Below are 55,438 nucleotides of genomic sequence, written 5' to 3'. Positions count from 1 at the left end.
GCGACCAGCTGGAGACCAACCTGTTCGGCGCGGTGTGGGTGATCCAGGCCGCCCTGCCTTACCTGCGCGAGCAGGGCTCGGGCCACATCATCCAGCTGTCCTCCGCGGCCGGGCTCCTCGCGATGCCACTCAGCGGCGCCTACAGCGCCTCCAAATGGGCCCTGGAAGCGGTGAACGAATCCCTCGCCCAGGAGGTCGCCGAGTTCGGCATCAAGGTGACCGTCATCGAGCCCGGCGGCTTCGCCACCAGGGACGGCAAGAACCCCGACCCCCTCGCCAACGGCCACCTGGCCGAGCCCGACCCGATCTACGACGGCCTCCGCCGGCGCATCGCCGCGTTCGCGGGCAAGCAGCCCGCCGGCGACCCGGCCGCCGCCGCCCAAGCCCTCCTCACGCTCGTCGACTCCGACGCCCCGCCGCTGCGGGTGCTCTTCGGACAGGGCTTCTACCCGACGCTGCAGCAGGCCTACGCCGACCGGCTCAAGACCTGGGCCGACTGGCAGGACCTCTCGGCACAGGCGCACGGCAACCCCCAACACGAAGATCGGTGACCCGGGACCGGGCCCACTCACCACAAAGCAAACGACCCGACAGGAGCACCACATGAAGCACCGCATCGTCGTCCTCGGCGCCGGTTATGCCGGGGCCTACGCGGCCGGCAACCTGGCCCGCCGGCTGTCCCCGAAGGACACCGTGATCACCGTGGTCAACGCCGTGCCGCACTTCGTGCAGCGCATGCGGCTGCCCCAGGTGGCGGCCGGCCAGGAGATCGAGGTTCCCAAGCTCGCCGACGTCTTCGCGGACACGGGGATACGGCTGCGCCTGGCCCGCGTCACCGCCGTCGACCTCGAGCGCCGGCTCGTCGCCATGGCCGGCACCGACGCCGGCGAGCTCGGCTACGACACGCTGGTCTACGCGCTCGGCAGCCACGTCGCCGACCACGGCGTCCCCGGTGTGGCCGAGCACGCCTTCGACGTCACCGGCCGGCCCTCGGCGCTGCGCCTGTGCGAACGCCTGGACAGCCTGGACAGGCGGGGCGAAGGCGGGAGCGTGGTGGTCGTCGGCGACGGGCTGACCGGCATCGAGACCGCCACCGAGATCGCCGAATCCCGGCCCGGCCTGTCGGTGACGCTCATCGCCCGCAGGCAGCTGGGCGCCCGGCTCTCCGCCGGAGCCCGCGGCCACCTGCGCCGGGCCTGCGACCGGCTGGGCATCACCGTCCTGGAGCACACCAGCGTCGAAGCCGTCGACGCGACGCTGCTGCGGTGCGCCGGCGGCACCACCCTGGCGTCCGACGCGACCGTGTGGACAGCCGGGTTCGCGGTCAACCCCATCGCCGCCGACAGCGGGCTGGAGGTCACCGAGAACGGTCAGATCGTCGTCGATCGCACCATGCGGTCGATCTCGCACCCCAACGTGTACGCCATCGGCGACAGCGTCCACGCCATCGGCGACAACGGCCGGCCGATGCCGATGTCGTGCGCGTCGGCCGGCTACACCAGCCGGCAGGCCATCGAGGCGATCGTGGCACGCCTGACCGGGCGCACGATCACGAACACCAAACTGGTCTACACCTACAACCACATCAGCCTCGGGCGGCGAGACGGAATCCTGCAGATGATCGACCACGAAGGACAGGCAAAACCGACGTATCAGGGCGGCCGCAAAGCCGCGCGGGTCAAGGCGGGAATCCTCACGACGGCACTGTGGGCCACCTCACACCCCACCTACGGCCTGCCCAGGCGCAGGCGCCGCCTGACCACCGCACCCAACACGTCCGCCGAGAAGGTGGGTCGCGTAACCGCTTAGGACCTCACGACGGAGATGACGTTCGCCTCACTCCTCAACTCGGATCGAAGCGGTCGGCCGGCGCGGTGAGCCCCGGGTTGTCGCCGGCCCGGCTGCGTCTTCCCGGGCTGAGCGTCCGGGTCATGTCTCCCGAGCGGGGCGCTGCCCACTGCGCCGTCTGGCGGCATACGGCAACACGAACAAGTACAGACCCGTGAACAGCTGCAAGACGAGCGGGAGCAGCGGCAAGTAGAACACCCACTCGGCAGGCTCCTCCTGGAGCACGGCGACGATACTGACCAAGACGGTCGCCGTGAAGACGATGGACAACCAGCGGTGAGTCTGCCGAACCCACGTGTTCCCGGTCAATGAGACCTCCTCTGGAAGACGAGCAACCCCGGCCAGAGCGACCTGCCGGGAGGGACGTTCAGCCGCCTGCGGACGTCGCTGACTGCAACGCTCCTGTTCCAGTCCGTGGACAGCGGCACTGGATGCAGCGCACCGATCGCCCATGGCTCGGCTCACCCGGACGTCTTCGTGCTGGGTGAGCCGATGCTCGGTGTTGTCGCGACGAGCTGAGTGCGAGGGCATGGCCCGGCACTCGTCGGTCGTTGCGCAGCCGAGCACATCGCCATCGGCGATCATGACGGTGGCCGGCGGGTGGCCGCCACCAACGTGGTGCGCTCCATGACAGATCACGCTAGGTGCGGCTCAGGGACTGGCGCTTCTCGATTCCTGATCGGTTTGTCGCCCCGCAGCAGCAGGCTGTTGATCCCGACGTCCCGGGGTCAATCGACCGTGATGACGAGCTTTCCCGGCGCGTTGCCCGCAGCCAGGTCGCCCACCGCGGTGGGGGCCTCCGCCAGGGAGTACGTGCGTCCGACGGCCGGTCGCACGGACCCGGCCTCGATGAGGTCGCGCAGCGCGTCCAGGTCGGCGGTGCGGGTCAGCGCGATCAGCGCGTCCAGGCGCTGGCGCGTGAACGGGGTGATCAGCCGGGCGGCGAGCAGCCGGCCGAGTCCGCCGAACCACCGACCGCCGCCCTCGCCGCCGATGATGACGAGCCGGCCGCGCTCGGCGAGCAGCCCGCGCAGCAGGGCCAGCGGCCGCAGGCCCGCGATGTCGATGATCAGATCGTACGTCCCGGTGAGGGGCTCGCGCGTGTAGTCGATGACGGCCTGGGCGCCCAGCGACCGGACGAGGTCGGCCTTGGCCGTGCTGCACACGCCGGTGACGTGGGCGCCGCCGGCGACCGCGAGTTGCGTCGCGAAGCTGCCCACTCCGCCGCCGGCGCCGATGACCAGCACCTTCGCGCCGGCGGTGACCTGGCCGACGGCCCGCAACGCGGTCACCCCCGACACGGGTACGGCCGCCGCTTCGGTGAAGCTCAGGTTGGCGGGCTTGCGGGCGAGCTTGCCCGGGCGGGCGAGCGCGAACTGCGCGTACGTGCCGGTCGCCGCGCCGTACACCTCGTCGCCGGGGCGTAACGCGGTCACGTTGGCGCCGACGGACTCCACGACGCCGGCCACGTCCATGCCCGGCACGCGGTTGCGGGGCCGGCGCAGGCCGAAACCGAGGCGGCCGATGAGCGGCAGCCCGGTCATGACGTGCCACACGCCGTAGTCGACGCCGGCCGCGTGCACCCGGATCAACACGTCGTCGGCGCCGGGCGTCGGGGCCGGGACCTCGCCGAGGCTCAGCGTGTGTGGCGGGCCGTACTCGTCCTGGACGATCGCCCTCATGAGGGGTCTCCTTCGGTGTCGGGGTACTGGAAGACGTCGTCGAGCCCGACCCGGAACACCCGGGCGATGCGGAAGGCCATCTCCAGCGAGGGGGAGTAGCGACCCTGTTCGATCGCGATGATGGTCTGGCGGGTGACGCCGACCCGGTCGGCCAGCTCGGCCTGGGTCATCTCGCCGTGCGCGAACCGCAGGGCCCGGATCGTGTTGGTGACCTGCGTCGGCTTCACCACGTCTGGAAGCCGCCCTTGCGGTACGCCATGATCTTGGCAACCGAGCTGAGCCCCGCGGACAGCACGAACGCCAGGTAGACGGCGTTGGCGATCCAGAAGTGGCGCAGTTCGGCGATGGCCATGTTCAGTGCGGCGAGCGCGCCGATGACGACGATCGACTGCCCGATGCGCTCGCTGACGTGGTTGATCTCGCGATCGCGCTCGTCGGTGCGGTCGGTGCCGTGGCCGCCCGCGACGGCCATCGCGATGTTGGCCACGATCGCGGCGACGATGGCGCCAGCGCCGCCCGGCGGCGGCCTCCGCGGCCCTGGAACTGACCGGCGGTGTGCTGGCGGAGCACCGGTTCTGATGGCCGCCGCCCGCCTCGCCGTCATCGCCGACAGCCATCTCTGCTCGCCCGGCACACCGTACGGCCACTGGAACGACCGGCTCCTGCTCCCGGAGTCGTGGACGCTGTGGCGGGAGGCTGTCGACTTCGTGGCGGCCAGCGCCGCCGAGGCCGTCCTGCTCCTCGGCGACGTGACGAACTTCGCCGAGCCCGACCTGCTCGTGCGCGGCCTGCGCGAGCTGGCCCGCGCGGGCCGGCCCGTCATCGCCGTCGCGGGCAACCACGACGTCGAACCGGTACGCGACGCCCTGGCCGCCGCGAAGCAGGCGATTCCGGCTTTGACGGTGCCGGGGCTGACTCCGTCGCCGTCACCGGCGTTCGGCGGCCTCCATGTCGCCGGCGTTCCCATCAGGGCGAGCCGCCAGGGCGGCCACGTCCTGGACGGGGACGAGCTGCACGACCTGCCCGGCGACCGTCCGCTCGTCGTGATCAGCCACTATCCCATCCTCGACATCGAAGCCGATCTCACCAGGCAGCACCTCAGACACCCTGACCATCTGGGCGGCGTCGGGCCGCTGCGCCGGCAACTGCACCGCCACCGGGGCCCGGGCGTCGTCCTGCACGGCCACGTGCACCGCCACCACGCGGCGCGCAGCGGGCGGCTCCTGCAGCTGTCGATGGCCCCGCTCATCGAAAGTCCGCACGCCGTGACCCTGCTGACCCTGCGTACCGAGCCCGACGGGCTCAACGTCGACCGCGAGACCGTGCCGCTGCGCGCCGCCTCGCGCCCCACTCCCGCGCTTGAACACTGGATGTTCCAGGACGGGCGCTGGACCCTCGACCCCACCCCCTCCGCGAGAAGGCCTCAGCCATGAAACGACTCCTCGTCCTCGCAACCGCACTCGTCCTGACCAGCGCATGCAGCACCGCAACCACCACCAACCCCGCGCCCCGGGCCGCCAGGAACGGCGACTGCGGGTACGCCTTCGTCCACGCCGCGACCATCGGCAGCAGCCTGTTCGAGAAATGGGCCGAGGACGGTGTCCAGCAGGCCAAGAAGGAGCTGGACGTGACCATCGACTCGGTCGAGTCGGCCACTCCGACGGCCATCGCCGACAACTTCCGCGCTTTCGCCCAGCGCGGTTGCAAGCAGGTGATCGCCACCGCCGGCTTCTCGGCGGCCGAGCCCCTCACGCAGGTCGCCAAGGAGTTCCCCGGCCAGCAGTTCGCCATCCTCGACGCCGAGGTGGACCTGCCCAACGTGCGCTCCTACGCCTGGGCCGTCGAACAGGCCACCTACGTGGCCGGCGTGAGCGCCGCGCTGCTGTCGAAGACGAAGACGATCGGCGCGGTCTTCGGCATGGAGGTCCCGTCGCTCAAGCGCTGGCAGGCGGGCTACGAAGCGGGTGCCAAGGCCGCCGTCCCCGGCACCAAGGTCCTCATCAACTACGTCGGCTCGTTCTCCGACCCGGCGAAGTCGCTCACCTTGGCCATCGCGCAGAAGCAGCAGGGCGCGGACGTCATCCTGCCCGCCTCGGGCTCGAACCTGGGCGTCATCTCCGAGGCCGCCAAGAACGGCTTCTCCGTCGCGGCGGTCGATCCCGAGGAGGCCGGCAAGGCCGGCGAGAAGGGCGTGGCGTTCACCATGTCGATGAAGGTCGCTGACTCGGTCCGCCTGCTGTTCGGCGAGAAGTGGACGGGAGAGCCGAGAGGCGGCACCAGAAACCTCACGCTCAAGGACGACGTGTTCGTCTTCGACCCGATGACCACCTCCTCCGGCACGGGGTGCCCGCCGACGTCGTCAAGGCCGCCAAGGCCGCCTACGACGACATCGTGGCGGGCGCCATCACCGTTGCCAACCCGGTGGCGGGGCAGTGACCGTGACCGACGTCCTGGTGTGCGGCGACATCCGCAAGAGCTTCGGCCCGGTACGCGCCCTCAACGGCACCGACCTGCGCGTGCGGCGCGGCACGATCCACGGGCTGGTCGGCGAGAACGGCGCCGGCAAGTCCACGCTGATGAAGGTCGTCATGGGCGAGCTGACGCCCGACTCCGGGCACCTGGAGGTCGGCGCCGTCCCGGGCCTGATCCGGCAGCAGCTGTCCACCGTCCCCGAGTTCTCCGTCCTGGAGAACATCATCTTCGGCTCGGAGCCGCTGCGGCACGGGCTCGTCTCCCGGCGCGCCGCCGCCAAGCGGATCGGCGAGCTCATGGAGGAGATCCGGCTGCCGCTGCCCCTCCAGGAGGAGGCCGCGCTGCTGCCGCTGGCCCTGCAGCAGCGCATGGAGATCCTGCGCATCCTGTACCACCGCGCCGACGACCCTGTGGCTCAGCGCCGCGCTGGGCATGGCGGGCGGCACCGGGGCCTACCTCCCGCTGGCCGTCGGACTCGTCCTGGTGATGCTCGTCCTGGTGGCTCTGCGCATGGTCAAACCCGCGGCGCGCGGCATCGCCCGCCGCAGCCCGTCGCTGCGGGTCACTCACCGGCCCGAGCACGGCACGCTGGATACGATCCTGCGCACGGTCGAGGCCGCCGGGCCGAAGGTCGAGAGCTTGACGATCTGCGAGGACGTCCACGAGCCCGCACCGTCGCGGACCGTCGTCCTGGAAATGGACGACCACCGCGGCAACCGCCTGCTCGCCGCGATCGACACGCTCTCCCGGCGCGACGACGTCCTGCGCATTGACTACCGTCCTGGCCACCTCGTGCCCGGAACGCGGCTGCGCACGAGGCTGCGCCGCCTGCTGCGCCCGGCCAGAAGGCTCGCCGGGCGCGAGCGCCCCCACCCCCACGATCGATGAGGAGACCGACCCCATGGGCCACGTGACGGCCATCGACGTCATCCGCGCCAAACGCGACGGTGCCACGCTCAGCGACGAGCAGATCGACTGGATCATCCATGGCTACACCCGCGGCCGGGTGGCGGAGGAGCAGATGGCGGCCCTGGCCATGGCCATCCTGCTCAACGGCATGAGCCGCAGGGAGATCGCCCGCTGGACCGCCGCGCTGATCGCCTCCGGGCAGCGCATGCGCCTGCCGGCCCAGGAGCTCGGCGGCCGCCCCACCGTCGACAAGCATTCGACGGGGGGCGTCGGCGACAAGATCACCTTGCCGTTGGCCCCCCTGGTCGCGGCCTGCGGCGCCGTAGTGCCACAACTGTCCGGGCGCGGGCTCGGCCACACCGGTGGCACGCTGGACAAACTGGAGACCATTCCCGGCTGGCGCGCCGGCTTGTCGGCGGGGCGGCTGCTCGCCCAGCTCCGCGAGGTCGGCGCCGCTGTCTGCGCCGCGAGCGACGAACTCGCCCCGGCCGACCGGAAGCTGTACGCGCTGCGCGACGTCACCGGCACTGTCGAGTCCATCCCGTTGATCGCCGGCTCCATCATGAGCAAGAAGATCGCCGAAGGCGCCGGCTCCCTCGTCCTGGACGTCAAGGTCGGCACCGGCGCGTTCATGAAGGACGTCGGGCAGGCCCGCGAGCTCGCCAGGACCATGGTCGCACTGGGCGGCGACCATGGGGTGACCACCACAGCCGTGCTGACGGACATGGACACCCCACTCGGCCTGACCGCGGGCAACGCCCTGGAAGTGCGCGAATCGGTGGAGGTGCTGGCGGGCGGCGGTCCGTGCGACGTGGTCGAGCTGACGCTCGCCCTGGCCCGCGAGATGCTCGCCGCTGCCGGGCTCGACAGGATCGACCCGGCCGACCGGCTGCGCGACGGATCCGCCATGGACGTGTGGCGGCGCATGATCAGCGCGCAGGGCGGCGACCCCGACGCGACCCTGCCGCGCGCCAGAGAGAGCCACGCCGTCGTGGCGCCCGCCACCGGCGTGCTGGCCAAGCTGGACGCCTACGCGGTGGGCATGGCCGCCTGGCACTTGGGCGCCGGCCGCGCCCGCAAGCAGGATCCCGTGCAGGCCGCGGCCGGGATAGAACTGCACGCCAAACCGGGCGCATCGGTGCGCACAGGGCAGCCGCTGCTTACCCTGCACACCGACACGCCGGAACGCTTCGAGCCGGCCGTGGCGGCACTGCGAGACGCGGTCACCGTCGCACCGCCCGGCACTCGGCTCGAACTGCGCCCGCTCGTCATCGAACGCGTCCACGTCGCCACTCCCTGAACGATGCGTCCTCTGTTCCCGGTAAGCACCGAGGCTCCCCGGGTGTGTGTTCGATCAGAATGGTCACGCCGTGACGTGTTCCAACCATCGCGGCCCGCCGTGGTGACGACACTGACGACGATCGAGAAAGGATCTCGCCCGGGGGTCCTGCCCCCCACCTTGACGGCCATGAGGCGAGTTGATCATGCGTCGCGCGCGAGGCGCGCAGCGCGCTCTGTTTCTGTGGCTATGAGCTTGGGGCAAGTGCATTCCCTGGCCGGCCAGTTCCACCCGGACACCGTTGGCCAGGCCCTACTGCAAGGACTTGGCGGCCGCGTAGGAGGTGTTGCCGTCGACGGTGGTCCAGGCCGCGGCCGACAGGACGTTAAGGATGGCCCCTCCGCCGTTGCGGGCTGGAACAGGAGCGCATGCCCGAATCATGGCGAGGGTGCCGTACCGACGCGGACCACGACGCGGCCGCCCGCCTGACGCCGCTCGACAGCAGTGGCCTCTCCTGATGCCGCGCAGATGTGGCGTTCGTCACATCAAAGGTCGTCCCGACGTTGCCCGGACCGTTCGTCGTAGGGGTGTAGCGACCACCACGGCAAGGAGATCCCATGGACGCCCGTTTCGACTACGCCGGCAACCCGGTCGGAGCGAAGGCCGCGAAGGCGTTCGTCTCGGCGAGCAAGGTCGTGTCGGACTCTGCGCTGCCGGCCACGACGCGGGAGCTCGTGATGCTCCGCGTCAGCCAGATCAACGGCTGCGCCGTGTGCATCGACCAGCACACCAAGGAAGCCGCCCACGCGGGGGAGACCTCGGTGCGCATCAACCTGGTCTCGGCCTGGCGGGAGGCGACCGTCTTCACCGACGCCGAGCGCGCCGCCCTGGAGCTGGCCGAGCAGGGCACCCGTACGGCCGACGCCGGCGGCGTCACCGACGAGGCCTGGGCCGACGCCGCCAAGCACCACGACGATGACCAGCTCGCCGCCCTGACCGCCCTCATCGCCGTCATGAACGCCTGGAACCGCATGAACATCATCACCCGGCAACCCGCCACCGGAGACTTCGAGCCCGGCCAGTGGGGCTGACCTACCGCCACGATCGCTCCCACTCCCGTCGGCGAGCCGATCGCCCGTAGAGCGCTCCCTCGGTACCGGCTCGACGCCACGGCACACCGGAATGTGCGGCCGGCGCATCGCCTCACATTCCACGGGACCGTGTCGTCGAACTGGCTGAAACGAACACATCATCCAGCGAACAGAAAGTAGCGACATCATGACCACCCCCTTGCCGGCAACATCGTTCGCCGACCCGGCGCCCGCAGGGCCCCTGGAGCGGGCGGCCACCGCGCTGACCGGACACGGTTTCACCGTGGAGATCCTCGATGACGTCGCCGCCGCGCGTACCCGCGTCAAGGAGCTGATACCCGAGGGCTCCAGCGTTTTCACCGGGGCCAGCGAGACCCTGCGCCTGTCCGGCATCGATGAGGACATCAACGCCAGCGGGCGATACCAGGCCATCAAGCCACGCATCCTGGCCATGGACCGCGCCACCCAGAGGGACGAGATCCGGCGGCTGACCGCCAGCCCCGACGTCGTCGTGGGGAGCGTCGCCGCGGTCACCGAAACCGGCTCCCTCGTGGCCGCCTCGGGCAGCGGAAGCCAGTTGCCCAGCTACTCCGGCGGCGCCGCCCGCGCGATCTGGATCGTCGGGGCGCAGAAGGTGGTGCCCGACCTGAGCACCGCGCTACGCCGCGTCGAAGAGCACTGCCTCCCGCTGGAAACCGCTCGCACCCAGGCGGTCCACGGGTGGCCCAGCGCCGTCAACCGCCTCCTCGTCCTCAACGCGGAACCCTTCCCAGGGCGCGGCACCGTCCTGCTGCTCCGGCAGGCCCTCGGCTTCTGAACCACCGGGAGCCATAGAGCCGGGGCTGGAACCGGCCTGGCGACGGCCGGCTTGATCGCCGCGTTCGGGTGAGGGCCTGGATCGTGTCCTACAGCCCTGGTCCGTGACCACAGCAGCTTGGTGACCGAGGCGCCGGCGCCCAGGTCCTGACCCCACGCCACGCGGGTCGTCGCGTCGTAGCCGCGAACGCGGAGCAGCTCCAGGTCGGCCAGCCGACCGCGTCGCCGTCGACGGGCACGCGTACCTCGTCGAAGAACTCCTCCCTGCTCGCGTCCGCGATCCAACGGCCGGCGTGGGCCCGTGGCCGCCGTTCCAGATGTTGTGCGTGGATCGGCGTGGGCGCCGGGCTGCTGCCGCACCGTGTCACAGGAAAAGCCGAGATCGCCATGCTGGTCACGTACGGCATCGACGCGGCCTGGCGATCCCTTATGAGAGAACATGCACCGCTTTGCCATATTCACCTTGCTGACGTTGACCGCCGGCTGGGAGACCGGCCGGCGGTCACCAACACCGTCCTCGCCCGGCGGTCCTGGCCACGCTGCGCCGGGCAGCGCGCAAGGCGTCCCATGGCGTCGCCCTCATGTTCTCCTCCGTGCGGAGTCTCTCGAAGGGCGTGGACGAGCCGGCGGCGTAGAGAGCATGATCTCTCGACCCCTGTCCATGGAGTCCCTGCAGACGGTCCGGTTACCCAGCGAGGACGGCGCGAGCCGTCCCGGCTCAGCGGCGGGCCACCCGGAAGACGGGCCAGCCGATCTCGGTGCGCCATGTCGCCGGGTCGTCCCTGTCACGAGGGCCGACCAGGTAGCGCTCACGGACCGGCCCGGCGACCGCGAGCGCGTTGGCCACGACCCAGGCGCCGAGTTCCCCGTAGGTGACGTCGATGTCGTCGTGGTCGCCGACATGGGTGGTGGTGGCCAGTTCGACGGCCGGCAGGGTCACCGGGTGCACTCGGCCGCGGCGCGGGGGTTCCGGCGTCGGCCGGTAGACGAGCACGTGCCCGTGGCCGCTTTCGAAAAGCGAGTTGTCGTACAACCCGCCAAGGACGCCGGTCGGCTCGGCGACGAGGGCGTCCAGCTCGGCGGCGGCACCGGCGTACCAGGCGATGACGTGTTCGTGCTCGACGTCGTCCTCGATCGCGGCCACCGTGGTGGCCGGGACGGCGCGCAGCTCGACATCGAGCGGTGCCGGCTCCGGCCGCAGCAGCCGGCGCAGCGACGCCACTGCGGCGCGTGTCCGGTCCAGCTCCGATTCGAGCCGTCGCAGGTGGTCGGCGACAAGGGCGGCGCGCGCGCCGGGGTCAGGGGAGCGCAGGATGCGTTGGACGTCCGGCAGCGGGACGTCGAGCTCGCGCAGGCGGTGGATGACCTGGGCGGCCGGGATCTGGTCCGCGCTGTAGTAGCGGTAGCCGGTCGCGTGGTCCACCGTCGCGGGTTCGAGCAGGCCTGCTTCGTGGTAGCGGCGCAGCGTGCGCACGCTCAGGTGGGTCAGCCGCGAGAACTCGCCGATGGCCAGCATGCTTGTAGTGTGCACCCTCCCCCTGCGGGAGAGTCCAGCGCTTGCCCCTCCCGTCAGGAGAGGCCGCACCGTGGAGAAATGACTACACCAACCAGCATCTCGCCTGGCCAGCTCCCCGCCACGATCCGCGGCTTCCTCGCCGCGCACGCGGCCCGCGACACGGAGACCGCCCTCCGCGCTTTCGCCCCCACCGCCATGGTCGTCGACCAGGGCCAGACCTTCCGCGGGACCGACGAGATCCTCGTCTTCCTGCGCGAAGCCGGAGCCGAGTTCAGCTACACGACCGAGCTCATCGGCGCCCAGCGCGTCGACGACGCGCGCTGGGTGTCGAGCAACCGTCTGGAGGGCGACTTCCCGGGCGGCGTCGCCGAGCTGGCCTACCGCTTCACGCTGGACGGCGACCTCATCGCCGAACTGGTCATCGCTCCCTGACCGGTGCCGCCCGCGGCGAGGCGATGAGGAATCACCGCCTCAACACGCCGTGCGCGCGCCGTGATCCGTTCGTCGTCGCGGGCGGCGTCGCCCCCCAGTCCGGTGGGCTCACCAGGTCACCCGGAGCGAGTTCACGCCGTACACGACGCTGAAGACCCGGAAGTCGACCTGCTCGTACGGGTCGGCCAGAGCGAGACGGGGGAACCGCTGGAACAGGAGGGAGAAGGCGATGCGCATCTCCATCCGGGCCAGCGGCGCCCCGAGACAGTGATGCACGCCGTGGCCGAACGCGACATGACCGGCGGCCTGCCGGGTGACGTCGAGCCGGTCCGGGTCGCCGACGAACGCGTGATCGCGGTTGGCGGCGGGAAGCGAGCAGATCACCATCGCCCCCGCGGGGATGACCTGCCCGGCGATCTCCACCTCGGCCGTGGTGGAGCGGGGCGGAGGCGCCTGCGAAAAGGACAGCCACCGCAGCAGCTCTTCGACGGCGGCCGGCGCAGCCGGGTGTGCTCCGGCGGATCCAACCCGATCAGCTGCCCGGCACGCATCCTGGCCACCTCATCGGGATCCAGCGCACCCGCTCCGCGAAGCGGCGTCAGGGCACTGCTGAACCGGGCCGGATCCGCCAGCACCCCGCGGACGTCCTCATGCCGGCAGACCAGGTACCCCGGCAGGCCCCAGGCCGTCCCCACCCGCACCACACCCTCGCCGTCGCGAGCCCGGGCCAGTTCCTCTGCCGGGTCGAGCCCGTTCCGCCGAAACTGCAGCGGCACCTCTTGCGCATGCGTCATCGTCCGTCCACCCGTCCTGTGATCGATGTCCAGCGTCTTGTGCGGTGTGAACCGCGGCCCCGAGATGGCGCACGCGCCAGGAGCCTCGACGCGGAAGGCCGGAGCAGTTGTCGCTCATATCCAGGTGACGAACGGCCGGCCTTCCGGGGGACACCCCGGACCCGGGGAATCCGGAGCTGTTCGAGCCGGCGGGCAGGAACCGCCGCTCGGGCGTCGAGGCGGGCCAGGTGGAGGCGATGACGACGCGCGGCGCCGCGCCGGGATCGACGGCCTCGGCGATCTCGCCGTCGACCAGCGGCGTTCAGGGGCCGCGACGGGCACACGGTGGCATGTGCCGTACGTCTGCGGACCCCTGATGCCCCAGGTCAGGTAGTGGGTTCTAGCTGATCTGACAATTCCGCTCCGCGGGCGCTTCGCTCATCGGGAAGGCCCGGGCTCCACTCAGCCGTGTTCCTTCTTGAACCGCTCGTAGGCGGTGTTGACCAGGTTGATGTAGGAGGCCATGTTGTTGCCCTCCAGTTCCTTGACGTAGGCGTCCCACTCGCTGAGGTCGCGCTCGCCGAGGATGAACTTGAGCGTCTGCTGGGTGACGAAGTCCTTCAGCGGCGTCTCCCACAGCGTGGCCTGCTCGCGCTCCTCCTCCTTCAGCGGGTGGGGCGGATCGACCGGCCAGGCCTTCCTGGCGTTCATCACCTTCTGGAACTCCAGCTCCTCCTCGGAGAAGGTGGACTCCAGCAGCTTGGTGGGGCCGCCGTAGGCGAACACGCCGTTGGAGAAGCCGAAGTCCTTCTGCAGGTGCTTGGAGGCGTCGGGGTTGAGCCCGACGAAGTCGACGTCGTCGGCCAGCTCGTAGCCGCCGGAGGCGTCCTTGGTGTGCGTCGTGCCCTCGACACCCCACTTGGCGAACTCCAGGCCCTGGTCGGAGTACCAGAGCCAGTCGACGAACTGCATCATGGCGACGAAGTTCTTGTGCTCCAGCGCCTTCTTGGAGATCATGACGCCGTTCTCGAGCCGGGTGCCGATCTTGTAGTCGCCGACGGGGCCCATGGGCACCGGGATCTTGGCGATCCTGGCGTCGGGGTTGGCCTTCGTGAGCGCGCCACGGAACTCGTTGACCAGGGTCTGCGCGTTGGTGCTGATCACGAACGACTTGCCGGAGATGAGCTTCTGGTCGGCCTGCTCGTCCTGCTGGGTGAAGGCTTCGGGGTCGAGCAGCTTCTCCTTCACCAGCTTGTGCAGGTACTCGATCATCTGCTTGTACTGCGGCATGGCGCCGGTGTAGACGAACTTGCCGGCGGTGGCGTCCCAGAAGGCGTGCTGGTACTCCCAGCCGCCCTTGGTGCCGTAGGCCTGGGCGACGAGCTTGAGCAGGTTGCCGCCGGGCGTGGGGATGCCGAACCGGTCGGTCATGGGATAGAGATCGGGGTATTTGGCCTTCATGGCCTTGAGGACGGTGTAGAGCTCCTCCCAGGTCTTCGGGACCTCCAGGTCGAGCTCCTCCAGGATGTCCATCCGGACGGCGAGGGTGTAGTCGACCCAGACGTTCTCGTGCAGGCCCGGCAGCAGGTAGATGCGGCCGTCGGCCTGCCGGAGCGTGTCGAGCTCCGGCTCCATCTTCCACTTGGCGACCTTGTCCTTGAAGTTCGGCATCAGGTCGAAGTACTCGCTGACCGGCAGAACCGCGCCCGAGGCCACGAAGGCCTCCTCCTGCGGGTGGTACGTCTTCGGGATGATGAGCGGGGCGTCCCCCGCGCCGATCATCAGGCTGCGCTTCTTCTCGTAGTCGCTCAGGGGCACCGCGACCGGCTTGAGCGTCACGTTCGTGCGCTTGGTCAGCTCTTCCCAGAACAGCCAGTCGTTCTTCAACGGGTAGAACGGGTGGTTGTTGTAGAGCACGTCGAACGACAGCGGCTCGGTGGCCTTGAACTGCTGGCTGACACCGTAGTTGGCCATCGCGCCCGCCTTGTTCGCGGACTGGGCGCTCTGCTTCGGGGCTTCGTCCTCGCCGCAGCCGGCGAGGACGAGGGTGAACGCACCCAAGCCGATGATCGCCTGACGCCGTGATAGTTCGCGCATTGGGGTTCCTTTGCCGTGTCCGGGGGGGTTGTAGAGGCGTGAGGAGGCTAACCCTTGACCGCGCCGAGCATGACTCCGGAGACGAAGTACCGCTGGACGAAGGGGTAGACCGCGAGGATGGGCAGCACGGTGAGCATGATCGTCACCGACTGGATGTTGGCCGCGACCTGCGTGAGGTCCGCCGCGCCCGCGCCGGCGTTCTCGGCGCCGGTGGCGCCCGCGATGATGTTGCGCAGATAGACGGTGACCGGGAACAACTCCGTCCTGTTGAGGTAGAGGAACGCCGAGAACCACGAGTTCCAGAACGAGACCGCGTAGAACAGCACCATCGTGGCGATGACCGCCTTCGACAGCGGCAGCACGATCCGCCCCAGGATGCCGTAGGTGTTGAGCCCGTCGATGGCGGCGGCCTCTTCCAGGTCGCTCGGCAGGTTCTCGAAGAAGGCCTTCATGACCAGCAGGTTGAAGACGCTGATCGCGTTGGGCAACACGATGGCCCAGATGGAGTTCGTCAGCCCGAGGCTGTTGACCAGCACGTAGTTGGGGATGAGGCCGCCGTTGAAGAACATCGTGAAGACGGCGACCCAGATGAGGAACGTCCTGCCCTTGAGGTGCCTCTTGGACAGCACGTACGCGTAGCAGGTGGTCAGCACCATCGCGATGGCGGTGGCGACGACGGTGTAGACCACGGTGTTGCGGTAGTTCGTCCAGAACATCGGGTCCGCGACCACGATCTGGTACGTCGTGAGGTTGAACCCGCGCGGGATGAGGTTGACCTCGCCCGACAGGATGTACCGCTCCTCGCTGAAGGAGCGGGCGACGATGTTGACGAACGGATAGAGTGTCACGATCACCACGCCGGTCAGGACGACGGCGTTGACCACCTGGAAGGCTCGGTAGCCCCGGCTTCTGTCGAGTGTCACCACAGGCTCGTCCCCACTGCTCGACGGGAGATCAGGTTCGCCGACAGGATCAGGGTCAGCCCGATGAGGGCCTCGAACAGGCCGATCGCGGCGGCGTAGCTGAAGTTGCTGGACTCGACACCCATCCGGTAGAGGTACGTGGAGATCACGTCGGCGGTCGGATAGGTCAGGGGGTTGTAGAGCAGGAGCACCTTCTCGAAGCCGACGGCCATGAACGTGCCGATGTTGAGGATCAGCAGGGTGACCGCCGTCGGCCGGATGCCGGGCAGGGTGACGTGCCAGATCTGGCGCCACCGGCCGGCGCCGTCGATCCTGGCCGCCTCGTAGAGCTGCTCGTCGATGGTGGTGAGGGCGGCGAGGTAGAGGATCGTGCCCCAGCCGACCGTCTGCCAGATCTCCGACGAGATGTAGATCGTCCGGAACCACTCGGGTTTCTGCATGAACGTGATGGGATCGTCGCCGAACGCCCGCACCAGCTGGTTGACCGGCCCGTCGATGGCCAGCGTCTGCATGACGATGCCGGCCACGACCACGATCGACAGGAAGTGCGGCAGGTAGGACACCGACTGCAGGAACCTCTTCAGACCGCGGTTGCGGACCTCGTTGAGCAGCAGCGCCAGCACGATGGGCAGAGGGAAGCAGAACAGCAGGGTGAGCCCGCCGAGGATCGCGGTGTTGGTGAAGACGTTCCAGAACGTGGGGTCGTTCAGGAATAGGTTCACGTAGCGCAGGCCCACCCATTCCTCGCCCAGCACGCTGCCGCCGGGCTCGAACTTCCGGAACGCGATCACGTTGCCGATCATGGGGGCGTACCGGAAGATCGCGAAGAACAGCAGCGGGAGGATGGCCAGCGAGTACAGCTGCCAGTTGCGGCGGAACGCCCCGCTCCAGGAGGTCGAGGTGCCGGCGGGCCGCCGGCGGCGGCGAACGGGTGACCGGGCCTGCCTGGTGTCCGGTGGCGGGTTCACGGTCGTGGGGGTGCTGCTCATCCTCTGTCCTCCGGTGCGATGCGCTCGATCCGCGCCCGTGGCCGCAGCCGCCGCTCGTGGCCGACCTCGCGCACGTCGCCGGTCAGGCGCAGCGGCACGGCCGCGACCACGTCGGCGCTCGACCGCGCGAAGCGCAGCTCGACCTCGCCCGGCTCGACGATGCGCCGGCCGCGCACCCCGGTGAACGAGGTGACGTCCGCCGGCACGCCGAACGTCACGCGGGCGGCCTCGCCCGGCTCCAGCGGCACGCGGGCGTGACCGACCAGGCGGACCACGGGGCGCGTGGTCTGCGCGACCGGGTCGTGCAGGTAGAGCTGGACGACCTCGGTGCCGGGCCGCGGCCCGGCGTTGCGGACGGTGACCGCGACGCTCACCTCGCCGTCGACCGGCCAGGCGGCCGGCTCGCCGGGCTCCGTCACGTCGCTCCACTCGAACGTGGTGTAGCCCAGCCCGTGGCCGAACGGGAACGCGGGGGTGGGGTCGACGGACGACACCTGGGAGCGCCGGCCCAGCCACGGCGACAGGTAGGTGGCCGGCAGGCCGCCCGCGTCGCGCGGCACGCTGACGGGCAGCCGCCCCGACGGGTTCACCGCGCCGGTGAGCACCTCGGCCAGCGCCTGGCCGCCGCGCTGGCCGGGGAAGAACGCGTACACGATGGCGGCGGCGCCGTCCGCCTCCTCGCCCAGCGCGTACGGCCGCCCGGCCAGCAGCACGAGGACCACGGGGGTGCCGGTGGCGAGCACGGCCCTGACGAGCTCGGACTGGACGCCCGGCAGGCGCAGGTCGGTGGCGTCGCAGCCCTCGCCGGAGGTGCCGCGCCCGAACAGCCCGGCCCGGTCGCCGACGGCCAGCACGCACACATCGCTGGCGGCGGCGACCGTGGCGGCGGCCGCGATGCCGGAGGTGTCGTCGCCGGTGATGTCGCAGCCGGGCGCGTAGGCGAGGCGGGGCACCAGCGCGCCCAGGGCCTCGCGCAGCGAGGGGATCTCCAGCCCGAGCCCGTGCTCGGGGTGGGCGCCCACGTGCGCGGGGAAGGCGTAGCAGCCGAGCATCGCCATCGGGTCGTCGGCGACCGGCCCCACGAGGGCCACCCGCCGGCCGGGCGCCAGCGGCAGGATGTCGCCGGTGTTGCGCAGCAGCACGGCCGACTCGCGGGCCAGCCGCAGGGCGATGTCCTGGCTCTCGGGGTCGTCGAGGCGGAGCCGGTCGGCGCCCTCGGGCAGGCACTGCCAGCCCTCGTCGAGCAGGCCGAGCTCGGCCTTCTGCGTCAGCACCCTGCGCAGCGCGCGGTCGAAGAGCTTCTCGTCGACCGCGCCCGCCTTCACCGCCTCGATCAGCGGCTCGCCGAACGTGTCGACGGTGGGCAGTTCGACGTCGATGCCGGCGCGCAGGGCGAGCCCGGCCGCCTCCGCGGCGTCGGCGGCCACGCCGTGCAGCTTCTGCAGGAACCGGATCGCGAAGTAGTCGGCGACGACCGTGCCGGTGAAGCCCCACTCGTCGCGCAGCAGCCCGGTCAGCAGGCCGTCGTCGGCCGCCACGGGAACGCCGTCGATCTCGGCGTAGGAGTTCATCACCGACCGGGCGCCGCCCAGGCGCAGCGCCATCTCGAACGGCGGCAGGACGACGTCGGCCAGTTCCCTGCGTCCCATCGGCACGGGGGCGAGGTTGCGCCCGCCGCGCGAGGCGGAGTAGCCGGCGAAGTGCTTGAGCGTGGCGACGACGCCGGCGCCCTCCAGCCCGCGCACGTAGGCCGCTCCGATGGTGCCGACCAGGTAGGGGTCCTCGCTGACGGTCTCCTCGGTACGGCCCCAGCGGTAGTCGCGGGTCACGTCGAGCACCGGCGCCAGGCCCTGGTGCACGCCGGCCGCCCGCAGGGAGCGTCCGATCCGCCCGGCCATCTCCTCGACCAGCCCGGGGTCGAACGTCGCGCCCCAGCTCAGCGGCGCCGGGTAGACGGTCGCCCGCCAGGCGGCGAACCCGGTCAGGCACTCCTCGTGCACCTGGGCCGGGATGCCGAACCGGCTGGTCGCCACGATCTCGGCCTGGGAGGCGGCCAGCGACCGGGCGCCGGCGACGGGGTCGACGGGCGCGGTGCCGTACGGCCTGGTCAGCTGGCCGAGCCCGTGGCGGATGACGGTGCTCCACTCGGGCCCGCCCGCCATCTCGGTCTGGTGCGGGGCGACGCCCTCCCCCGAAGCTCCGGCGCCGACCCACACCCCGACCAGCTGGGCGACCTTCTCCTCCAGCGTCATGAGCGGGATGAGGACCTCGGCTCGCTCGCCGGGGGACAGCCCTGGGTCCCGCCATCGCGTGCTGTCGTCCGGCGTGGGGGACGTGTCGATCGCTCCTTGGCCCGTCATGCCATCCCTTCGGGCTTCTCACGGCAACATGCCACGCGCATTGCGGTATGTGAAGCCGAAACTTTCAAGGAAAAATGCTTAATATTGCGGCAACATAAGGGGCCTCGCGGAAAACTGTCAAGAGTGTCGTCAACTGCTATGTTGCAGATCTGACCGGCCCATAAGGCCTGAGCTCACCGGCTTTGCCGGACGTTGTGCGGCAATAACTTTCCTGAAACTTTCGGAGCAACGTGCGGGTGCCGCGACATGGACACATCCAGACGCATCGATCAGGGAGAACCGTACTGCGAATGCCGCGATCACCGTCACCCCCGGACGGCCTTCCGCTGCCGGATCGGGATGTGACCGCCGGCCCGGCGCGAGCACCGGCTCGGGCCGGGCGGCTCTTCCGGAGGTTCGCGGAGAGCGCGGGCGGCTGCGTCCTCGGCCGTCATCTCGCGCGCGACATGACTCCGCCCACCGGCACGGGCATGAGCACGGGCGGCCGGTGGGCGGAAGCGGGGCGGTCAGTCCTGCAGGGCGGTGCGCAGCTTGGTGAGCACGGCGCGCAGGATGCGGGAGACGTGCATCTGCGAGATGCCGAACTCCGTGGCGATCTCGGACTGGGTCATGTTGCCGTAGAACCGCATCAGCAGGATGTTGCGCTCACGGTCGGGGAGCGCGTCGATGAGCGGCTTGATGGCGTGCTTGCCGAGCAGGTTGTCGAGCGAGTCGTCCTGCGCGGGCAGGAAGTCCCCCAGGTCGGCCGCGTCGTCCTCGCCGCCGACCGGCGCGTCCAGCGACAGGGTGCTGTAGGCGGCGGACGCGTCGAGCGCGAGCAGCACGTCCTCCTCCGAGATGCCCATCTTGCCGGCCAGCTCGGCGACCGTGGGGGCGCGGCCGAAGGTCTGGGTGAGCTCGCTGGTCACCTTGTTCAGCTCCAGGCGGCGCTCCTGGTAGACCCGCGGCACCCGGATGGCCCAGGTGCGGTCGCGGAAGTGCCGCTTCACCTCGCCGACCATCGTGATCATCGCGTAGCCGCGGAAGTCGTGCCCCAGGGTGGGGTCGAATCCGTTGATGGCCTTCATCAGGCCCACGTACGCGGCCTGGCGCAGGTCCTCCATCGGCTCGCCGCGGTAACGGTAGCGGCGGGTGACCTCGCCCACCAGAGCGTCGTACATGGCCACGACCCGCTCACGGATCCGTACCTTGCGCAGCTCCGGCGTCTCGGGCCGGTTCATCTCGGTGAGCAGCTGCTCGGCGGTCATCTCTTCGAGTGCGATCTCCAGGACGGCCATCTGATGCTCCAAAGGTCAGATCATGGCGGCCCCTGCAGACGCGAAAAAGCCCAGGCAGAGGCACGCCACGTATAACGCGTGGGTCGAAGCCCTCTGCTGGACTTCTGGATCAGAGTATTCCCCATTCGGGGGCATTAATCAACATATCGCGCTACAGATTCGCTCCTTTGCTCCAGCGACCGTCAACGCACGGTGAAGACGAAGGTATGCGGGCCGGACGGGACGGCGGCGGTCAGGCGCACGCGGTGCACCGTCTCCGGCACGCCGTCATGGCCGCGTACCACCAGCTCCTCCGCCTGGGCCCGCCACGGGGGCGGGACCTCCAGCACCACCGGCCCCCAGCCGACGGAGCCGCGGCCCACCTCGGGGCGCAGGCGGGAGACGAACAGCTCCGCCACCGGGCGGTCGCCGCCCGCGAAGGCGAAGGTGTCGGTGAGCTCCAGCCGCCCCGGCCGCCAGGCGAAGGCGCGGGTGAAGCGGATGAGCTTGGGCGCGTCGTAGGCGGCCGTCAGGTCCAGCGTCCAGTCCACGGTGTCGTGGCCGGCCGCGTACCGGACGGTCTCGGCGCGGCGGTCACGGCCGGGGCGCTGCCCGTTGCCGTCGATCAGCGGGATCGAGTGCCACTCCGCCGAGGCCTGCGGCACCGCGTAGCGGCCCGCGCCGAAGTAGTCGCGCGTGTACTCGGGGGCGCCCAGGTCGTCCAGCACCGTCCTGCCGTGGACGTGGAGGACGAAGTGGCCCAGGTCGAGATGGTTGTGCGGCTCGTCGTTGTGGCCGCCCTTGGCGGCGAAGGCCGTGCCACCCGCCCTGGCGACCACGATCGCGGCGTCCGGCAGGCGGTCGCACGGCGCCGGCGGGGTGCGCGCCGCCCGTGTCGCCCGTGCCGCCCACCACAGGGTGCGGCTCAGGTGGGCCCAGCGGTAGCAGGGGTCGTCGTGGAACGACGGCTCCCGCCCCTGCGGAACGGGCACGCCCAGGCGTCCGGCCAGGCGCTCCAGCAAACCGGCCGGGTAGGCGCCCGTGCCGGAGGAGTCGGCGAAGGCCGGGCGCGCGCCGCCGCCCAGGTCGATCCTGGCGGGGTAGGCGGCCATCTCGCGCACGTGGGGGTCGTCCAGCAGGTCCCTGCCCGTGCGCTCGCGCAGCGCCTCGGCGAAATAGACGAAGTAGCCGAAGCCGTAGGACCAGTAGTCGGGCCCCTCCAGGCAGGCGCCGTCCGGGCCCGCGCCCGCCAGGAACGACTCCAGGGCCCGCTCCAGGCGGGGCAGCAGGGTCGGCAGGTGCTCGGAGTCCAGCGCCAGCGCCGCCATCCCGGCCGCGCCCGCGCAGACGGCCGCCCAGTTGTGCCCTGCCGACTCCCACCACAGGGGAGGCGCCTCCTCCCGGAGCGGGCGCAGGACCCTGCGCTCCACCTCCTCGCGCACCCGGGCCCGCACCCGCGGGTCGAGGTGCTCGCCGAGCAGGCCCACCGCCTCCGCCAGGGCATGGCCGGTCTCGGCGGCGAACAGGTCGACGAACGCGTTGACCGGGCGGTCTCGCGGCTCGTGGGCCGGCAGCACCCAGGTGTGCTCGTCGCACACCGACCACAGCAGGTCGTCCAGCGCCGGGTCGGGGCGATCGTCCAGGTGTGCGGCAAGCATGAGGGCGGCCAGGCGGCGACGGCGCTCGAAGTAGACCCGCTCGTAGGCCTGGCGGTCGCCGGTGTCCGCGTAGCGGCGCCACAGGGCGAAGGTCAGGGCGGGGAGGGGCTCCGTACGCGCCCTGGCGGCCTCCTCCCGCGCCTGCCGCACCAGCGCGTCCGGGCTCATCGGCCCCTCCCCCGCATCCGCCGCACCAGCGCCTCCCGGCTCATCCGCTCCTCCCCTGCCGTGCGGAATCCCGTACGGCCCGCCCCGGACCCTCCGCGTGCGCGGGAGACCCGCCGCGGCGGCATCAGGCGATGCGGTGCAGGTCGGCAGGGCTGACGGCGCCACGGAGCGGGCGGCCGCGGGCGAGGCGTTCCACCTCCGCCACCGCGAACTCCCCCAGCCGCCGCAGCTCCCGACCCCTCGCCCCGCTGATGTGCGGGGTCACCAGGACGTTGGGCAGGGCGAGCAGCGGGTGGCCCGGGGGCAGCGGCTCGGGGTCGGTCACGTCGAGGACGGCGCCGATGCGGCCACCCGCGCAGTGGCGTACCAGGGCGTCGGTGTCGACGAGGGCGCCGCGGGCGGTGTTGACGAGCACCGCCCCGTCGCGCAGGAGCGACAGCCGCCGGTCGTCGAGCAGGCCGCGCGTCTGCGGCAGCTCGGGCGCGTGCACGGTGAGGAGCTCGGCGCGCCGGCACAGCTCGTCGAGGGGGACGAGGCCCGCGCCCAGCGCGGCGGCCTCCTCAGGGCTCGCGTACGGATCGCTGAGCAGGATGTCCGCGCCGTGGGCGCGCAGCCGTCCGATGACCAGCCGGCCCACCCGCGAGGCACCGACGACCCCGACCACCGCGCCGGCCAGCCCGCCGCGCTCCCCCGGCGTGGCCACGCCCGGCAGCGCGTCGCCCGACCAGCCGCCGGCGGCGTACGCGCGGGCGCGGACGAACGCCTGCTTGGCCGCCAGCACCAGCATCGCCAGCGTGAAGTCGGCCACGGGCACCGCGTTGGCCTGCGCGGCCGAGGAGACGACGATGCCCCGGTCGAACACCTCCGCCGTCAGATGGCCCTTGACGCTGCCCGCCGCGTGCACGACCGCGCGCAGCCGGGGCGCGGCGGCCAGCACGCCGGCGTCGATGCGCGGGCAGCCCCAGCCGGTGATCAGGATGTCGGCGTCGAGGGGCCCGTCGAAACGGTCGATGACGCGGTCGTGCACCCGGGCCACCAGCGACAACCGGCGCAGCAGGTCCGGCGGGAAGAGCTCGGGCAGCAGCGGCGGCCGCAGGGCGAAGGCCGCGAGCGGGCTCATCGGGAAGGTCACCGCGGGCCGAGCGGCCGGACCGAGCCGCGTACCACGATGTGGGTGCCGAGGATCAACGGGCCGGCGCCCACCCGGCCGAGCGCGAGCCGCACGGCGGCCCGGCCGAGCTCGTCGTGCGGCAGGTGCACGGTCGTCAGGCGCAGGTCCTGCGCCGGCGGGACGTCGTCGTAGCCGACGATCGAGATGTCCTCGGGGACGCGCAGCCCGTGCTCGTCCAGCGCCTGGATGGCCCCGGCGGCGACCAGGTCGTTGCCGGCGAAGACGGCGGTGAAGCCGGGCGGCCCCTCGGCCAGGCGGCGTTTCATCGCGTCGTAGCCGGCCTCCCGCGAGAACTCCGCCTCGACCTCCAGCGCCGGGTCGGCGGGCACGCCGTGCTCGGCCAGCGCGCTGCGGTAGCCGGCCACCCTGCTCTCGGAGGTGGTGTGGCCGGGCCGCAGCCCGAGGTAGAGGATGCTGCGGTGACCGGCCGAGAGCAGGTGGGCGGTCACGGCGTGGGCGCCGCCGGTGTTGTCGTAGCCGACGACCAGGGCCGGCACCCCCTCACCCAGCGGCGGGCGGCCGCACAACACCAGGCGCGAGCCCGCGGCCGCCAGCGCGTGCGCGTACTCCGTCATCCGCTTGCGGTAGTCGTCGTCCAGGATCACGCTGCCGACCAGGATGACGGCCTCGGCCCGATGCTCGCGCAGGAGCCGCACGATCGACAGCTCGCGGCCGGGGTCGCCGCCGGTGGTGCAGATGAGCGACAGCCGGCCCTCGAGCGCCGCCTGCTCCTCCACGCCCTGGGCGATGTAGGCGTAGTAGGGCATGGCCACGCTGTCGACGACGATCGCGATGGCGCCGGGGCGGGCCGCCGACAGGGCCCTGGCGTGGGCGTTGGGGACGTAGTCGAGCTCGCGCACGGCCCTGACGACCTTGTTGCGGGTGGCGGCCAGCACGGGGTAGTCGCCGGCGAGCACCCGGGAGACGGTGGCCACGGACACCCCGGCCCGCCTGGCCACGTCACGGATGGTGACCCGGCCGGACGGGGTCACGTGGCCTCCCCGGTGGGGAGAGCCGCGGTGACGGCGGCCCCGGTGACGGGCCCGGTGACGGCTCCGGTGACGGCTCCGGTGACGGCTCCGGTGACGCCGACGCCGGGCGCGCGCGGCGCCACCCGCTCCCGGGCCTGGCCGGTGCACGCGCGGGCGGCCCGATCGGGCGGCAGTCTCACGGCGAACCTCCAGACGGGTAACCGGTTACATGGCTGATGCCCGCGACGCTAAGAGATCCACCACGGTCCGTCAAGGCCAGCTCCAGCAGCTTTGTAACGAAAAGTTAACAGCGCATTGACGCCACCTGCCGACGCGTCTAGCGTCCGCCTCACGACGTCAGAAGTAACCGGTTACCTCGCATCGGCACCGATCTCATTCCCCCACGAGAGGTGGCCTCGATGGACAGACCACTCACCCGCCGCGGACTGCTCAAAGGATCCGTGCTCTTCGTCGCCGGCGCCGCCGTCTCCGCATGTGGCGGCGACCCGCTGGCCAAGACCAAGACCCCGCCCGCCACCGGCAACGCCAAGATCACCCTCAACCACTGGTACCACGAGTACGGCGAGGAGGGCACCCAGCAGGCGGCCCTGCGCTACGCCGCCGACTTCACCAAGGCCAACCCCGACATCGCGGTCAAGGTGTCGTGGATCCCCGGCGACTACGCCACCAAGTGGACGGCCGCCGTCCTGACCCCCGACGGCCCCGACGTCTACGAGGTGAACGACGTCGGCCCCAACATGGTCAAGGCCGGGCAGGTCACACCGCTCGACGACGTGCTCGGCGCGGAGAAGTCCGACTTCGACCCCAAGGTGCTGGCGCCGTACACGTGGGGCGGCAAGGTCTACGCCGTGCCCATGGTCGTGGACCCGATGCTGGTGTTCTACCGCAAGTCGCTGTTCCAGAAGGCCGGAGTGGCCGTGCCGACGAGCTTCGCCGAGTTCGCCGCGGCGGCCAGGAAGCTGACCACGGGCAGGCAGAAGGGCCTGTTCGTCGGCAACGACGGCATCGGCGACCTGGGGATGCTGGTGCCCTGGTCGAACGGCAACCTGCTGGTCGACGACCGGAAGATCATCTACGACGACCCGAAGGTGGTCGAGGCGCTGACCGCGCTCAAGGACCTGTACGACAGCAAGGTCACCCTGCAGGGTTACTCGACCGACTGGTGGGACCCCGGCGCGCTGATCACCGGAGCGGCGGCCATGCAGTGGGTCGGCATGTGGGCCGTCCCCGGCATGACCGCCGAGCTGGGCGACGACTTCGCCTCCTTCCCGCTGCCGGCCTTCGGCCCCGGCGGCCGGCAGGTGGTCAACATGGGCGGCTGGGTGCAGGTCGTCAACGGCAAGAGCGCCCACCTGGAGGCGGCCACGAAGTACGTGCGCTGGTTGTGGGTGGAGAACACCGCCGCGCAGACCGACTGGAACCTCGGCTACGGCTTCCACATCCCGCCCCGCACCAGCGCCGCGAACGCGGCGGACAAGCTCAGGACCGGCCCGGCCCAGGCGGTGATGGAGGCCGCGAACACGCACGGGGTCAAGCAGCCCGCCCTGTGGACCCCCGAGGTGGAACAGCCCTACACCGACGCGGTCACCGCCATCGTCAAGAAGGGCGCCGACCCGGCCAGGACCCTGGAGGAGGCGGCCAAGCGGTCCCAGGACATCCTGGACAAGGTGCCCGCGCTATGACGACGACGGCCGCGCCCGCCCGCCCCCGCGCCGGCGGGCCCCACCGCGCCCGCGCGCGGTGGGCCTCCAGGTGGCCGGCCTGGCGCGCGTTCGTGCTGCTCACGCTGCCGATGGTGGCCGGGCTCCTGCTGTTCAAGTACGTGGCCATCGGCTGGGGCCTGCTGCTCAGCTTCAACGACGCGCGCGGCACGATCAGCCTCGGCTCGTGGAACGGCCTGGACAACTACCGGCGGCTGCTCGGCGACCCCGCCTTCACCAGATCGCTGGTCACCATCCTGGTGTTCACGCTGTTCATCGTCCCGGTGACGTTCGCGCTGGCGCTGGGCCTGGCGGTGCTGGTCAACCGGCTGCGCGGCGGCCGGGCGTTCTTCAGGACCACGTTCTTCATCCCGGCGGCCGTCTCGTACGTGGTCGGCGCGCTCGTGTGGAAGATGAGCCTGTTCAGCGGCACGCCGTCGGGCGTGGCCAACAGCCTGGCCTACCTGCTCGGCCACGAGGACTCGATCGGCTGGGTGGCGACCGTGGACCCGCCGCTGTACTGGATCGTGCTGGTCACGGTCCGGCTGTGGCTGCAGACGGGCTTCTACATGATCCTTTTCCTGGCGGGCATCCAGCAGATCCCCGCCCAGCTGTACGAAGCGGCGCGGGTGGACGGCGCGCACACCGAAGGGCAGCTGTTCCGGCACATCACCTGGCCGATGCTGCGCAACACGTCGGTCGCGGTGACGCTGCTGCTGATCATCAACGCGTTCCAGGCGTTCGACGAGTTCTACAACATCCTGGCCTCCAACCTGTCGGGGCTGGGCGGCGCGGACGGCAGGACACCGCTGATCTACCTGTTCCAGACGGCGCTCGGCGAGCAGAACTACGGCGCAGGATCGGCGGGGGCGTTCGTCGTCACCCTGCTGATCGTGGTGTTCACGCTGCTGCAGGGCCGCTTCGCCGGGTTCGGCAGGACCGCCGAGGAGGAGGGGCGATGAGGAGACGGCATCCGGGCTCCTACGCGGCGGCGATCGTCTTCGCGGTGCCGTTCCTGCTGCCGTTCTACCTGCTGATCCGCAACGCGCTCATGACCAGGCGGGAACTGGGCTCGCTCGAATGGCGCTGGTGGCCCGAGGAGATCAGCTTCCAGGGCTTCGCCGACGCCTTCGGCAACGAGGCGGTGCCGCTGGCGCACGCCCTGGTGAACTCCACGCTCATCGCGACGATCTCCGCGCCGCTGTCGACGCTGCTCGCGTCGATGGCCGGGTACGCGCTGGCCCGCATCCCCGTGGCGGCGTCCAGGCCGGTGTTCTTCTTCATCATCGCCACGATGATGGTGCCGGGCGCGGCCACGTTCATCCCGACGTTCGTCGTGGTCGGCTCGATGGGCGGGGTCAACACCCTGTGGGGGCTGATCGCCCCCGGCCTGTTCAGCGCGTTCGCCGTGCTGCTGTTCCGCGGCTTCTACCTGCGTTTCCCGCGCGAGCTGGAGGACGCGGGCCGGGTGGACGGCCTGGGCTTCCTCGGCCTGTACGCCCGGCTGGCGCTGCCGAACTCCGGCGCCCTGTTCGCCTCGCTCGGCATCCTGTCCTTCATCGAGCACTGGAACGCCTTCCTGTGGCCGCTGGTCATCGGCCAGGACCCGGAGTACTGGACCGTGCAGGTGGCGCTGTCCACCAACCTCAACCAGCAGGCGGTCAACCTGCCGGCGCTGTTCGCCGGCGCGCTCGTGGCCATCCTGCCCCTGGTCGCCCTCTTCCTCATCGCCCAGCGGTGGATCGTCAGGGGCGTCCTGCTCACCGGCATCAAGGGCTGAACCGGCGATCCACCAGGACGCGGCCCCGCCCGGAATGGCCTCGCGGGCGGGGCGCGGCCTTGGTTACATTTGCGTACGTGTCGGAACCTCTTGAAGTGGTGTGCGACGAGTCCGGCGCGGAGGGCGAGAAGCTCGTCGGCGGCAACACCGACGTGTTCGCCCACGCCGCCGTCCTGATCAGCCGGCGGGCGGCGGAAGAGTGCATCGGCGAGCTGCGCGAGAGGGCGCCCACCCCGGCCAGCCAGTACGCGGCCGCCCACGTCCTGCGCGACAAGCACCGGGCCACGCTCAGGTGGCTGCTCGGCCCGTCGGGTCCGCTGCTCGGCCGCGCCCACGTCTTCCTGGCCGACAAACCCTTCCTCGCCGTACGCAAGATCGTCGCCCTGCTCGACGCGGGCCAGCCGCCGGGCATCGACCTCGACCTCGGCCCGCTCTCCGCGGCCAGGGCGCTCACGCTCCACCGCGAGGGCCCGCGCGCGTTCGGGGCCGCGCGGTGGACGTCCTTCCTCGACTCCTTCAACTACCTGCTGCGCGCCAAGAACGGCCAGGGCGTCACCATGTCCGCCGACGACGCCTTCCTCCTGGTGGACGAGCTGCGCGGACCCGGGCCCGCGGGCGAGATCATGGAGCTGCTGTGGCAGGCCAGGCCGCGGGTGGCCGCCTTCAGGGAGCGGCTGCTGGAGGCCCCGCACGTCTTCCCCGCCCTCGACCCGCTGATCCCGGCCATCGTGCGGGCCGTGGAGTTCTGGCACCGCGGCGGCGAACCGGTCCGGATCGTGCACGACCGGCAGACCACCCTCACCGACGAGCGCGTCGCCCAGCTGCGGGAGATCCTCGACGGCCGGCTCGCCGGGCTGCGGCTGGCCGAGTCGTCCCTCGACGTCCGGGTCCAGGTCGCCGACGTCATCGTGGGCGTGGCCCGCAGGATCGCCGAGGACGAGCTGGCGGGGCGGGGCGATCCGGTGCTCACCGCGCTGTTGCGGCCGTACGTCGACGAGCGCTCGATCTGGAGTGACGCCCGGATCTGGGCGCCGCTGGGGCAGCACCCAGATGCGGTCATGTCCGGGTAAATACCCTGACCACGCCCTGTTTCGCCACAAAATGCGACGATACAGTGACGTACTGTGAACGAGACTAAGCGTGTGGAAATAACCTGGCCCAGCCTCGGCATCACCGTGGCGGCCCAACTCGACGAGCGCAACCCCGCCCTGGCCCAATGCCTGTGGGACGCGCTCCCCTACCGCAGCCTGCAAGGACACGCCCTGGTCGCGGGATACCACCTCTACCACGTGGCCCCGGTCCACTCGCTGCTGCACGCCCCCGCGGAATACCGCGTGGACCGCCGCACCGTGCCCGACGGCACCCTGTTCTGCTCGCGCCTGCAGCACCTGGGCATCAAGTACGGCGAGCTCACCGAGCCCATGACCGCCACCCCCGTCGGCCAGGTCGCCGAAGAGGACCTCGACGCCCTCATCCAGGCCGGCCATGAGGTCTGGAACGCCGTCTACACCACCAAGGAACCCGTCATCGCCGAAGTGCGCCGCGCCGGCGGGGACGGCGGCCACGTCCTGCCCCGGCTGCCCATCGGCGACCCGCAGCTCAACGAACTCGTCAAGGACGTCCACGCCGAGACCCAGCGCATCTGGCTCGACCCGCCCCGCGAGCTCGTCGACCTCCACGAGGGCCGCATCCCCTCCGGAGCCGGCAGCTACGAGACCGTCCTGACCACGCTCCTGTTCGTCAACGGCGAGACCCGCCCGCTCGGCTACAGCTGCTACGGCGGCCTCGTCCGCGCCGCCCTCGACGGCATGCCCATGCCGTGGCTGCGCCAGATGACCCGCCAGCTCGCCGCCACACCCGCCGAGTTCCTCGGCTACTGCGGCCTCGACACCCTGTGGGACTTCACCCAGCGCCTCCTGTCGGGCCTGGAGCGCCTCGACAGCCACGAGGACTTCATCTCCGTCATGGCCCACATGGCGCTCTACTGCAACTGCCTGGGCGGCTGGAACCTGCACCTGTTCCCCTGGCAGGCCGGCGAGAGCCTGCGCGCCGTACGGGAGCCGGTGTGAACGGCGGTTCCCGGGTGGTGGTGGTCGGCGGCGGCGTCATCGGCCTGTCGATCGCCTACCACCTGGCCGAAGCCGGCGTCGACGTCACCCTGCTCGAACGCGGCACGCTCGGCTCCGGCGCCTCCCGCGCCACCGCCGACGTGGTCCGCTCCTACTTCGCCGGCAACCCCGTCAGCTCCGCGCTGGCCGTACGCAGCCTGCAGGCCTACCACGCCTTCCCTGACCGGCCCGGCACCGACCTGCCCCTGCGGCAGGTCGGCTACCTGATCCTGTTCACCGAGCCCGAGCAGCTGTCCGCCTTCCAGGCCGACCTGCCCGCCCAGCACGCCGCCGGCGTCGACGTCCGCCTCATCACCGCCGAGGAGGCACGGGAGCTCAACCCCCTCGTCGGCGACGACACGCCGCTGCTGGCCGCCGCGTACTCGCCGCAGGCCTACATCTCCGACACCACGGCCATCGTCACCGCCTACGCGCAGGCGGCCGAGAAGGCCGGCGCCGTGCTGCGTACCGGCTGCCCGGTCACCGGCATCGACGCGCAGGCCGGCCGCATCCGCACGGCCAGCGGCGAGATCGGCGCCGACGCGATCATCTGCGCCGCCGGCGCCTGGTCGGCCTCGCTCGTCCGCTGCGCGGGCGTCGACCTGCCGCTCACCGAGCCCATCGAGCAGGAGCTGCTCACCACCGACCCGCTGCCGCCCGGCACGCCCGACGTCCCGGTCACCCTGCACGCCGCCACCGGCCTGCTCATCAGGGTCCGCGACGACCGCATGCTGATCGGCATGGGCTACCCGGGGCCCGACCGGGAGGCATGGCGGCGCGAGGTCGCCGGCCGGGTCGCCGACGTCTACCCGAGCCTCGCGGAGCTCGCGCTGCACACCGCCGTCACCGGCCTGCGCGACGCCAGCCCCGACCGCACCGCCTTCATCGGCCACCAGCCGGGCCCTCCGGCGTTCCTGTACGCCACCGGCTTCTCCGGCCACGGCCTGTGCAACGCGCCCGCCGCCGGCGAGCTGGTCCGCGACCTCTACCTCGACCAGGACCCCGGCTTCGACGTGACCGCGCTGGCGGTCAGCCCACGACGAACGGGATGACCATGACAGACGACCACCGCTTCATCCTCGACCCGGCCACCCCCGACCTGCACGGCGACGACGACCGGCTGCGCGCGGCCGGGCCGCTCGTCCCGGTGACCGCGGAAGGCGTGCACACCTGGGCCGCCACCCGCTACTCCACGCTGCTGGCCGTGCTGACCCACCCGGACCTGTCCAGGGAGCTGCGCTACTGGAAGGACCGCGACAGCGCCCCGCCGGGCACGGCCATCACCCGCATCGTCACCGACACCTCGATGCTCAACGCCGAAGGCGACGAACACCGTAGGCTGCGTGCCCCGCTGACCGCCGCGTTCACGCCCCGCCGGCTCAAAGGGCTGCGCCCGAGAATCGAGGAACTCACCGCCGCACTCATCGACCGGCTCGCCGCGATGCCACCCGGCCGGCCGGTCGACATGCGCAAGGAGTTCGCCTACCCGCTGCCCCGCGACGTCATCTCCGACATGATCGGCATCCCGGCCGGGCACCAGGAGAGACTGCACGAGCTCACCGACGCCGTCGCGCAGGTCGGCGGCAGCCTCGACGACACACCCGACCTGCGCCAGGCCCTGCACGTGCTGCTCGGCCAGATCATCGACGAGCGCCGCGACAGCCCCGGCGAGGACCTCATCACCGACCTGATCACGCTGCGCGAGCAGGACGGCGGCCGGCTCTCCAACGAGGAGCTGTTCGCCACCATCGAGCTGCTGTTCATCGCCGGCCACGTCACCACGGTCAACCTCATCACCAACGCCATCGGCGCCCTGCTCCACGTGCCCGACCAGGTCGAGCTGCTGCGCGCGGGCAAATGCCCCTACAGCGCGGCCGTCGAGGAGACCCTGCGCTGGGACTCGCCGATCGCCTACTTCCCCATGCGCTACGCCCGGCGCGACGTCGAGATCGACGGCGTGCGCGTGCGCGCCGGGGAGCCCGTGCTGGCCTGCTTCGCCTCCGCGGGACGCGACCCTGACCAGTACGGCGAGGACGCCCACCTGTTCGACCTCACCGACCCGCCGGCCACTCACCTGTCCTTCGGGCACGGCCCGCACTTCTGCCTCGGCGCGCCACTGGCCCGCCTCGAGGCCGAGGTGGCGCTGTCCGCGCTCTTCGACGCGTTCCCGGAGATCGCGCCCGCCGTGCCGGCCGAGGAGCTGCGCCCGCTGGACACCCTGCTCGGCAACAGCACCCGCACCATGCCCGTCCTGCTGGGCCCGCGCGCGCGGTGACCCGCCGCAGGCCCGGTGATCCGCTCGCACGGCGACCCGCCGCGGACCCGGCGGCAGGGAAAGGCGGCGGGAAAACGTGCGCCGCCCGCAACACGGCACCTGAGTGCTGACGCCCGCCGATCGCGTTCTACGCTCCATGGACGACGATTGGAGCCGACGCCGTGCCACAGAACGACCTGCCGCCGACCGACGCGCCCATGCGCCTGGCCACCACCATCCGCCCCTACGACTGGGGCTCGGTCACCGCCCTGCCCGAGCTGTTCGGGACGGAACCCACCGGCCGGCCGCAGGCCGAACTCTGGATGGGCGCCCACCCCGGCGCCCCGTCGACCGTCGACGGCATCCCCCTCAACGACCTCATCGCCCGCGAGCCCGCCGCCACCCTCGGCGAGCGCTCCACCGCACGATTCGGGCCCGCGCTCCCCTACCTGCTGAAGGTCCTCGCCATCGAGCGGCCGCTCTCCCTCCAGGTCCACCCCACCACCGCGCAGGCCGAGGCGGGCTTCGCCGACGAGAACGCCCGCGGCGTCCCGCTCGACGACGCCACCCGCACCTACAAGGACGCCTCCCACAAGCCCGAGATGGTCTGCGCCATCACCCCCTTCCACGGGCTGTGCGGGTTCCGCGACCCCGCCTCCACCGCCGACCTGCTCGACCGCCTGCGCCTGCCGGACCTGCGACCCTGGATCGGCACGCTCCGCTCAGGCGAGCCGGAGACCGCCCTGCGCACGGTGTTCGCCCAGATGCTCGACGACGCGTCCCGGCCGCTGCGCGCCCAGGTCGAGCGCGCCCTGCTCGACCTCGGCCCCGGCAGCGGCACCGGCACCGGCGGCGGCGACGACCTCGCTCCCTACGCCGGCATCGCCCGCGCATGCCCCGGTGACCCCGGCATCGTGGCCGCACTCCTCCTCCACCACGTCGACCTGCTCCCCGGCCAGGCGCTCTACCTCGGCGCCGGGGTGCCCCACGCCTACCTCGGCGGCATCGGCGTGGAGATCATGGCCAACTCCGACAACGTGCTGCGCTGCGGCCTCACCACCAAGCACGTCGACGTCCCCGAACTCATGCGCGTCGTGGACTTCACGCCGGCCGCCCCGCACGTCGTCCCTCCCGGGCACGACACCGCCGGCGAGCACCGCTACCGGCCGCCCGCCCCCGAGTTCGCGCTCACCCGCTACGACCTGACCGGCCAGGCCGCCCACACCCTGCCCGGCGGCGTACCGCGGATGGTGCTCTGCGTCGACGGCGAGAGCCGCCTCGGAGAGGGCCTCACGTTGCGCCCCGGGCAGTCGGCCTTCGTGCCGGCTGCCGCGCCGCCGGTGCGGCTTTCCGGCAAGGGCACCGTGTACGGCGCCGAACCCGGCGCCTTTACAATGTAGATTTCCAGGCGCCTGGGCCCGCGGGCTGCCGGGCTTGACCTGGCACGTTACTGTGGGACATGGCCACGAAACGGCCCGACGGCAACCTGCCGCTCGAACTGACCAGCTTTGTCGGCCGCCGCCACGAGCTCGCCCAGGCGCGGCGGCTCATGACCCAGGCCCGCATGCTGACATTGACCGGCGCCGGCGGTGTGGGCAAGACGAGGCTCGCGCTGCGCGTCGCGGCCGACGTGCGCCGGGCGTTCCGTGACGGCGTGTGGCTGGTCGACATCGCCCCCCTGAGCGACGGCGAGTCACTCGCCCCCGCCGTCCTCGACGCCCTGGGATTCCTCGACGAATCCCCGCAGCGGCCCGACTCCGGCCTGGTGGAACTCCTGGAGTCGAGGCAGCTGCTCCTGCTGCTGGACAACTGCGAGCACATGCCCATGGCGGCGGCCGTACTCGCCGGCAAGCTGCTGGGCGCGGCCCCTGGGCTGCGGATCCTCGCGACCAGCCGTGAGGCTCTCGGCGTGGAGGGCGAGTGCGTGTTCACGGTGCCGCCGCTCGCCCTGCCCGGGCACGGCCGGTCCACGGCGTCCGACGAGGCGTTGACCCTGTTCGCCGAGCGGGCGGCGGCCGTCCAGCCGGACTTCGCCCTCGGCGACGACAACGAGCCGGCGGCCGAGCTGTGCCGGCGGCTGGACGGCGTTCCGCTGGCCATCGAGCTCGCCGCAGCGCGGGTGCGGGTGCTGTCCGTGGCCCAGATCCTCGACCGCCTGGACGACCGGTTCCGGCTCCTCGTAAACCGGCGGCACACCACCGTCCCCCGGCACCGGACGCTGCGCGCGGCGATCGACTGGAGCTACGACCTGTGCGACCCCGCCGAGCGCGCCCTGTGGGCCCGGTTGTCGGTGTTTCCCGGCGAGTTCGGCCTCGAAGCCGCCGAGCAGGTCTGCTCCGGCGGCGAGATCGCCACGGAGGAGGTGTTCGACCTGCTCGTCGGTCTGCTCGACAAGTCGATCCTGACGCGCTCCGAGCGCGCCGGGCGCGCCCGATATCGTTTCCTCGACAACATCCGTGCATACGGCCATGCCATCCTCGTGGACTCCGGCGAGGAGCCGGAGCTGCGCCGGCGGCACCGCGACTATCTTCTGGGCCTGGCGCGGCGGGCACGGGACGAGTGGTTCGGCCCCGACCAGGCGCGGTGGGTCACCAGGCTCCAGCACGAGAAGGACGACCTCAGGACGGCGCTGGAGTTCAGCCTCGGCGAGCCCGGCGAGGCGCACGCGGCGCTGGAGATGGTCACCTCGCTGTGGAACTACTGGCTCTTCGCCGCGGGTTCCTTCGGCGAGGGCCGCCGCCTGCTGACCCGGGCCCTCGAAGCGGCTTCCGAGGCCACCCCGGTCCGCGCCGACGCACTGTGGGTGGCCGCCTGGTTCGCGCTCAGACAGGGTGACGTGGACGCCGCCCTGCCCCTGCTCAGCGAGTGCCACGATCTCGCGCGGCGGCTGGACCATCCGGGCGCGCTGACCTGTGCCACCCACTTCTCGGGGCTGGCCGCCCACCTGAGGGGCGAGCACCGCGAGGCGCTCGCGCTCCTGCTGGAGGCGCGCGAGCGCTACCTGGCCGACGGCGATCAGGCGGGCGGGTGGATGACCCTGTTCCACCTGGCGATCGTCCACTCGGCGCTGGGCGACCATGACCAGGCCGCGTCCTCGGCGGCTGAGTGCCTGGCGATGTGCGAGGGCCTCAGCGCCTACCTGTCCAGGTCCAACGCGCTGTGGGTGGCGGGCCTTTCGCACTGGTTCCAGGGGGCGCACGACCAGGCGGCGGCGCTGGTCAAGAAAGGGCTCGACGTCATGCGCCGCCACGACGACCGGTGGGGCGTCGCCGAGAGCCTGGAGGTGCTGGCCTGGATCGAGGCGGCGCACGGCCGGGAGGAGCGGGCGGCCACCCTGTTCGGCGCCGCGGGCATGGTGTGGCGCTCGATCGGCACGGTGACGCCCGGGCTGCGGCCCTTCACCGACTTCCACAACATCTGCCAGACGCGGGTGCGCGGCGCCCTGGGCGCGAGCGCGTACATGAGCGCCTTCCAGCGGGGCGCCGGCCTGTCCCTCGACCAGGCCGTCGACTACGCGCTCGACGTCGACCGCGGCTCCTCGGCCGAACGCCCGCAGCCCTCCGTCCTCACGCCTCGCGAGCAGGAGGTCGCCGAGCTGGTCGCCCAAGGGCTGAGCAACAAGGAGATCGCCGCGAGGCTGGTCATCGCGCAGCGCACCGCCGAAGGGCACGTCGAGCACATCTTGACCAAGCTGTCCCTCTCCTCCCGGGTGCAGATCGCGACATGGTTCACCACCCACGGCCGCTAGAACGACGACGCCGTGCTCAGGCGTTGGGGCAGCGGGTCGGGTCGATCCGGAAGGAGTACCGCAACTGCACGAGATCATCATACAGTTGGCTTATGGCCGAGTACAGCGATATCAGAACTGGCAGACACTGTGTTTTCGTCCTGCATGCGCATTTGGTTTTCGTCACCAAGTTCCGGCATCGGGTCTTCGCCGGCGAGCACCTGGCCCGGCTGGAAGAGATCATGCGCGCGGTCTGCGCCGACTTCGAGACCGAACTGCGCGAGTTCAACGGCGAGGACAACCATGTCCACCTGCTGGTCAACTTCCCGCCCAAGGTCGCCCTGTCCAAGCTGGTCAACAGCCTCAAAGGCGTTTCCTCGCGGCGGATGCGCCAGGAGTTTCCCGAACTGGCCCGCCACTACTACCGGGCCAGCAAACTGTGGTCGGGCTCCTACTTCGCCGGATCGGTGGACGGAGCCCCGATCAGTGTCCTGCGCCAGTACATCGAACAACACAACCGTCCCGCCTGAGCCGAAAGACGCCGATCCGCCGCCAGACGAATCGGCTGTTCCTGCCCCGCTACGCGGGCGAGCCGGCTTCACCTCCGGCCCGAAGGCCGGAGCACTACCGACGATTCCGGTAGCGGTGGCGCACTCCCAGGCCGGTCAGGCAGGTGTGGAAGGCGCTGGCCTGGGAGCCGAGAATGGACTCGTTGACGCTCCTGGCCTTGGTGTTCTCCGGCGAGGTGGTGCTGTGCGGCCCGAACAGGGTGTCCAGCCGGTTGAGCAGCTGCTCCTGCTGGTCAAGGACGAGGACGCCGTCCCTGTACTTGGTCACCCGGTATTTGCCCAGGTCGAGGAGGGTGATCGCGGCTCCCGACTGCCACATCGAGTCGGACACCGTGCGCTGGGCCGGCTTGGCCCGCCAGCCCGCACACAGCTCAAACCCGTCGGCATGGGACACCACCTCCGCACGGAACGGCTCCAGGGGACGGAGCCGGGGGACGGGGCCGCGCGATCAGAAGATCAGGGATCAGCGACCCCGTCAACGACGGCCCTAGGGAAGGCGGCGGATCTTCAGCACGTTGTCGGTGCGGGTGCCCGGCCGGCCCTCGTGGTCGTGCTGGCTGCGCTCGTACTCCTCGCTGCGCAGCACCTCCCACTCCCCCTCCGGCAGGTCGAGCGCGTCGAGCACGTCCTGCGTGGTCGGGAAGTGCACGCCGGGCATCGGGTCGTGCTCCCAGCTGGGCCAGCCGCCGTGCCCGAGGACGAGCAGCACCCCGCCGGGCGCGACGGCCGCCGCCGCGGAGCGCAGGATCTTCTCGCGCGGCAGCTCGCTCTTCGAGTGCAGGAACGAGGCCGAGACCAGGTCGTAGTGCCCGTCGGGGAACGTGCTGCCCAGGTCGTGCCGCTGCCAGTCGATGCGGTCGGCCACCTCCGCGACCTTGGCCTGCTCGGCGCCCCGGTCGAGGGCGACGCGGGAGATGTCGGTGGCGGTCACCCACCAGCCCCGCTCCGCGAGCCAGATCGCGTCGGCGCCCTCGCCGCATCCCAGGTCGAGCGCCCGGCCCGGCTCCAGGTCCGTGGCCTCGCGCACGAGCATGACGTTGGGCCTCCCGCTCCAGATCTGCGGGCGCTCGGTGTAGAAGGCGTCCCAGAACTTCTCCGGAGAGATCTGGCCACCCGCGTGCGCCCGTCGGACGGCGACGGCCCGGCGGGTCTCCTCGGCGATCAGGTCGGCGTTGATGGCCGCGCCCGCGCGCACACCCGCCGCCGCCGCACCGATGACCTGCTCGGGCAGGTTCGTCACGTTCCCCGCCACCCACACGCCGGGCACGCCGGTCGCGCCCGCCGGATCGGCGGGGACGTAGGTGCCGACCACGTGCCCGGCCATCTCCTGCTCGGCCGTCTCCAGCCCCAGCCCGGCGAGCAGGCCGGAGCGCGCGGTCATCCGGGTGGCGACGGCGAGGGCCCGGCGCGGCACCACCGTGCCGTTCACCCGCACGCCGCTGATCCGCCCGCCGGTCAGCTGCAGCCCGGTGACACGTCCTTCCACCACCGTGACGTCCCTGGCGACGAGCTGCTCGATCTCCTCCTCGCCGAACTCGGGCGCGGTGTGGCGGAAGAGGGTCACGTCGTCGCTCCACTGCCGCCACAGCAGGGCCTGGTGCACGGCGAGCGGGCTGGTGGCCACGACGCCGATCGCCTGGTCGCGTACCTCCCAGCCGTGGCAGTACGGGCAGTGCAGCACGTCGCGGCCCCACCGCTCGGCCAGCCCGGGCACGTCGGGCAGCTCGTCGACCAGTCCGGTGGTCACCAGCAGCCGGGCGGCCTCGACCTGCGACCCGTCGGCGAGCGCGAGCCGGAACCCCTTGCCGGTGCGCTCGGCGGTCTCGACCGTGCCCGTGACGATCTCGCCTCCGTACCCGGTCACCTCATCGCGGCCGGCCGCCAGCAGCTCGTGCGGCGGCACGCCCTCGCGCCCCAGGTAGACGTGCACACCATCGGCGGGCGCGTTGCGCGGCTCCCCCGCGTCGATCACCAGCACCCTGCGCCGCGCCCTGGCCAGTGTGAGCGCGCCGCTCAGCCCGGCGGCGCCGCCGCCGACGACGATCACGTCATATCTCGTGTCCATTGCCGCTCCTCTTGTCCGTGTGGTGCGGCCACTGTCCGCGACGAGGCGCGAGTTTGACAAATATCATTGCCGAAATGGCAAGCTGGATCCATGGAACTCGACGAAGTGCTGCAGGCGGTGGGGCCGCGGCTGCGGGCGTTGCGACAGGAGCGCGGCGTGACGCTGGCGCAGTTGTCCACGAGCACGGGCATCTCCGTCAGCACGCTGTCGCGCCTGGAGGCCGGGCAGCGCAAGCCGACACTGGAATTGTTGCTCCTGCTGGCCACGGCCCATCAGGTGCAGCTCGACGAGCTGATCGACGCGCCCGTCACCGGCGACCCGAGGGTGCACATGCGGCCGGTCAAGCTCAAGGGAGGCAGGACCTACATCCCGCTGACCCGGCGGCCGGGCGGGTTGCAGGCGTTCAAGCAGATCTACCCGCCGCACTGGCCGGGCTGCGAGCTGGAGCAGCAGGTCCATGAGGGTTACGAGTGGCTGTACGTCCTGTCGGGCCGGCTGCGCCTGCTGCTCGGGCGGCACGACGTGATCCTGACCCCGGGCGAGGCGGCCGAGTTCGACACGCGCACACCGCACGGCTTCGCCAACCCCGACTCCGAGCCCGCCGAGGTGCTGGCCCTGTTCGGTCCGCAGGGCGAGCGCATGCACGTCAGGGCCAAGCCCGCCCCCAAAGGAGGGCGGGCCGGTCCCTGAACCGCCGCGAGGCGGCGTTCACGTACGATCAGCGAACGACGTGGATCCTGAAGTACGCGACGGTGCCGCGCGGGTCGGGGTTGAGGTGGGTGCGCTCGACGTCCGCACGGAACCGGTACCTGCCGGGGGCGACGTCGTCGGCCGCGATCCGCAGGTTGAGCTCCACCGTCTGCCCCGGGTAGATGGTGTCGATCGTGCAGGTCACCTCGCCGCTCGTCCCCTCGCAGTCGGACTCGGAGTCGGGCACCAGGCGGAACCCGCGCGGCAGCCGGACGCTGACAGGCACGTCCGCCGCGCCGCTCAGGCCGTTCATGGCGACCGTCAACGTGGCTATGGTGCTCTCGCCCTGCTCGATCGTCCCGTCCGCCACGTCCGCGCTGATCGACAGCTGGTCGTAGACGCCCTCCGGGTCGGCCGCCTTGACGATGGCGCCGTACGAGTCGATGCCCAGCGCCGTGGCGGTGGTGCTGCCGTTGTCGCCGTTGTGCGACCGCCCGGTGGAGGTCACGCCGACGAGGCCGCTGCCCGGGGCGCGCACCATCCACGGGCCGCCGTTGTCGCCGTCGACCAGCTGGCAGTTGTGGGTGGTCAGCCCGCCGAACCGCACGTCGTGGCGGCGCGGCTCGTAGGGGCGGGCCGGGCGGGTGCGGCCCTCGCACCACATCTGGTCCTTGCCCTGGTAGGCGCGGTTCTTGTGCACGGCGGGGTAGCCGATCGTGTTGACCTTGAAGTAGCCCCCCTGGTTGCGCAGCACGGTGTAGCCGCCCACCCGGTCCTGCAACGTCTGGTCGGTGTAGATGTTCTCGACCTCCACCAGCGCGACGTCGTACGGCGAGTTGGCGCCCCCGCCCTCGTGGCCGGTGTAGGCGCTCGGCTTCCACGCGCGCACCGCCCCCCAGCGGCTGTACGGCTCCCGCTCTTTCCGCCCGTCGTAGGCGGGCACGAACAGCAGGTAGCGATGCCAGCCGTGGTGCCGCGGATCCTGGCGGTACCCCCCTTCGTGGTGGTCGCCGGGCTCGCCGTACACGCACTGCGCGGCGGTGACGATCAGCGACTCGTCGCGCGAGCGCACCACGGCCGCGGTGCAGGACCTGAGCTTGTCGTGGGCGTCGACGAAGAACAGCCGGCCGGCCGCGCGCGTGTGCGGGAGCTTGCTGTACGGGCGCCGGACCTTGGCGTAGCCGTTGCTGTCACCGCCGGGCGTCAGCCGCTGGGACGACGGGACGCCGGTGATCCGGGCCGCGCCCTCGCCGTGGTACGGCGTCAGCTCGGTCTCCGGCAGGGGCGCGCCGAGCGCGGCCGCCATGCGGGCGGGCGTCCAGAAGTCGCTCGACCGGTGGGCGTCCATCTCCGGCGACTTGTCCGCGCCGTGCGGCCACCGCGGGCGCGTGTCCGCCGGCCCCGCCACGGGTGCAGCGGCCCTGCCGGCCCCCGACGCGGCGGCCACCGGCACCATGAGGCCGGTCATGGCCAGGGCGGCGGCCGTCGTGATCGGGATGGTCCGTGATCTCATCTGTCCCCCTGAACAGGCGATGACTGAAAATGACGGGGAAACTGTAAGTCATCGTCCTGGCACCCTCCGTGCATGTCGGCGCATGTCCACCACACCCGCGCCGGTTACGGAGGTTGCGCGCTGCCTGGCGTGTCGGCACCCGACGGCCAAAGCAGGAAATATCATGATGCGCACCGACCACGCGGAATCATCCGTTACGGGCGATGTCACGTGTGGGCGATGGGGATGCGCCTACGAGCGGCGGCGCCGCCGCTCGTCGACCAGCGACCAGGCGTCCTCCCACGCGCGGTACCGGCCGCGGTTCACCAGCCACCGGAACCCCGCGAGGGCCGTCAGCACCGCCGCCACCGCGGCCAGCATGACGAGCATCCCCGTCACCACGCCGGTGACGTGGATCTCCACCGCGGTCGGCGGCGGGAGCGCCGGCCGGCCGGTCTCGTCGACCCAGATCCGCACCGTCGTGCCCGCCTTGGCCATGGCGGGCCCGCGTACCTGACCGGTGTGCTCCTGCCCGGAGGGCATGGTCCACCGCGCCTGGACCGGGCCGCCCCTGGGCACCGAGCCGAGCGACGTCGGGCTGACGGGCACGTCCGCCAGCAGCGTCGCGTTCACCTGCAACCGCCCGCCGGCGCCCGCGTTCGCCGCGCTCTGGTACGCCTGCCGCCCCGCCGTCACCGCGGGCCACGCGCTGAGCAGCACCAGCAACACGGCGACCAGCAGCGCGAGACTCTCCAGGCGGTCGGATCGGCGGCGCAGCGGGTTGCGGTCGAACCGGTATCTCCGCACTTGTCGCATCACCGAGTCGCGCATCACGAACACCCCCTGACGGCACTCTCCGGGTGTCGCCATCATGTCCGGCAGAGGCATGGGTCCCTCATAGGTCCCTGCCCGCCCGGGCCCCGCCGTATCAGGATATTGCCTGGTTAAACCCCTCATGGGCGCACGCCGCCCGCAAGCCCCGCGTTCCACGCCGGTACGGGCCGCGGCCGGGCCGGCGCCGCACGGTGATCAGCGGATCGCGGGCGCGCTCGCGGCGCTTCTGCTCGTTCTGCTCATTCTCCGGGGAACCGCCGGCCGGACGGGGAACGTCTTCCAAGCACAGGGGGCCGCCTGCGTTTCATCATTTCTCTGCTCAAGGGGAGACACAATGGACGGGGTTTCCTACGCGATCGCCATCTCGCTGGTCGCACTCATCGCCCTCGCCGCGGCACGCACACACCTGGCGTTGTCCGCCGCCCGATCCAGGACGGCGCCGGCCACAGGCTCTCCACTCGACCTCTACCAGGCGGCCTATCTCGCGGGCGGGCCGCGCCGGGTGATCAACACGGCGCTGGTGTCGCTGGTGGCCCAGGGCGGGGTCCGGGTGTCCAGCGAGGGGGTCGTCACACCGGTGCAGGGCTTCCGGCCGAACAAGCGGGCCCGGATCGAGCGAGCGGTATACCGGCAGGTCAAGGGCGGGATGGGCGGATCCACCGCGGCCGAGGTACGCCACGGCGTCGGCGACGCCGAAGCGATGCGATGGTTGTCCACCCCCCTGCTGCGGCGGGGCTACCTGATGCCGCCGGCCGCCCGGGTGAGGGCACGGCGGCGTACCGGCCTGCTGGTCGTCCTCACCGCGCTGGCGGTGCTCGCGGCCGCGGTGGGGACGGCTCTGCACGGCCCCGTGGGCGCGGTCGCGATCGCGGTCGTGGCCGCCGTGGCCGGGCTCGGCTGCTCCTTCCTGCTCCGCCGCCGGCTGGCCGACCCGCTCACCAGGTCCGGACGGGCGGCGCTGGAGCGGGCGGACGTCCGGGCCCTCGCGGACGGCTCGTGGCAGAGTTCCGACGACATCAGCGAGGTGGCGCTGCACGGGTTGACGAAGCTGCCCGACCGGCGGCTCGCCGACACGCTGCGCCGCGACACCCGGACCAGGACCCGATCGCGCGCCGCGTGCTGCGCTCCGGGACACTGCGGGTCGTACGGCAGGACGAGCATCCCGGTCCACGACCCCGCCGTCCCCTCCGGCGGAGGGTCGTGCGGTGGCGGCTTCTTCGACTTCAGCGGCCTGTTCGGCTCCGACCGCTCGGGGTCGCACTCGGGCGGCGGCTACGGCGGCGGCGACTTCAGCGGCGGCAGCAGCAGCGGCGGGGACAGCGGCGGCGGTGGTTGCGGTGGAGGCGGCTGCGGCGGGGGCGGCACGTGACAGAGACGGCGCGTCAGGCGGCGCGGGCCGGGCGGGTGACAAAGACGACGGCAAGTCATGAAGCGGGCCTTGCGCTACGCCGACGTTACGCCACATATCGTGGTGGCCTGGGTGACAGGTGACGACCAAGGTGGTGATTGCGATGCCGGAGGCGAGCATCGACGTGGCGGCGCTGAAGCGGCGCATGGGGCGGGTAGGCGTCTGGAACGCCACGCTGACCGGCGAGCCCGCCGTGGTCGAGCGGGACGCCGCCGGCGAGATCGAGAGCCTGGGCTTCGGCACGCTGTGGTTCGGTGAGACCCCGGCGGGCAAGGAGTCGCTGGTCCATGCGGGACTGCTGCTCGACGCGACCCAGAGCATGATGATCGCCACCGGGATCGCCAGCATCTGGGCCCGCGACGCCACCGCCGCCGCGAACGGCGCGAGCGCGCTCGCCGAGGCGTACGCCGGGCGGTTCGTGCTCGGCCTGGGCGTGAGCCACGCGCCCGCCGTGGAGATGCGCGGTCATGACTACAGCAGGCCGGTGTCGGCGATGCGCGACTACCTCGACGCCATGGACTCGACGAAATACGGCGGCCCGCTGCCCGCGCCGGCGCCGCGGGTGCTGGCCGCGCTCCGCCCCCGGATGCTGGAGCTGTCCGCCCAGCGCACGCAGGGGGCGCACCCCTATTTCGTCCCCGTGGAGCACACCACGCGCGCCCGTGCCGTTCTCGGCCCCGATCCCGTGCTGGCACCGGAGCAGACGGTCGTGCTGGACACCGATCCGGTACGGGCGCGGCAGACCGCCCGCCGCTTCATGTCGCTCTACCTCGGCCTGCCGAACTACGTCAACAACCTGCTCGACCTGGGCTGGAGCGAGGACGACGTCACCGGTGGCGGCAGCGACGCGCTGGTCGACGCCATCGTGGCCTGGGGCGACCCGGAGGCGATCATCGAGAGGGTGCGCGACCACCTCGACGCGGGCGCCGACCATGTCTGCGTCCAGCCGCTCGCCGCCACGACCGAAGACCTGCTGGAGCACCTGCGCGTCCTGGTCGGCGCCGGCCTCGCCTCGATCTGACCCTGCCGTTCGACCGTGCCCGCTCGACCGGTGGGCCCCCTGCCCCGCCTCGATCTGACCCGGCTCAGCTCTCGCGCAGCCCGAGTGCGACCGAGGCGGTCGCCAGGGCGGCGATGTGCTCGTCGACGGAGCTCAGCCCCGCTTTCATGGTGTTGACGGCCAAGTGCGTGGCGCCGGCCTCGCGCCACCGGCCCGCCAGCGCGCCCAGCTCGTCGGCGTCGCCCGTCCAGCTGACGCGCCCCTCCATGCCGATGGCGGAGGGGTCGCGTCCGGCCTGCGAGGCGGCCTCCTCGACGATGGCCCTCGCCTCGTCCAGCCGCGGTCCGGGAGACATCTGCGGGAACCACCCGTCGGCCAGCCGGCCGGCGCGGCGGTAGGCCGGAGGCGACTGCGCCCCGAACCAGACGGGGATCGGCCTGCTCACCGGCAGCGGCGCGAGGCCCGCCCCGGTCACCCGGTCGAAGCTGCCCTCGAACGTGACCGACTGCTCGCTCCACAACCGGCGCATCAACCCGACCTGCTCCTCGATGCGCCTGCCCCGGGTGGCGAAGTCCTGGCCCAGGGCTTCGTACTCGACCTGGTTCCAGCCGAGCCCCACGCCGAACCGGAAGCGGCCGCCGGTGAGCAGGTCGACCTCTGCCGCCTGCTTGGCCGCCAGGACCGTCTGCCGCTGGGGCAGGATCACAATGCCGGTGACCAGTTCCAGCCTGGTCAGCGCGGCGAGATAGCCGAACAGGACCAGGGGTTCGTGAAAGGTGCTCCGCACGTCGTAGGGGCCTTCCCAGCCCTGATGGACCGCCGGGTCGGCGCCGACCACGTGGTCGAAGGCCATCACGTGCCGGAATCCGAGCTCCTCGGCCGCTTGCCCGTAGGCGCGCACCGCGCCCACGTCCGCGCCGATCTCGTTCTGCGGAAATACGACACCGATTCGCATCTATGGCTCCCGTTCGACACCAGACGTCTTTCGACCATCATCGCGTTCGCGGTGCCGCCGCCCGCGGCCGGCGCCGCCCGCGGGTGTCGCGGGAGGCGCCGGCGGCGCGGCTCACTTCAGCGCGTACGCCCGCTCGATGGTCTGCGTGACCGTGGCTCCCTCCTTGTTGGACGCGGTGACCCGCAGCGAGACGTACCCGCTGGTGGCGGAGAGCGGCGGGTGCACCACGAGCGCCTGGTAGCGGTCCTGGCCCCGCTTCCCGGTGAGCGCCGGCAGCCAGGTGGCGCCGTCGTCGACCGAGTACTCGGCCTTGAGCCGCTTGACCGCGTGCTTCTTCTGGACCGACTCGTGCGGGCCCGCCCCGATCTCGAACGTGAACGGCTGGCCGGCCCGCGCCCGGTTCAGCAGGTCGAGCGGGAGGTCGTAGCTGAGCAGGATCGCCGGCTGGACGGCGCACGACGGCCCGTACGAGCAGGACTGCCCGTCCGGCGTGCCGGACGGCGGCGAGGAGGCGAACGACCACTCGGTGCTCACCTTCGGCGACAGTGTCCGCTTGGTGGTGTCGACGCTCTCCAGCCGGTACGCCGCGCTCCCCCCGGGGACGGTGAACGAGCGGGGCGCGCGCCCCTGCACCGGGATCTCCCGGTCGCCCGCGAAAAGCCGTGGCGCGGACTTGACCTCGGCCGTGCTCAGGTCGGTGAGGTGGCGCGGGTCGGAGTCCGACCACCGGTCGAGCGGCACGAACCGGTCGCCGTCGCGGCACATCACGCACGGCACGCCGGCGGGGTAACCCTTGGGCTGCTCGGCGGCGCCCGGCGCCAGGGGAGCCTTGAACCAGTGCTCGCTCTGCCGGCGGTCGTGCCGGGTGAAGCGGTCGCTGGAGTGCAGGCGCAGGCTCTGGTTGGTGATCTCGCGGCTCCAGGTGACCTTGTCGTCGACCGGGCCGAAGTACTCGGTGCGGGCCAGCGGCATGGTGAGGGGCTGCCCGTACGTGATCTCGCCGGGCTCCTCGTCCGTGGTGGACGACCCGAACTCCCGGCCGGCGGTGCCCGGCTGGTCGGCGTGGTACTGGGCGTCGATGCGCACGAGGTCCCGGGTGTCCACCGTGGGGGCCTTGCGGGGGATCCGGTCGCGCTCGTCGTAGCGCAGCCGGTACACCGGTCCCCGGTCATCCGCCGCGTCATCCGGCACCAGGCGCATCGAGACCGGCCGCGCGTCCGCGGCGGCGCGCAGCGCGCGGCCCTGCTCGGCGCTCAGCCCCAGCCCCAGGAACGTCCCGGTGGAGTAGGGCGCCCTGGCCCTGCCACCGTCGACGTCGAGGTAGCCGGCGAAGCCGGCGGCGCCGCGCGCGGCGGCGAGCTTGGCCGCCTGGTCCATCGCCCCTGCCGCACCCCGGTACGAGTCGTCCGGGACCGGCACTCCGGCCAGGACCAGCTTGCCCGCCACGTCGACGTCCTGGAAGTCCGCCTCCCTGCCCTGCCCCACGGACACGACGGGCAGGGTGCGGTCCTCGGTCAGGGCGGCGTGCATGCCGGCGACGTCGTAGACAGGGTCGAGCCGGAGCCGGCCCGCGGTCGCGGAGGTCAGCGCGGCGGGGTCGAGCCGCCACCCGTGGGAGAGCCGCATCTCACCGGCCGGGACCTTGCCGACGGGCGTGACGTAGAGGTCCTGGCCGGGAGCGGTGCCCGCGTACACGGAGACGGGGTTGTTGCGGTCGGTGAACGTGCGGACGTACCAGGCCCTTCCGTCGCCTTCCGTCTTCTCCTTGGTGACCGGCCTGATCGGCACGGTGTCGCGGGCGTCCAGGGTGACGGTCCTGTCGCCGTCGAGCGTGACGGTCGCGATGACCATGCTGGTACGGTTCGCGGTCGTCGCGTCGTGGATCACCGTGACGACCTCGTACTCGCCCGCGGGCAGCGGCACCTGCCTGTTGCCCTGGGCGTCGGTGCGCGCGGTGTAGTAACCGGCCGGGTGGAACGGGTCCTCGGGGCTGACCTTCCGTTTCGTCGGGATGTAGTAGACGAGCGGCTCGGTGCCCGCGCGTCCGCTGCCGAACTCCTTGAAGCCGTAGGAGTTGACCAGCGAGACGGTCAGCTGGTGGGTGGGCAGGCCGGTGTAGTAGCTGAACGGCGTGACCAGTTCGGCGCCGCCGCCGCTCGCGGTGATCCAGCCGCCGTACGCGCCGGTCTCCCCCTTGGCGGGATCGACGGTGACGTCGACGGTGGCAGAACCGTTCGCGGGCACGGTGACGCTCCCGGCGCTGAGGCGCACCGCCCCTTCGGGCGCGGGCCTGCCGCTCCAGCCGCGGGTCGCGGACGCGACGGACAGGGTGACGTCCTCGCTCCCGGTGTTGCGGTAGGTGACCTGCCGCGTGACCGGCTCGCCGGCGAGCACGCGGAAGTCGACGGCCCAGGTCGCGAACACCTGCTGGGTGACCGCGCGGGCCACGTCGACGCGGCCGCTGCCCTGCTCGAACCAGCTGTGGCCGCCGTCGCGCGCGGCGGTGGAGGTCAGCGCGTCGCGCAGCTCGCCGGCGTCCCAGCCGGGGTGCTGCTGGGCCAGGATCGCCGCGGCGCCGGCCACGTGCGGGGTGGCCATGGAGGTGCCCGAGCCGGCGGTGTAGCGCTCGTTGCCCGGGTACGGTTTGCCGGACGAGGCGGAGGAGAGGGCGGCCACGATGCCGTCGCCTGGGGCGACGATGTTCGGCTTGACGGCCGCGTCGTACAACCGGGGTCCCTTGCTGGAGAAGCCGCTCAGCGACGTGCCGGTGTCCTTGTCGACCGACCCGACGGCGACGGCCTCGCCGGCGGCGGCGGGGGTGTCCACCGTGAGCGTGTCCCCGGCGTTGCCGGCGGCGGCGACGAACAGCGTGCCGTGCTTCCTGGTGAGCTCGTCCACGGCCTGGCTCATCGGGTCGGTGCCGTCGCCGCAGCAGCCGCCCAGGCTCAGGTTGACCACGTCGGCGCCCTGCTCGGCTGCCCACTCCATGCCGGCGATGGCCCACGACCACTCGCCTCTGCCGTTGTCGCCGAGCACCTTGCCGATCAGCAGGGAGGCGCCGGGCGCGACGCCCTTGTACGTCCCTCCCGACGCGCTGCCGGAGCCGGCGATGGTGGAGGCGACGTGGGTGCCGTGGCCCTGCTTGTCGGTGATGCTCGGCGACGTGGAGAAGTTCTCGCTGGCGGCGATCTTGCCCGCCAGGTCGGGGTGCTCGGCGTCGATGCCCGTGTCGAGCACGGCGACCTTGGTCCCGGTGCCGTCGAAGCCCTTCTCCCAGCCGGCGGGCGCGCCGATGAGCGGCACGCTCTTGTCGAGCGACGCGGTGACCTGCCGGTCCAGCCAGAGCTTGGCGATGCCGCCCGCCGTTCTCTCGAGCGCGGGCCGCTCGCCGAGGAAGCCGTTCCAGAACCGGCCCGCGTCGGCCGGCTTCACGGTGAGCGCGGCCCCGTCGATGCTGGGCAGCGGGCGCACGTCCGCGGCGCCGGCCAGGGCTCTCGCGGTCGCGGGCAGCGCGGACGCGGCGGGCTCGCCCCGGTAGGTGACCAGCAACGGGATGCGGTCGGTACGCCCTTCGCGGGCCAGCGTGTCGACGTCGAACAGCGTCTCGTCCAGGGTTCCCGAGCTGACCAGGGGCGCGGCGTCGGACGGCAGGACCAGCCGGCCGCCGCTCCCGGCCGGGAGGGTCGCGAAGCTGACCGGCGTGCCGCCGGGGCGCGGGGCCTCCTGGATGGAGATCTTGGGCACGCCGTCCTTGACCGGCGTGTACGTGACGACGTCGCCGGTGATCAGCGTGATGGTCAGGGGTTCGCCGGCTTCGGCGGGGACCTGGCCGGCCGTGGCGGGGACCGCGGTGGCGGTCTGACCGGGAGGTGCGGCGTGGCCGGGGCTCGCGCCGAGGGCGACAACGAGGGCGGCGCCGGCTAAGAGCGCCGGGAGCCTGAGGTGCTGGTGGTGCACAGGGTTCTCTCTTCAACTACCGGTGGGAACGCTCCCACACTGGAAGATCGGTTCGCCTCCCTTGTACCAGCGCCACCACTGCCCTCAGCCGGCACGGGCCATTTTTCGGTATACCGAATCGCGCGCCGGCGCAGCCGTCCCGCGAAGAGTCAGAGCTTCCTGTGGGGGCCCAGCGTCTCGTCGAGGGCGTCGCGCATCGCGTCGGCGAGGGCCCCCTCGCCGGTCAGCGCCCAGAGGATGAGCACGCCGTTGTAGGTCACCTGCACCGCGCGGGCCAGCCGCGCGACGTCCGTCTCGCCCGCGAGCTCCCCCGCCGCCACCGCCTCGGCCAGCAGCGCGGCCATCTCCTCGCGCGTACGCCGGGCGTGCTCGGCGGCGTGCGCGCGGAACTCGGGGTCGGTCAGGTCGAGTTGCAGGAAGCCGAGGCTGTGGGCCAGCTCTTCGGGGGTGGCCACGCTCTCCGACAGGCCTGCCACGGCGGCCCGCAGCGCCTCCAGCGGCGACCCGTGCTCCTGCCTGGCCCGCAGGAACGGCCGCGCCACGCTCTCCTCGGCCTGCCCGGCCACCGCGAGGAGCAGGCCGCGCTTGGAGCCGAACCGCTGCACCAGGGTGGCCGGGGACAGCCCGGCCTCCTGGGCGACCGCGGCCAGGGTGAGGCTCTGCGGCCCGTGCCGGCCGATCGCGCGGGCGGCGGCCTGGAGGATCGCCTCGTCGCTGGTCGTCCGGGGCCTGCCCATGATGCCTCCGCTGGTCAACGAACGGTCATCCATGTTAGCCGCCGGGGTCGGCAGGTGGCGGCGGGCGAGCGCGGTGCGCCGAGTAGGCTCAACGCTCACATGAATGTCAGAGGCAGGTCTTGTGCCGGAGATCACCCGGGGAGGACGACGTGCGCATCGGTGAGCTCGCGTCACACACGGGAGTCAGCGTCCGGTCGCTGCGCTACTACGAGGAGCAGGGGCTGCTCGCCAGCACCCGCAGCGCGAGCGGGCAGCGGCACTACACGGACGACGTGGTCGAACGGGTCACGCTCATCCAGCGCCTGTACGCCGCGGGCCTGTCCAGCCGCACCATCGCCGAAGTGCTCCCGTGCGTCGATTCGCCCAGCGAGGAAACCTCCGACGCCGCCCTGGAACGGATGGCGCAGGAGCGCGACCGGCTCTCCGCGCACATCGCCGACCTCGTCCGCACCCGCGACGCGCTCGACGAGCTGATGGCGGTGAACCGCGCATATCGCGAGAAGCTGCGGGCGGCGCCGGTCGGCTGAGCCGGGTTCGCGCCGCCGGCACCGCCGGTCGCAAGGCCTTGGGACGCTCTCACCGGCCCGACGATGCCGCGGTCCGCACCGGCCTTCAGGACGTGACGGTGACGCCCGTCACCGCGAAGCGCTCGACCGTCGCCACGTGACCGCCCGTGGAGACCACGACCGTGAGGGTCTTGCCCGGCCGGGCCGTGAAGTCGACCGTGGCCGACCAGGGTGCCTTCCGCCCGCCGGCGGGCACGCAGCACCGCTCGCCCAGCGGGGCGTCCGAGCCCGGCCGGCGCACGTGGACGGTGATGCTCTCGTCCACGCCCGAGATGCGCCCGCCCACGGTGAGCGGCGAGGTCACGGCGGTGCCGTACGCCGGCTTCGTCAGCGTGAACGAGGTGTCGTCGGTGCCGACGACCTCCCACGGGGCGTCCTCGCCCGGCCCGTACCGCATGAGGTGCACGACGGCCGCGACCGCCGGCCGGTCGCCCTCCTGGCTGCGGTAGCCGACGTGCACGCGCGCGTGCACGCCTTCCTGCTCGGTCTTGACGGCCCGGTCGATCTCGGTGAAGCCGAGGTAGTCGCGGGTGAAGGCGAGCGCGGTGCGGGCGGCGTCGAGGTGCCATGCCTGGTCGCCGTCCTCGCCCCGGGCCTCCCGCCAGCGCGCCGCCTCCTCCTGGGTGGAGAACGGCCACAGCGGCTGGTAGCGGCCGGCGACGAGCGACTCGCCCGGCGCGGGCGTGCCGGCGTCCGGGGCGGTCGAGGGCGAGCCGGACGGGCTGGGCGGGCCGGTGGGCCCGGTCGAGGGCGGCGCGGTCGAGGGCGGCGCGGTGGCCGTCGCCTCCGGGTCCGTCCCGCCCCCGCAGCCGGCGACGGTGACCGCGACGGCGACCGGGAGCGCCGCCAGCGGGAGCGGCACGCGGAACACCTTCATGCGGACCTCCTGCGACAGCGCTCACGGTGGCGAACCCAACGTACCCCCGATGGCCCAGGACCGCGGGAAGCCCGCGTGGTCGCCGTCCCGGCCGTCCCGTCCGGTAGCCGGGTCGCACGGTCAGGGCTGGCGGCCCCGTACGCGGGTAGCGTCCTGACATGTCCACCTTCGACCTGAGCAGACTCCGCGCGGTGGTCTTCGACACCGACGGGGTGGTCACCGACACGGCGCGGGTGCACGCGGCCGCGTGGAAGCACGTGTTCGACGCCTTCCTGCGGGGCCGGGGGGCGGCGCCGTTCGACATCCGCGCCGACTACCTGGCGTACGTGGACGGGCGGCCGCGACTCGACGGGGTACGGACGTTCCTGGCCTCGCGCGGCGTCTCGCTGCCGGAAGGCGGCCCGCGCGACGAGCCGGGGGCGCCGACCGTTCACGGGCTCGGGCTGGCCAAGGACGCGCTGTTCCAGGAGCAGATCGACAAGCACGGTGTGGCCGCGTTCCCCTCGACCGTCGCGCTGCTGCACGAGTTGCGGCGCCGCGGGGCCCGTACGGCGGTGGTCTCTGCCAGCAGGCACTGCCGCGCGGTGGTGGCGTCCGCCGGACTGATGCACCTGTTCGACGCGGTGGTCGACGGCGACGACGCGGCCGGGCTGGGGCTGCCGGGCAAGCCGGATCCCGCGCTGTTCCTGGAGGCGTCCCACCGCCTGCAGGTGTCCGCGACCGAGGTGGCGATCGTCGAGGACGCGTTGCCCGGGGTCGAGGCCGGCCGCAGGGGCGGGTTCGGGCTGATCGTCGCGGTGGACAGGAGCGGCTCGCAGGAGGCGCCGATGCGCGCGGCCGGCGCCGACGCGGTGGTGGCCGACCTGGCCGACGCGAGCGTGACCGGGCGGGTGCCCGTGGGGCGGCGATGAACGCCTGGACGCTCGTCTACGAGGGGTTCGACGCCGCCGGCGAGGGGCTGCGCGAGGCGCTGTGCACGCTCGGCAACGGCCGGTTCGCGACGCGGGGGGCCACCCCCGACGGGCGGCCGCGCACCCCGGGCACGTACCTGGCGGGCTGCTACGACCGGCTCGACTCGGTGGTGGCCGGCCGTACGGTGACGAACGAGGACATCGTCAACCTGCCCGACTGGCTGCCGCTGACGTTCGCCACTCCGGAGTGCGGCTGGTTCCGGCCCGAGGAGGCCGGACTGCTGCGTTACCGGCACGAGCTGGACCTGCGGCACGGCGTGCTGACGCGGGAGCTGCGCTGGCGCGACGGCGCGGGCCGGGTCACGCACGTACGCCAGCGCCGTCTGGTGTCCATGGCCGACCCCACGCTGGCCGCGCTGGAGACCACGTTCACCGCGGAGAACTGGTCGGGGCCGATGCGGGTGCGCGCCACGCTGGAGGGCCGGGTGACGAACTGCGGCGTCGCCCGCTACCGCGACCTGCGCGGCGACCATCTCACCGGGCACGAGACGGGCGCGGACAACGGCATGGCCTGGCTGACGGCGACCACGCGCAATGCGCGCGTCATGGTGGCGCTGGCCTCCAGGATCGACGGGGACACGCCGTCCGCGCGGCCCGCGCTGGGCGGCGACCACATCACCTCCGACCACGTGCTCGACCTGGCCGAGGGTGAGCCGGCCCGGATCACCAAGACCGTGGCGCTGACGAGTTCGCGCGACCCCGCCGGCCACGACCCGCGCTCGTCGGCCCTGCGTCACGTACGCCGCGCGCCGCGCTTCGACGAGCTGCTGGCCCGCCACGCGTCGGCGTGGGAGTGTCTGTGGCGGCGGGCCCGGCTCGACGTGGACGGCCCCGAGCTGTCGCAGCTCGTCCACCTGTACGTCTTCCACCTGCTCCAGACGCTCTCCCCGCACACCGCCGACCTCGACGCCGGGGTGCCCGCCCGGGGTCTGCACGGCGAGGCGTACCGGGGGCACGTGTTCTGGGACGAGCTGTTCGTGGAGCCGTGGCTGAACCTGCGCTTTCCCGAGATCTCGCTCGGCCTGCTGCGCTACCGCTGGCGGCGCCTGCCCGAGGCCAGGGACGCGGCCGCGGAGGCCGGGTACGAAGGCGCGATGTTCCCGTGGCAGAGCGGCAGCGACGGGCGCGAGGAGACGCAGAGGCTGCACCTCAATCCCGTCTCCGGCCGCTGGCTGCCGGACAACTCCCACCGCCAGCGCCACGTCGGCCTGGCCATCGCCTACAACGTGTGGCACCACTACCTGGCCACCGGCTCGATGCCGCCCTGGTGCGCGGAGCTGGTGCTCGACATCGCCAGGTTCTTCGCCTCGCTGGCCGAGCTGCGCGACGGCCGCTACGAGATCCGCGGCGTCATGGGCCCCGACGAGTATCACGACGCCTACCCGGGCTCCGACGAACCCGGCGTGGCGAACAACGCCTACACCAACGTCATGACCGTGTGGCTGATGACGCTCGCCCGCGAGACCGCCGTGCTGGCGCCGCAGCTGGCGCCGCCGGCCGCCGAGCTGGCCCGCTGGGACGACGTCAGCCGCCGCATGAGGGTCGACTTCCACCACGGCGTCATCAGCCAGTTCACGGGGTACGGCGATCTGCTGGAGCTCGACTGGGAGCGTTATCGCGGCGTGCGCCGCCTGGACCGGGTGCTGGAGGCCGACTGCGACGACGTCAACCGCTACCAGGCCTCCAAGCAGGCCGACACGCTCATGCTCTGCTACCTGCTGGGCGACGAGCAGCTGACCGCGATCCTGGAACGGCTCGGCTACGCGCCCGACCCCGGCCTGATCTCCAGGACGATCTCCTACTACCTGCGGCGCACCAGCCACGGCTCCACGCTCAGCGCCGTCGTGCACGCCTGGATCCTGGCCCGCCGCAACCGGGAGCGGTCCTGGGAGTTCTTCATCGAGGCCCTCACCGGTGACGTCAGTGACGTGCAGGGCGGCACGACCGCGGAGGGCATCCACCTGGGAGCCATGGGCGGCACGCTCGACCTGCTGCAGAGCTGCTACCTGGGCCTGGAGCTCGAACGGGGCGGGCGGCTGCGGCTGGACCCGCTGGTGCCCGAGCGGCTCGGCCTGGTGTGCATGCCGCTGCGCTACCACGGGCGCCAGATCTTCGTCGACGCCGACCATCGCGAGGCGCGCATCAACGGCACCATGCGCCGCACCTATACGCGAGGAGATGTGATCATGACTGGTACCGGCGATTTCGGACGCCGCATCATTCATCACCGCGAACGTCTCGGTTTGACCCGGGAGCAGGTCGCCGACAAAGCCGACATGTCACCCGGTTACGTGAAATATCTGGAAGAGAACGCCGACACGCCCGACACCGGCGCCCTCTACCGCCTGGCGGACGCCCTGCAGACCACGGTCGAGGAGCTGCTCGGCGGCGGCCGGGACCGTCCGCCCGGACGCGGCCCCGCCATGGCCCATCCCACCCTGGAGGTGCTGGACCGGGAGGAGTGCCTGCGGCTGATCGAGTCCGGCGGGATCGGCCGGGTGGCCTTCAACGGCTCGCACGGGCCGACGGTGCTGCCCGTCAACTACAAGCTGCACGACGGCGACATCGTCTTCCGCACCGCGGCGGGCGGCGCCATGGACGAGGACCTGCGCAGCGGGGTGAAGGGGGTCGACATCGTGATCGCCTTCGAGATCGACCGGATCGACGAGGTCAACCGCGAGGGCTGGAGCGTCCTGGTGCAGGGTCCCGCCCATCACGTGCCGGCCGAGGAGGTGGCGGACGCGGCAGGCTCCGGTGTCACCCCCTGGGCGGGCGGCGAGCGGCTCCTCTACGTCCGCATCTCCCCGCGGCAGATCACGGGCCGCCGCATCCACGGCGTGTGAGCACACCTCACGGGCCCGCCGGACGGTGTTCATCACATGCCTCCGAGGAGACCCCCGCCTACAGGCGAGGGAGGAATCGGACCCCTGCGAGCGGGACAGGGGTAGCCGATTCGCCGCCGGGCGAACCGGCGTCAAAACGCCGCACGACACCGCACGGTTCGGTGATGTGTTCGACGGTGGCGATGACCAAGCCACCGGACGCACGATCAGAAGCACCCTCGCCGCAGGGCTTGCGGAGAGGTGAAACGCCTGTGGAGCTGGTGTAAGACCTCAACGAGAGTTCCCTCTCGGGCGGGCGACCGGCGGTGAAGCAGGAAGGCCAGTCGGCGACGGCTGGAATCCCGGTCCTTCAGGACTCTGTTGGCCGATTCCGGTTGATGATCCCCAGTTCGGGAGGGAGGCTGGGAACACCGGGCCGCGAGAACATGGAGGAGTTCCGTCATGTCTCTGCGTCCCCAGCCCGCTCGCGACGT

General features: G+C 71.8%; 45 protein-coding genes and 3 pseudogenes. 26 read left to right on the top strand and 22 right to left on the bottom strand.

All coding sequences use genetic code 11. From position 1 onward, the window contains the following. Both ACTWPV_RS47975 and ACTWPV_RS47970 read left to right on the top strand, forming a co-directional pair. The coding region (locus tag ACTWPV_RS47975) for an SDR family NAD(P)-dependent oxidoreductase (RefSeq protein ID WP_443156952.1) at positions 1 to 551 on the top strand (551 nt) is incomplete at its 5' end. 52 nt (positions 552 to 603) lie between these two features. After that, on the top strand, positions 604 to 1,809 hold the full coding sequence (locus tag ACTWPV_RS47970) for an NAD(P)/FAD-dependent oxidoreductase (protein ID WP_443156951.1): 1,206 nt from the start codon (positions 604 to 606) through the stop codon (positions 1,807 to 1,809). 767 nt (positions 1,810 to 2,576) lie between these two features. Here ACTWPV_RS47970 and ACTWPV_RS47965 read toward each other — a convergent pair. The 3 genes from ACTWPV_RS47965 to ACTWPV_RS47955 are packed head-to-tail and all read right to left on the bottom strand — an operon-like array spanning position 2,577 to position 4,017. Further along, a complete protein-coding gene (locus ACTWPV_RS47965; protein ID WP_443156950.1) occupies positions 2,577 to 3,530 on the bottom strand; it encodes an NAD(P)-dependent alcohol dehydrogenase in 954 nt (317 codons plus the stop codon). Then, entirely contained in the window at positions 3,527 to 3,760 is a 234-nt protein-coding gene (locus ACTWPV_RS47960; RefSeq protein WP_347648659.1) for a helix-turn-helix transcriptional regulator, read from the bottom strand. The genes ACTWPV_RS47965 and ACTWPV_RS47960 overlap by 4 nt, the downstream gene beginning before the upstream one ends. Beyond that, positions 3,754 to 4,017 (bottom strand): hypothetical protein, encoded by a 264-nt coding sequence (locus tag ACTWPV_RS47955; protein WP_443156949.1) that lies wholly within the window; start codon positions 4,015 to 4,017, stop codon positions 3,754 to 3,756. The genes ACTWPV_RS47960 and ACTWPV_RS47955 overlap by 7 nt, the downstream gene beginning before the upstream one ends. A gap of 91 nt (positions 4,018 to 4,108) precedes the next feature. Between ACTWPV_RS47955 and ACTWPV_RS47950 the strand changes: the two genes are divergently transcribed. The 7 genes and pseudogenes from ACTWPV_RS47950 (at position 4,109) to ACTWPV_RS47920 (ending at position 10,098) form a co-directional block, all read left to right on the top strand. Then, entirely contained in the window at positions 4,109 to 4,963 is an 855-nt protein-coding gene (locus ACTWPV_RS47950; RefSeq protein WP_443156948.1) for a metallophosphoesterase family protein, read from the top strand. After that, positions 4,960 to 5,787 (top strand): annotated as a pseudogene (locus ACTWPV_RS47945) (BMP family lipoprotein); the annotation flags it as partial. The gene ACTWPV_RS47950 and the pseudogene ACTWPV_RS47945, both read left to right, overlap by 4 nt. Positions 5,788 to 5,962: 175 nt before the next feature. Next, a pseudogene (locus ACTWPV_RS47940) lies at positions 5,963 to 6,343 on the top strand (ATP-binding cassette domain-containing protein); the annotation flags it as partial. A gap of 91 nt (positions 6,344 to 6,434) precedes the next feature. Beyond that, positions 6,435 to 6,890: a hypothetical protein gene (locus ACTWPV_RS47935; protein WP_443156947.1), complete on the top strand. Its 456-nt coding sequence runs from the start codon at positions 6,435 to 6,437 to the stop codon at positions 6,888 to 6,890. A gap of 22 nt (positions 6,891 to 6,912) precedes the next feature. Next, the gene (locus ACTWPV_RS47930; protein WP_443156953.1) at positions 6,913 to 8,211 is read left to right on the top strand and encodes a thymidine phosphorylase; all 1,299 of its coding nucleotides are present in this window, start codon (positions 6,913 to 6,915) and stop codon (positions 8,209 to 8,211) included. 596 nt (positions 8,212 to 8,807) lie between these two features. Further along, entirely contained in the window at positions 8,808 to 9,281 is a 474-nt protein-coding gene (locus ACTWPV_RS47925; RefSeq protein ID WP_347648648.1) for a carboxymuconolactone decarboxylase family protein, read from the top strand. A gap of 187 nt (positions 9,282 to 9,468) precedes the next feature. Then, complete coding sequence (locus ACTWPV_RS47920) at positions 9,469 to 10,098, top strand: LUD domain-containing protein (protein WP_347648647.1); 630 nt, start codon at positions 9,469 to 9,471, stop codon at positions 10,096 to 10,098. A 717-nt stretch (positions 10,099 to 10,815) separates the two neighbouring features. Here the strand turns inward: ACTWPV_RS47920 and ACTWPV_RS47915 are convergent. Continuing rightward, the gene (locus tag ACTWPV_RS47915) at positions 10,816 to 11,613 is read right to left on the bottom strand and encodes a MerR family transcriptional regulator (RefSeq protein ID WP_443156946.1); all 798 of its coding nucleotides are present in this window, start codon (positions 11,611 to 11,613) and stop codon (positions 10,816 to 10,818) included. A gap of 78 nt (positions 11,614 to 11,691) precedes the next feature. On the opposite strand from ACTWPV_RS47915, the gene ACTWPV_RS47910 reads away from it, so the two are divergent. After that, complete coding sequence (locus ACTWPV_RS47910) at positions 11,692 to 12,045, top strand: nuclear transport factor 2 family protein (RefSeq protein ID WP_443156945.1); 354 nt, start codon at positions 11,692 to 11,694, stop codon at positions 12,043 to 12,045. A 108-nt stretch (positions 12,046 to 12,153) separates the two neighbouring features. On the opposite strand, the pseudogene ACTWPV_RS47905 reads toward ACTWPV_RS47910, so the two are convergent. The 10 genes and pseudogenes from ACTWPV_RS47905 to ACTWPV_RS47860 all read right to left on the bottom strand — a co-directional run. After that, positions 12,154 to 12,531: pseudogene (locus tag ACTWPV_RS47905) on the bottom strand (cytochrome P450); the annotation flags it as partial. Positions 12,532 to 13,280: 749 nt separating this feature from the next. Beyond that, positions 13,281 to 14,915 (bottom strand): ABC transporter substrate-binding protein, encoded by a 1,635-nt coding sequence (locus ACTWPV_RS47900; RefSeq protein WP_443156944.1) that lies wholly within the window; start codon positions 14,913 to 14,915, stop codon positions 13,281 to 13,283. 47 nt (positions 14,916 to 14,962) lie between these two features. After that, a complete protein-coding gene (locus ACTWPV_RS47895) occupies positions 14,963 to 15,838 on the bottom strand; it encodes a carbohydrate ABC transporter permease (RefSeq protein ID WP_347644362.1) in 876 nt (291 codons plus the stop codon). Further along, positions 15,835 to 16,827 (bottom strand): ABC transporter permease, encoded by a 993-nt coding sequence (locus ACTWPV_RS47890; RefSeq protein WP_347644363.1) that lies wholly within the window; start codon positions 16,825 to 16,827, stop codon positions 15,835 to 15,837. The genes ACTWPV_RS47895 and ACTWPV_RS47890 overlap by 4 nt, the downstream gene beginning before the upstream one ends. Continuing rightward, positions 16,824 to 19,187 (bottom strand): beta-xylosidase/alpha-l-arabinosidase, encoded by a 2,364-nt coding sequence (locus ACTWPV_RS47885; protein ID WP_443156943.1) that lies wholly within the window; start codon positions 19,185 to 19,187, stop codon positions 16,824 to 16,826. Before ACTWPV_RS47885 ends, ACTWPV_RS47890 begins: the two co-directional genes overlap by 4 nt. A gap of 506 nt (positions 19,188 to 19,693) precedes the next feature. Next, complete coding sequence (locus ACTWPV_RS47880) at positions 19,694 to 20,476, bottom strand: SigB/SigF/SigG family RNA polymerase sigma factor (RefSeq protein ID WP_443156942.1); 783 nt, start codon at positions 20,474 to 20,476, stop codon at positions 19,694 to 19,696. Between the two features lie 170 nt (positions 20,477 to 20,646). Beyond that, complete coding sequence (locus tag ACTWPV_RS47875; RefSeq protein WP_443156941.1) at positions 20,647 to 22,269, bottom strand: heparinase II/III domain-containing protein; 1,623 nt, start codon at positions 22,267 to 22,269, stop codon at positions 20,647 to 20,649. A 124-nt stretch (positions 22,270 to 22,393) separates the two neighbouring features. Continuing rightward, positions 22,394 to 23,389, bottom strand: a complete 996-nt coding sequence (locus ACTWPV_RS47870) for a hydroxyacid dehydrogenase (protein WP_443156940.1) — start codon at positions 23,387 to 23,389, stop codon at positions 22,394 to 22,396. A gap of 8 nt (positions 23,390 to 23,397) precedes the next feature. Next, the gene (locus ACTWPV_RS47865; protein ID WP_443156939.1) at positions 23,398 to 24,432 is read right to left on the bottom strand and encodes a LacI family DNA-binding transcriptional regulator; all 1,035 of its coding nucleotides are present in this window, start codon (positions 24,430 to 24,432) and stop codon (positions 23,398 to 23,400) included. After that, complete coding sequence (locus ACTWPV_RS47860; RefSeq protein ID WP_443156938.1) at positions 24,429 to 24,611, bottom strand: hypothetical protein; 183 nt, start codon at positions 24,609 to 24,611, stop codon at positions 24,429 to 24,431. The genes ACTWPV_RS47865 and ACTWPV_RS47860 overlap by 4 nt, the downstream gene beginning before the upstream one ends. 219 nt (positions 24,612 to 24,830) lie before the next feature. On the opposite strand from ACTWPV_RS47860, the gene ACTWPV_RS47855 reads away from it, so the two are divergent. From ACTWPV_RS47855 to tnpA, 10 genes are all read left to right on the top strand, one after another. Beyond that, complete coding sequence (locus ACTWPV_RS47855; RefSeq protein ID WP_443156937.1) at positions 24,831 to 26,114, top strand: ABC transporter substrate-binding protein; 1,284 nt, start codon at positions 24,831 to 24,833, stop codon at positions 26,112 to 26,114. Next, complete coding sequence (locus ACTWPV_RS47850; RefSeq protein ID WP_443156936.1) at positions 26,111 to 27,094, top strand: carbohydrate ABC transporter permease; 984 nt, start codon at positions 26,111 to 26,113, stop codon at positions 27,092 to 27,094. Before ACTWPV_RS47855 ends, ACTWPV_RS47850 begins: the two co-directional genes overlap by 4 nt. Next, positions 27,091 to 27,912 carry a carbohydrate ABC transporter permease gene (locus ACTWPV_RS47845; RefSeq protein ID WP_347644372.1) on the top strand — a complete coding sequence of 274 codons (822 nt, stop codon included), beginning with the start codon at positions 27,091 to 27,093 and terminating at the stop codon, positions 27,910 to 27,912. Before ACTWPV_RS47850 ends, ACTWPV_RS47845 begins: the two co-directional genes overlap by 4 nt. Positions 27,913 to 27,989: 77 nt before the next feature. After that, positions 27,990 to 28,982 (top strand): hypothetical protein, encoded by a 993-nt coding sequence (locus ACTWPV_RS47840; protein WP_443156935.1) that lies wholly within the window; start codon positions 27,990 to 27,992, stop codon positions 28,980 to 28,982. A 54-nt stretch (positions 28,983 to 29,036) separates the two neighbouring features. Then, positions 29,037 to 29,981 carry a cucumopine synthase-related protein gene (locus ACTWPV_RS47835; RefSeq protein WP_443156934.1) on the top strand — a complete coding sequence of 315 codons (945 nt, stop codon included), beginning with the start codon at positions 29,037 to 29,039 and terminating at the stop codon, positions 29,979 to 29,981. Beyond that, entirely contained in the window at positions 29,978 to 31,072 is a 1,095-nt protein-coding gene (locus ACTWPV_RS47830) for an NAD(P)/FAD-dependent oxidoreductase (protein ID WP_443156933.1), read from the top strand. Before ACTWPV_RS47835 ends, ACTWPV_RS47830 begins: the two co-directional genes overlap by 4 nt. Continuing rightward, on the top strand, positions 31,069 to 32,295 hold the full coding sequence (locus ACTWPV_RS47825) for a cytochrome P450 family protein (protein WP_443156932.1): 1,227 nt from the start codon (positions 31,069 to 31,071) through the stop codon (positions 32,293 to 32,295). The genes ACTWPV_RS47830 and ACTWPV_RS47825 overlap by 4 nt, the downstream gene beginning before the upstream one ends. A gap of 161 nt (positions 32,296 to 32,456) precedes the next feature. Then, positions 32,457 to 33,674: a mannose-6-phosphate isomerase, class I gene (gene manA / locus ACTWPV_RS47820; RefSeq protein ID WP_443156931.1), complete on the top strand. Its 1,218-nt coding sequence runs from the start codon at positions 32,457 to 32,459 to the stop codon at positions 33,672 to 33,674. Between the two features lie 59 nt (positions 33,675 to 33,733). Next, positions 33,734 to 36,022: an ATP-binding protein gene (locus ACTWPV_RS47815; RefSeq protein WP_443156930.1), complete on the top strand. Its 2,289-nt coding sequence runs from the start codon at positions 33,734 to 33,736 to the stop codon at positions 36,020 to 36,022. 92 nt (positions 36,023 to 36,114) lie between these two features. After that, positions 36,115 to 36,531 (top strand): IS200/IS605 family transposase, encoded by a 417-nt coding sequence (gene tnpA / locus ACTWPV_RS47810; protein WP_443156929.1) that lies wholly within the window; start codon positions 36,115 to 36,117, stop codon positions 36,529 to 36,531. A gap of 94 nt (positions 36,532 to 36,625) precedes the next feature. Here tnpA and ACTWPV_RS47805 read toward each other — a convergent pair whose 3' ends face one another. After that, complete coding sequence (locus ACTWPV_RS47805) at positions 36,626 to 36,964, bottom strand: hypothetical protein (RefSeq protein WP_443156928.1); 339 nt, start codon at positions 36,962 to 36,964, stop codon at positions 36,626 to 36,628. Positions 36,965 to 37,057: 93 nt separating this feature from the next. After that, positions 37,058 to 38,635 carry an FAD-dependent oxidoreductase gene (locus ACTWPV_RS47800; protein WP_443156927.1) on the bottom strand — a complete coding sequence of 526 codons (1,578 nt, stop codon included), beginning with the start codon at positions 38,633 to 38,635 and terminating at the stop codon, positions 37,058 to 37,060. A 90-nt stretch (positions 38,636 to 38,725) separates the two neighbouring features. Between ACTWPV_RS47800 and ACTWPV_RS47795 the strand changes: the two genes are divergently transcribed. Next, a complete protein-coding gene (locus ACTWPV_RS47795; RefSeq protein ID WP_443156926.1) occupies positions 38,726 to 39,325 on the top strand; it encodes a helix-turn-helix domain-containing protein in 600 nt (199 codons plus the stop codon). A 28-nt stretch (positions 39,326 to 39,353) separates the two neighbouring features. On the opposite strand, the gene ACTWPV_RS47790 is transcribed toward ACTWPV_RS47795, so the two are convergent. Next, on the bottom strand, positions 39,354 to 40,838 hold the full coding sequence (locus ACTWPV_RS47790; RefSeq protein ID WP_443156925.1) for a hypothetical protein: 1,485 nt from the start codon (positions 40,836 to 40,838) through the stop codon (positions 39,354 to 39,356). Positions 40,839 to 41,069: 231 nt separating this feature from the next. Then, complete coding sequence (locus ACTWPV_RS47785) at positions 41,070 to 41,705, bottom strand: Rv1733c family protein (RefSeq protein WP_347644384.1); 636 nt, start codon at positions 41,703 to 41,705, stop codon at positions 41,070 to 41,072. Positions 41,706 to 41,985: 280 nt separating this feature from the next. On the opposite strand from ACTWPV_RS47785, the gene ACTWPV_RS47780 reads away from it, so the two are divergent. After that, positions 41,986 to 43,020: a TIGR04222 domain-containing membrane protein gene (locus tag ACTWPV_RS47780; RefSeq protein ID WP_443156924.1), complete on the top strand. Its 1,035-nt coding sequence runs from the start codon at positions 41,986 to 41,988 to the stop codon at positions 43,018 to 43,020. Between the two features lie 142 nt (positions 43,021 to 43,162). Further along, positions 43,163 to 44,080: an LLM class F420-dependent oxidoreductase gene (locus ACTWPV_RS47775; RefSeq protein ID WP_443156923.1), complete on the top strand. Its 918-nt coding sequence runs from the start codon at positions 43,163 to 43,165 to the stop codon at positions 44,078 to 44,080. A 64-nt stretch (positions 44,081 to 44,144) separates the two neighbouring features. Here ACTWPV_RS47775 and ACTWPV_RS47770 read toward each other — a convergent pair whose 3' ends face one another. From ACTWPV_RS47770 to ACTWPV_RS47760, 3 genes are all read right to left on the bottom strand, one after another. Then, positions 44,145 to 45,014, bottom strand: a complete 870-nt coding sequence (locus ACTWPV_RS47770; RefSeq protein WP_347644387.1) for an LLM class F420-dependent oxidoreductase — start codon at positions 45,012 to 45,014, stop codon at positions 44,145 to 44,147. A gap of 111 nt (positions 45,015 to 45,125) precedes the next feature. Then, positions 45,126 to 48,971 carry a S8 family serine peptidase gene (locus ACTWPV_RS47765; protein WP_443156922.1) on the bottom strand — a complete coding sequence of 1,282 codons (3,846 nt, stop codon included), beginning with the start codon at positions 48,969 to 48,971 and terminating at the stop codon, positions 45,126 to 45,128. A 149-nt stretch (positions 48,972 to 49,120) separates the two neighbouring features. Next, complete coding sequence (locus ACTWPV_RS47760) at positions 49,121 to 49,708, bottom strand: TetR/AcrR family transcriptional regulator (RefSeq protein WP_443156921.1); 588 nt, start codon at positions 49,706 to 49,708, stop codon at positions 49,121 to 49,123. 149 nt (positions 49,709 to 49,857) lie between these two features. Between ACTWPV_RS47760 and ACTWPV_RS47755 the strand changes: the two genes are divergently transcribed. Beyond that, positions 49,858 to 50,235, top strand: coding sequence for a MerR family transcriptional regulator (locus ACTWPV_RS47755; RefSeq protein WP_443156920.1), 378 nt, complete (start codon positions 49,858 to 49,860; stop codon positions 50,233 to 50,235). A gap of 85 nt (positions 50,236 to 50,320) precedes the next feature. Here ACTWPV_RS47755 and ACTWPV_RS47750 read toward each other — a convergent pair whose 3' ends face one another. Next, positions 50,321 to 51,151 (bottom strand): hypothetical protein, encoded by an 831-nt coding sequence (locus ACTWPV_RS47750; RefSeq protein ID WP_443156919.1) that lies wholly within the window; start codon positions 51,149 to 51,151, stop codon positions 50,321 to 50,323. A 158-nt stretch (positions 51,152 to 51,309) separates the two neighbouring features. On the opposite strand from ACTWPV_RS47750, the gene ACTWPV_RS47745 reads away from it, so the two are divergent. Together ACTWPV_RS47745 and ACTWPV_RS47740 are read left to right on the top strand one after the other, a co-directional pair. After that, the gene (locus ACTWPV_RS47745; RefSeq protein WP_443156918.1) at positions 51,310 to 52,062 is read left to right on the top strand and encodes an HAD family hydrolase; all 753 of its coding nucleotides are present in this window, start codon (positions 51,310 to 51,312) and stop codon (positions 52,060 to 52,062) included. After that, positions 52,059 to 54,965, top strand: a complete 2,907-nt coding sequence (locus ACTWPV_RS47740) for a pyridoxamine 5'-phosphate oxidase family protein (protein ID WP_443156917.1) — start codon at positions 52,059 to 52,061, stop codon at positions 54,963 to 54,965. The genes ACTWPV_RS47745 and ACTWPV_RS47740 overlap by 4 nt, the downstream gene beginning before the upstream one ends. Positions 54,966 to 55,438 lie beyond the last annotated feature (473 nt).

This window comes from Nonomuraea sp. KM88 (assembly GCF_052245635.1).
Classification (GTDB): domain Bacteria; phylum Actinomycetota; class Actinomycetes; order Streptosporangiales; family Streptosporangiaceae; genus Nonomuraea.
The sequence above is the reverse complement of the archived record's forward strand: the minus strand, read 5'-3'. Positions and strand labels throughout refer to the sequence as shown.

Bases quoted from the DNA above. Each gene is read 5' to 3' on its own strand.
- ACTWPV_RS47970 (WP_443156951.1), top strand. From the start codon at position 604: ATGAAGCACCGCATCGTCGTCCTCGGCGCCGGTTATGCCGGGGCCTAC.
- ACTWPV_RS47965 (WP_443156950.1), bottom strand. From the start codon at position 3,530: ATGAGGGCGATCGTCCAGGACGAGTACGGCCCGCCACACACGCTGAGC.
- ACTWPV_RS47950 (WP_443156948.1), top strand. From the start codon at position 4,109: ATGGCCGCCGCCCGCCTCGCCGTCATCGCCGACAGCCATCTCTGCTCG.
- ACTWPV_RS47935 (WP_443156947.1), top strand. From the start codon at position 6,435: ATGGCGGGCGGCACCGGGGCCTACCTCCCGCTGGCCGTCGGACTCGTC.
- ACTWPV_RS47925 (WP_347648648.1), top strand. From the start codon at position 8,808: ATGGACGCCCGTTTCGACTACGCCGGCAACCCGGTCGGAGCGAAGGCC.
- ACTWPV_RS47920 (WP_347648647.1), top strand. From the start codon at position 9,469: ATGACCACCCCCTTGCCGGCAACATCGTTCGCCGACCCGGCGCCCGCA.
- ACTWPV_RS47915 (WP_443156946.1), bottom strand. From the start codon at position 11,613: ATGCTGGCCATCGGCGAGTTCTCGCGGCTGACCCACCTGAGCGTGCGC.
- ACTWPV_RS47910 (WP_443156945.1), top strand. From the start codon at position 11,692: ATGACTACACCAACCAGCATCTCGCCTGGCCAGCTCCCCGCCACGATC.
- ACTWPV_RS47900 (WP_443156944.1), bottom strand. From the start codon at position 14,915: ATGCGCGAACTATCACGGCGTCAGGCGATCATCGGCTTGGGTGCGTTC.
- ACTWPV_RS47890 (WP_347644363.1), bottom strand. From the start codon at position 16,827: ATGAGCAGCACCCCCACGACCGTGAACCCGCCACCGGACACCAGGCAG.
- ACTWPV_RS47885 (WP_443156943.1), bottom strand. From the start codon at position 19,187: ATGACGGGCCAAGGAGCGATCGACACGTCCCCCACGCCGGACGACAGC.
- ACTWPV_RS47875 (WP_443156941.1), bottom strand. From the start codon at position 22,269: ATGAGCCCGGACGCGCTGGTGCGGCAGGCGCGGGAGGAGGCCGCCAGG.
- ACTWPV_RS47870 (WP_443156940.1), bottom strand. From the start codon at position 23,389: ATGAGCCCGCTCGCGGCCTTCGCCCTGCGGCCGCCGCTGCTGCCCGAG.
- ACTWPV_RS47855 (WP_443156937.1), top strand. From the start codon at position 24,831: ATGGACAGACCACTCACCCGCCGCGGACTGCTCAAAGGATCCGTGCTC.
- ACTWPV_RS47850 (WP_443156936.1), top strand. From the start codon at position 26,111: ATGACGACGACGGCCGCGCCCGCCCGCCCCCGCGCCGGCGGGCCCCAC.
- ACTWPV_RS47845 (WP_347644372.1), top strand. From the start codon at position 27,091: ATGAGGAGACGGCATCCGGGCTCCTACGCGGCGGCGATCGTCTTCGCG.
- ACTWPV_RS47825 (WP_443156932.1), top strand. From the start codon at position 31,069: ATGACCATGACAGACGACCACCGCTTCATCCTCGACCCGGCCACCCCC.
- ACTWPV_RS47815 (WP_443156930.1), top strand. From the start codon at position 33,734: ATGGCCACGAAACGGCCCGACGGCAACCTGCCGCTCGAACTGACCAGC.
- tnpA (WP_443156929.1), top strand. From the start codon at position 36,115: ATGGCCGAGTACAGCGATATCAGAACTGGCAGACACTGTGTTTTCGTC.
- ACTWPV_RS47800 (WP_443156927.1), bottom strand. From the start codon at position 38,635: ATGGACACGAGATATGACGTGATCGTCGTCGGCGGCGGCGCCGCCGGG.
- ACTWPV_RS47795 (WP_443156926.1), top strand. From the start codon at position 38,726: ATGGAACTCGACGAAGTGCTGCAGGCGGTGGGGCCGCGGCTGCGGGCG.
- ACTWPV_RS47790 (WP_443156925.1), bottom strand. From the start codon at position 40,838: ATGAGATCACGGACCATCCCGATCACGACGGCCGCCGCCCTGGCCATG.
- ACTWPV_RS47785 (WP_347644384.1), bottom strand. From the start codon at position 41,705: ATGCCTCTGCCGGACATGATGGCGACACCCGGAGAGTGCCGTCAGGGG.
- ACTWPV_RS47780 (WP_443156924.1), top strand. From the start codon at position 41,986: ATGGACGGGGTTTCCTACGCGATCGCCATCTCGCTGGTCGCACTCATC.
- ACTWPV_RS47775 (WP_443156923.1), top strand. From the start codon at position 43,163: ATGCCGGAGGCGAGCATCGACGTGGCGGCGCTGAAGCGGCGCATGGGG.
- ACTWPV_RS47770 (WP_347644387.1), bottom strand. From the start codon at position 45,014: ATGCGAATCGGTGTCGTATTTCCGCAGAACGAGATCGGCGCGGACGTG.
- ACTWPV_RS47760 (WP_443156921.1), bottom strand. From the start codon at position 49,708: ATGGGCAGGCCCCGGACGACCAGCGACGAGGCGATCCTCCAGGCCGCC.
- ACTWPV_RS47750 (WP_443156919.1), bottom strand. From the start codon at position 51,151: ATGAAGGTGTTCCGCGTGCCGCTCCCGCTGGCGGCGCTCCCGGTCGCC.
- ACTWPV_RS47745 (WP_443156918.1), top strand. From the start codon at position 51,310: ATGTCCACCTTCGACCTGAGCAGACTCCGCGCGGTGGTCTTCGACACC.
- ACTWPV_RS47740 (WP_443156917.1), top strand. From the start codon at position 52,059: ATGAACGCCTGGACGCTCGTCTACGAGGGGTTCGACGCCGCCGGCGAG.